The organism is Streptomyces sp. NPDC086777 (genome assembly GCF_040702065.1).
Lineage (GTDB): Bacteria > Actinomycetota > Actinomycetes > Streptomycetales > Streptomycetaceae > Streptomyces.
Genome location: NZ_JBFBJI010000004.1, coordinates 285,108 through 340,716 on the forward strand (window position 1 = coordinate 285,108; position 55,609 = coordinate 340,716).

General features: G+C 72.4%; 57 protein-coding genes and 2 pseudogenes (1 of these 59 running past the window's edge). 24 read left to right on the forward strand and 35 right to left on the reverse strand.

Going from position 1 to position 55,609, the window contains the following annotated elements; all coding sequences use genetic code 11:
• The first annotated feature begins 178 nt into the window (after positions 1-178).
• Both AB0472_RS08150 and AB0472_RS08155 read left to right on the forward strand, forming a co-directional pair.
• Positions 179-2,461, forward strand: coding sequence for a heterodisulfide reductase-related iron-sulfur binding cluster (locus tag AB0472_RS08150; RefSeq protein WP_366354444.1), 2,283 nt, complete (start codon positions 179-181; stop codon positions 2,459-2,461).
• 262 nt (positions 2,462-2,723) lie between these two features.
• The gene (locus AB0472_RS08155; protein ID WP_366354673.1) at positions 2,724-3,950 is read left to right on the forward strand and encodes a hypothetical protein; all 1,227 of its coding nucleotides are present in this window, start codon (positions 2,724-2,726) and stop codon (positions 3,948-3,950) included.
• Between the two features lie 63 nt (positions 3,951-4,013).
• Here the strand turns inward: AB0472_RS08155 and AB0472_RS08160 are convergent, their stop codons facing one another.
• A complete protein-coding gene (locus AB0472_RS08160; protein ID WP_366354446.1) occupies positions 4,014-5,150 on the reverse strand; it encodes a substrate-binding domain-containing protein in 1,137 nt (378 codons plus the stop codon).
• A 405-nt stretch (positions 5,151-5,555) separates the two neighbouring features.
• Positions 5,556-6,902 carry a S53 family peptidase gene (locus AB0472_RS08165; RefSeq protein ID WP_366354447.1) on the reverse strand — a complete coding sequence of 449 codons (1,347 nt, stop codon included), beginning with the start codon at positions 6,900-6,902 and terminating at the stop codon, positions 5,556-5,558.
• Between the two features lie 275 nt (positions 6,903-7,177).
• Here AB0472_RS08165 and AB0472_RS08170 point away from each other — a divergent pair, with 275 nt between their 5' ends.
• Positions 7,178-8,500 carry a phosphatase PAP2 family protein gene (locus AB0472_RS08170; RefSeq protein ID WP_366354449.1) on the forward strand — a complete coding sequence of 441 codons (1,323 nt, stop codon included), beginning with the start codon at positions 7,178-7,180 and terminating at the stop codon, positions 8,498-8,500.
• Between the two features lie 28 nt (positions 8,501-8,528).
• Here the strand turns inward: AB0472_RS08170 and AB0472_RS08175 are convergent, their stop codons facing one another.
• On the reverse strand, positions 8,529-11,282 hold the full coding sequence (locus tag AB0472_RS08175; protein ID WP_366354451.1) for a SpoIIE family protein phosphatase: 2,754 nt from the start codon (positions 11,280-11,282) through the stop codon (positions 8,529-8,531).
• A gap of 120 nt (positions 11,283-11,402) precedes the next feature.
• Positions 11,403-12,794, reverse strand: coding sequence for a helix-turn-helix transcriptional regulator (locus AB0472_RS08180; protein ID WP_366354453.1), 1,392 nt, complete (start codon positions 12,792-12,794; stop codon positions 11,403-11,405).
• Positions 12,795-12,981: 187 nt separating this feature from the next.
• On the opposite strand from AB0472_RS08180, the gene AB0472_RS08185 reads away from it, so the two are divergent.
• The 4 genes from AB0472_RS08185 to AB0472_RS08200 all read left to right on the forward strand — a co-directional run bounded on the left by AB0472_RS08185 (position 12,982) and on the right by AB0472_RS08200 (position 16,110).
• Positions 12,982-13,689, forward strand: coding sequence for a DUF4232 domain-containing protein (locus tag AB0472_RS08185; RefSeq protein ID WP_366354454.1), 708 nt, complete (start codon positions 12,982-12,984; stop codon positions 13,687-13,689).
• 62 nt (positions 13,690-13,751) lie between these two features.
• On the forward strand, positions 13,752-13,874 hold the full coding sequence (locus AB0472_RS08190) for a hypothetical protein (protein WP_366354456.1): 123 nt from the start codon (positions 13,752-13,754) through the stop codon (positions 13,872-13,874).
• Between the two features lie 431 nt (positions 13,875-14,305).
• On the forward strand, positions 14,306-15,328 hold the full coding sequence (locus tag AB0472_RS08195; protein ID WP_366354458.1) for an FUSC family protein: 1,023 nt from the start codon (positions 14,306-14,308) through the stop codon (positions 15,326-15,328).
• Between the two features lie 80 nt (positions 15,329-15,408).
• The gene (locus AB0472_RS08200) at positions 15,409-16,110 is read left to right on the forward strand and encodes a GAP family protein (protein WP_366354460.1); all 702 of its coding nucleotides are present in this window, start codon (positions 15,409-15,411) and stop codon (positions 16,108-16,110) included.
• Positions 16,111-16,138: 28 nt separating this feature from the next.
• Here AB0472_RS08200 and AB0472_RS08205 read toward each other — a convergent pair whose 3' ends face one another.
• Complete coding sequence (locus AB0472_RS08205; protein WP_366354462.1) at positions 16,139-16,294, reverse strand: DUF6131 family protein; 156 nt, start codon at positions 16,292-16,294, stop codon at positions 16,139-16,141.
• A gap of 226 nt (positions 16,295-16,520) precedes the next feature.
• Here AB0472_RS08205 and AB0472_RS08210 point away from each other — a divergent pair, with 226 nt between their 5' ends.
• Complete coding sequence (locus AB0472_RS08210; RefSeq protein WP_366354463.1) at positions 16,521-17,207, forward strand: response regulator transcription factor; 687 nt, start codon at positions 16,521-16,523, stop codon at positions 17,205-17,207.
• Between the two features lie 16 nt (positions 17,208-17,223).
• Here AB0472_RS08210 and AB0472_RS08215 read toward each other — a convergent pair whose 3' ends face one another.
• From AB0472_RS08215 to AB0472_RS08230, 4 genes are all read right to left on the reverse strand, one after another.
• The gene (locus AB0472_RS08215; protein WP_366354674.1) at positions 17,224-18,609 is read right to left on the reverse strand and encodes a hypothetical protein; all 1,386 of its coding nucleotides are present in this window, start codon (positions 18,607-18,609) and stop codon (positions 17,224-17,226) included.
• 194 nt (positions 18,610-18,803) lie between these two features.
• A complete protein-coding gene (locus AB0472_RS08220) occupies positions 18,804-20,018 on the reverse strand; it encodes a cytochrome P450 (RefSeq protein WP_366354465.1) in 1,215 nt (404 codons plus the stop codon).
• 70 nt (positions 20,019-20,088) lie between these two features.
• Entirely contained in the window at positions 20,089-21,483 is a 1,395-nt protein-coding gene (locus AB0472_RS08225) for an FAD/NAD(P)-binding oxidoreductase (protein WP_366354466.1), read from the reverse strand.
• Complete coding sequence (locus AB0472_RS08230) at positions 21,480-21,719, reverse strand: ferredoxin (RefSeq protein WP_366354468.1); 240 nt, start codon at positions 21,717-21,719, stop codon at positions 21,480-21,482. The genes AB0472_RS08225 and AB0472_RS08230 overlap by 4 nt, the downstream gene beginning before the upstream one ends.
• Before the next feature lie 385 nt (positions 21,720-22,104).
• On the opposite strand from AB0472_RS08230, the gene AB0472_RS08235 reads away from it, so the two are divergent.
• Positions 22,105-22,899: an SDR family oxidoreductase gene (locus AB0472_RS08235; RefSeq protein WP_366354675.1), complete on the forward strand. Its 795-nt coding sequence runs from the start codon at positions 22,105-22,107 to the stop codon at positions 22,897-22,899.
• Between the two features lie 52 nt (positions 22,900-22,951).
• Here AB0472_RS08235 and AB0472_RS08240 read toward each other — a convergent pair whose 3' ends face one another.
• Positions 22,952-24,814 carry a glycoside hydrolase family 15 protein gene (locus tag AB0472_RS08240; protein WP_366354470.1) on the reverse strand — a complete coding sequence of 621 codons (1,863 nt, stop codon included), beginning with the start codon at positions 24,812-24,814 and terminating at the stop codon, positions 22,952-22,954.
• Positions 24,815-24,925: 111 nt separating this feature from the next.
• Positions 24,926-25,204, reverse strand: a complete 279-nt coding sequence (locus AB0472_RS08245; protein ID WP_366354472.1) for a hypothetical protein — start codon at positions 25,202-25,204, stop codon at positions 24,926-24,928.
• Between the two features lie 189 nt (positions 25,205-25,393).
• Between AB0472_RS08245 and AB0472_RS08250 the strand changes: the two genes are divergently transcribed.
• Positions 25,394-25,549, forward strand: a complete 156-nt coding sequence (locus tag AB0472_RS08250; RefSeq protein WP_366354474.1) for a hypothetical protein — start codon at positions 25,394-25,396, stop codon at positions 25,547-25,549.
• 304 nt (positions 25,550-25,853) lie between these two features.
• Here the strand turns inward: AB0472_RS08250 and AB0472_RS08255 are convergent, their stop codons facing one another.
• Positions 25,854-26,306 (reverse strand): ATP-binding protein, encoded by a 453-nt coding sequence (locus AB0472_RS08255; RefSeq protein WP_366354476.1) that lies wholly within the window; start codon positions 26,304-26,306, stop codon positions 25,854-25,856.
• Between the two features lie 326 nt (positions 26,307-26,632).
• Here AB0472_RS08255 and AB0472_RS08260 point away from each other — a divergent pair, with 326 nt between their 5' ends.
• A complete protein-coding gene (locus tag AB0472_RS08260; RefSeq protein ID WP_366354478.1) occupies positions 26,633-27,337 on the forward strand; it encodes a helix-turn-helix domain-containing protein in 705 nt (234 codons plus the stop codon).
• A 16-nt stretch (positions 27,338-27,353) separates the two neighbouring features.
• On the opposite strand, the gene AB0472_RS08265 is transcribed toward AB0472_RS08260, so the two are convergent.
• The 3 genes from AB0472_RS08265 to AB0472_RS08275 form a co-directional block, all read right to left on the reverse strand.
• Positions 27,354-27,716 (reverse strand): SsgA family sporulation/cell division regulator, encoded by a 363-nt coding sequence (locus AB0472_RS08265; protein ID WP_366354677.1) that lies wholly within the window; start codon positions 27,714-27,716, stop codon positions 27,354-27,356.
• Between the two features lie 124 nt (positions 27,717-27,840).
• On the reverse strand, positions 27,841-28,041 hold the full coding sequence (locus AB0472_RS08270) for a hypothetical protein (RefSeq protein ID WP_366354480.1): 201 nt from the start codon (positions 28,039-28,041) through the stop codon (positions 27,841-27,843).
• A gap of 204 nt (positions 28,042-28,245) precedes the next feature.
• A complete protein-coding gene (locus AB0472_RS08275) occupies positions 28,246-28,809 on the reverse strand; it encodes a PQQ-binding-like beta-propeller repeat protein (RefSeq protein ID WP_366354482.1) in 564 nt (187 codons plus the stop codon).
• Between the two features lie 280 nt (positions 28,810-29,089).
• Between AB0472_RS08275 and AB0472_RS08280 the strand changes: the two genes are divergently transcribed.
• Entirely contained in the window at positions 29,090-29,926 is an 837-nt protein-coding gene (locus AB0472_RS08280) for an alpha/beta hydrolase (RefSeq protein WP_366354483.1), read from the forward strand.
• Positions 29,919-30,494, forward strand: coding sequence for a TetR-like C-terminal domain-containing protein (locus AB0472_RS08285; RefSeq protein ID WP_366354484.1), 576 nt, complete (start codon positions 29,919-29,921; stop codon positions 30,492-30,494). Before AB0472_RS08280 ends, AB0472_RS08285 begins: the two co-directional genes overlap by 8 nt.
• 96 nt (positions 30,495-30,590) lie before the next feature.
• On the opposite strand, the gene AB0472_RS08290 is transcribed toward AB0472_RS08285, so the two are convergent.
• On the reverse strand, positions 30,591-30,917 hold the full coding sequence (locus tag AB0472_RS08290) for an STAS domain-containing protein (RefSeq protein ID WP_366354485.1): 327 nt from the start codon (positions 30,915-30,917) through the stop codon (positions 30,591-30,593).
• Positions 30,918-31,383: 466 nt separating this feature from the next.
• Here AB0472_RS08290 and AB0472_RS08295 point away from each other — a divergent pair, with 466 nt between their 5' ends.
• The 3 genes and pseudogenes from AB0472_RS08295 (at position 31,384) to AB0472_RS08305 (ending at position 34,379) form a co-directional block, all read left to right on the forward strand.
• Positions 31,384-33,288 carry an alkyl sulfatase dimerization domain-containing protein gene (locus AB0472_RS08295; RefSeq protein ID WP_366354487.1) on the forward strand — a complete coding sequence of 635 codons (1,905 nt, stop codon included), beginning with the start codon at positions 31,384-31,386 and terminating at the stop codon, positions 33,286-33,288.
• 83 nt (positions 33,289-33,371) lie between these two features.
• Positions 33,372-33,581 (forward strand): annotated as a pseudogene (locus AB0472_RS08300) (TMEM175 family protein); the annotation flags it as partial.
• A gap of 171 nt (positions 33,582-33,752) precedes the next feature.
• Entirely contained in the window at positions 33,753-34,379 is a 627-nt protein-coding gene (locus AB0472_RS08305; RefSeq protein ID WP_366354678.1) for a GntR family transcriptional regulator, read from the forward strand.
• Here the strand turns inward: AB0472_RS08305 and AB0472_RS08310 are convergent.
• Complete coding sequence (locus AB0472_RS08310) at positions 34,376-34,741, reverse strand: cupin domain-containing protein (RefSeq protein ID WP_366354488.1); 366 nt, start codon at positions 34,739-34,741, stop codon at positions 34,376-34,378. The two genes, AB0472_RS08305 and AB0472_RS08310, sit on opposite strands and share 4 nt — an antisense overlap.
• Complete coding sequence (locus AB0472_RS08315) at positions 34,738-35,529, reverse strand: carbon-nitrogen hydrolase family protein (protein ID WP_366354490.1); 792 nt, start codon at positions 35,527-35,529, stop codon at positions 34,738-34,740. The genes AB0472_RS08310 and AB0472_RS08315 overlap by 4 nt, the downstream gene beginning before the upstream one ends.
• Before the next feature lie 263 nt (positions 35,530-35,792).
• Here AB0472_RS08315 and AB0472_RS08320 point away from each other — a divergent pair, with 263 nt between their 5' ends.
• Complete coding sequence (locus tag AB0472_RS08320; RefSeq protein ID WP_366354492.1) at positions 35,793-36,479, forward strand: DUF2848 domain-containing protein; 687 nt, start codon at positions 35,793-35,795, stop codon at positions 36,477-36,479.
• Positions 36,480-36,550: 71 nt separating this feature from the next.
• Here AB0472_RS08320 and AB0472_RS08325 read toward each other — a convergent pair whose 3' ends face one another.
• The 14 genes and pseudogenes from AB0472_RS08325 to AB0472_RS08390 all read right to left on the reverse strand — a co-directional run bounded on the left by AB0472_RS08325 (position 36,551) and on the right by AB0472_RS08390 (position 46,229).
• Positions 36,551-37,111, reverse strand: coding sequence for a hemerythrin domain-containing protein (locus AB0472_RS08325; protein WP_366354494.1), 561 nt, complete (start codon positions 37,109-37,111; stop codon positions 36,551-36,553).
• 93 nt (positions 37,112-37,204) lie between these two features.
• A complete protein-coding gene (locus tag AB0472_RS08330; RefSeq protein ID WP_366354496.1) occupies positions 37,205-37,378 on the reverse strand; it encodes a hypothetical protein in 174 nt (57 codons plus the stop codon).
• Positions 37,379-37,505: 127 nt separating this feature from the next.
• Positions 37,506-38,525, reverse strand: coding sequence for an iron-containing redox enzyme family protein (locus AB0472_RS08335; RefSeq protein ID WP_366354497.1), 1,020 nt, complete (start codon positions 38,523-38,525; stop codon positions 37,506-37,508).
• Positions 38,522-38,743 (reverse strand): CDGSH iron-sulfur domain-containing protein, encoded by a 222-nt coding sequence (locus AB0472_RS08340; protein WP_366354499.1) that lies wholly within the window; start codon positions 38,741-38,743, stop codon positions 38,522-38,524. The genes AB0472_RS08335 and AB0472_RS08340 overlap by 4 nt, the downstream gene beginning before the upstream one ends.
• Entirely contained in the window at positions 38,727-39,350 is a 624-nt protein-coding gene (locus AB0472_RS08345; protein WP_366354501.1) for a HemK2/MTQ2 family protein methyltransferase, read from the reverse strand. The genes AB0472_RS08340 and AB0472_RS08345 overlap by 17 nt, the downstream gene beginning before the upstream one ends.
• 268 nt (positions 39,351-39,618) lie before the next feature.
• Positions 39,619-39,909 (reverse strand): annotated as a pseudogene (locus AB0472_RS08350) (MgtC/SapB family protein); the annotation flags it as partial.
• 342 nt (positions 39,910-40,251) lie between these two features.
• The gene (locus AB0472_RS08355) at positions 40,252-40,539 is read right to left on the reverse strand and encodes an SCO5918 family protein (RefSeq protein ID WP_366354502.1); all 288 of its coding nucleotides are present in this window, start codon (positions 40,537-40,539) and stop codon (positions 40,252-40,254) included.
• A 61-nt stretch (positions 40,540-40,600) separates the two neighbouring features.
• Positions 40,601-41,029 (reverse strand): CBS domain-containing protein, encoded by a 429-nt coding sequence (locus AB0472_RS08360; RefSeq protein WP_366354503.1) that lies wholly within the window; start codon positions 41,027-41,029, stop codon positions 40,601-40,603.
• A 92-nt stretch (positions 41,030-41,121) separates the two neighbouring features.
• Positions 41,122-42,585, reverse strand: a complete 1,464-nt coding sequence (locus AB0472_RS08365) for a DEAD/DEAH box helicase (RefSeq protein WP_366354505.1) — start codon at positions 42,583-42,585, stop codon at positions 41,122-41,124.
• A gap of 319 nt (positions 42,586-42,904) precedes the next feature.
• A complete protein-coding gene (locus tag AB0472_RS08370) occupies positions 42,905-43,111 on the reverse strand; it encodes a cold-shock protein (RefSeq protein ID WP_351566560.1) in 207 nt (68 codons plus the stop codon).
• Between the two features lie 230 nt (positions 43,112-43,341).
• Positions 43,342-43,680: a MerR family transcriptional regulator gene (locus AB0472_RS08375; protein ID WP_366354507.1), complete on the reverse strand. Its 339-nt coding sequence runs from the start codon at positions 43,678-43,680 to the stop codon at positions 43,342-43,344.
• A 240-nt stretch (positions 43,681-43,920) separates the two neighbouring features.
• Positions 43,921-44,313 (reverse strand): hypothetical protein, encoded by a 393-nt coding sequence (locus tag AB0472_RS08380; protein WP_366354509.1) that lies wholly within the window; start codon positions 44,311-44,313, stop codon positions 43,921-43,923.
• Positions 44,314-44,920: 607 nt separating this feature from the next.
• Complete coding sequence (locus AB0472_RS08385) at positions 44,921-45,649, reverse strand: alpha/beta hydrolase (RefSeq protein ID WP_366354511.1); 729 nt, start codon at positions 45,647-45,649, stop codon at positions 44,921-44,923.
• Positions 45,650-45,860: 211 nt separating this feature from the next.
• The gene (locus tag AB0472_RS08390) at positions 45,861-46,229 is read right to left on the reverse strand and encodes a VOC family protein (protein ID WP_366354512.1); all 369 of its coding nucleotides are present in this window, start codon (positions 46,227-46,229) and stop codon (positions 45,861-45,863) included.
• Between the two features lie 63 nt (positions 46,230-46,292).
• Between AB0472_RS08390 and AB0472_RS08395 the strand changes: the two genes are divergently transcribed.
• The 6 genes from AB0472_RS08395 to AB0472_RS08420 all read left to right on the forward strand — a co-directional run bounded on the left by AB0472_RS08395 (position 46,293) and on the right by AB0472_RS08420 (position 51,768).
• On the forward strand, positions 46,293-46,751 hold the full coding sequence (locus tag AB0472_RS08395) for a MarR family transcriptional regulator (protein WP_366354513.1): 459 nt from the start codon (positions 46,293-46,295) through the stop codon (positions 46,749-46,751).
• A 194-nt stretch (positions 46,752-46,945) separates the two neighbouring features.
• Positions 46,946-47,116: a hydrophobic protein gene (locus tag AB0472_RS08400; RefSeq protein ID WP_366354514.1), complete on the forward strand. Its 171-nt coding sequence runs from the start codon at positions 46,946-46,948 to the stop codon at positions 47,114-47,116.
• 306 nt (positions 47,117-47,422) lie between these two features.
• Positions 47,423-47,845: a hypothetical protein gene (locus tag AB0472_RS08405; protein ID WP_366354516.1), complete on the forward strand. Its 423-nt coding sequence runs from the start codon at positions 47,423-47,425 to the stop codon at positions 47,843-47,845.
• Between the two features lie 132 nt (positions 47,846-47,977).
• Positions 47,978-49,102 (forward strand): pyridoxal-phosphate dependent enzyme, encoded by a 1,125-nt coding sequence (locus AB0472_RS08410; protein WP_366354517.1) that lies wholly within the window; start codon positions 47,978-47,980, stop codon positions 49,100-49,102.
• Positions 49,099-50,346: an MFS transporter gene (locus AB0472_RS08415; protein WP_366354519.1), complete on the forward strand. Its 1,248-nt coding sequence runs from the start codon at positions 49,099-49,101 to the stop codon at positions 50,344-50,346. Before AB0472_RS08410 ends, AB0472_RS08415 begins: the two co-directional genes overlap by 4 nt.
• Before the next feature lie 351 nt (positions 50,347-50,697).
• Positions 50,698-51,768, forward strand: a complete 1,071-nt coding sequence (locus AB0472_RS08420) for a hypothetical protein (RefSeq protein WP_366354520.1) — start codon at positions 50,698-50,700, stop codon at positions 51,766-51,768.
• A gap of 172 nt (positions 51,769-51,940) precedes the next feature.
• On the opposite strand, the gene AB0472_RS08425 is transcribed toward AB0472_RS08420, so the two are convergent.
• Positions 51,941-53,632: an acetolactate synthase large subunit gene (locus AB0472_RS08425; RefSeq protein ID WP_366354521.1), complete on the reverse strand. Its 1,692-nt coding sequence runs from the start codon at positions 53,630-53,632 to the stop codon at positions 51,941-51,943.
• A 223-nt stretch (positions 53,633-53,855) separates the two neighbouring features.
• Here AB0472_RS08425 and AB0472_RS08430 point away from each other — a divergent pair, with 223 nt between their 5' ends.
• Complete coding sequence (locus AB0472_RS08430; protein WP_366354523.1) at positions 53,856-54,593, forward strand: flavodoxin family protein; 738 nt, start codon at positions 53,856-53,858, stop codon at positions 54,591-54,593.
• A gap of 552 nt (positions 54,594-55,145) precedes the next feature.
• On the opposite strand, the gene AB0472_RS08435 is transcribed toward AB0472_RS08430, so the two are convergent.
• Together AB0472_RS08435 and AB0472_RS08440 are read right to left on the reverse strand one after the other, a co-directional pair.
• Positions 55,146-55,400, reverse strand: coding sequence for an SCO5918 family protein (locus AB0472_RS08435; RefSeq protein WP_366354679.1), 255 nt, complete (start codon positions 55,398-55,400; stop codon positions 55,146-55,148).
• An 87-nt stretch (positions 55,401-55,487) separates the two neighbouring features.
• A protein-coding gene (locus AB0472_RS08440; RefSeq protein ID WP_366354524.1) for a DUF5994 family protein crosses the window boundary here: on the reverse strand, positions 55,488-55,609 show its final stretch. It continues 307 nt past the right edge of the window; the window shows 122 of its 429 coding nt (coding positions 308-429); its start codon lies beyond the right edge, outside the window — the gene reads right to left on this strand; its stop codon occupies positions 55,488-55,490.

Here is a 55,609-nt window from a genome sequence, read left to right on the forward strand (position 1 = left end):
GGTTGGGGCGTACCGCCCAGGCGGACCTCAGCGATCCAGATCACCCCGCACCTGGCTACAGTGCGAGTAAAGATGCGGGTAGTCTCGAACCGACCGGATAAGTTACCGCTTAGTAATTTCGGGAACGCTCTGCGAAGAGACCCGAAGAGACCACCCCTCGCAGGCCCGAGGAGCCCCCATGCAACTCGCCGCGATCATCGTGTCGCTGGTTCTGATCGTGGTTGGCGTGGCGTTGTTCGCCCGCGCCGTCCTGCAGATCTACAACTTCATGCGGCTCGGCCAGAACGTGCCCGCCGGCACCCGTACCGACGAGCCCGGCCGGCGGACCGTCACGGTGGTCAGGGAGTTCCTCGGCCACACCCGGATGAACCGCTGGGGCGTCGTGGGCGTGGCGCACTGGTTCGTCGCGGTCGGCTTCTTCTCGCTGCTGCTGACGATCGTCAACGCCGTCGGCCAGCTGTTCCAGGCCGACTGGATCCTGCCGGTCATCGGCGACTGGGCGCCGTACAACGTCTTCGTCGAGTTCATCGGCACCATGACGGTGCTCGGCATCCTCGTGCTGATCGCGATCCGCCAGCTGAGCAAGCCGAACCGGCCGGGCCGCAAGTCCCGGTTCGCGGGCTCCAACTTCGGCCAGGCGTACTTCGTCGAGACGGTCATCCTGATCGTCGGCGTCTGCATCTTCACGCTGCACGCCCTGGAGGGCGCCCAGCACCACGTGGACTCCTACGAGGCCTCGTTCTTCATCTCGTACCCGGTGGTCTCCTGGTTCCGGGGCATGGACGTCTCCACGCTGCAGAACCTCACCTACTTCTTCGCCGGCCTGAAGATCGCGACCTCCTTCATCTGGATGATCGTGGTCGCCCTCAAGACCGACATGGGCGTCGCCTGGCACCGCTTCCTCGCCTTCCCGAACATCTGGTTCAAGCGGAACGCGACGGGCGAGACCTCGCTGGGCGCGCTGCTCCCGATGACCTCGGGCGGCAAGCCCATCGACTTCACCGACCCGGGCGAGGACGACGTCTTCGGCGTCTCGCAGGTGGAGCAGTTCTCCTGGAAGGGCCTCCTCGACTTCTCGACCTGCACCGAGTGCGGTCGCTGCCAGTCGCAGTGCCCGGCCTGGAACACCGGCAAGCCGCTCTCCCCGAAGCTGCTGATCATGTCCCTGCGGGACAACGCGCACGCCAAGGCGCCCTACCTGCTCGCGGGCGGCGGCAAGACCGCCGAGGGCGAGGAGAAGGGCTCCGAGGAGCAGCTCGCCGGGGTCCCCGCCGCCGCTCTCGCGGAGGCCGAGCGGCCCCTCGTCGGCACCGCCGAGGAGAACGGCGTCATCGACCCGGACGTGCTCTGGTCCTGCACCACCTGCGGCGCCTGCGTCGAGCAGTGCCCGGTGGACATCGAGCACGTCGACCACATCGTCGACATGCGCCGCTACCAGGTGATGATCGAGTCCGCGTTCCCGTCCGAGGCGGGCACGATGCTCAAGAACCTGGAGAAGAAGGGCAACCCCTGGGGCCTGGCGAAGAAGCAGCGCCTGGAGTGGCTCAAGGAGGTCGACTTCGAGGTCCCGGTCGTCGGCCAGGACATCGAGGACCTCACCGAGGTCGAGTACCTCTACTGGGTCGGCTGCGCCGGCTCCCTGGAGGACCGCGCCAAGAAGACCACCAAGGCCTTCGCCGAGCTGCTGCACATCGCGGGCGTCAAGTTCGCGATCATGGGCGGCGACGAGAAGTGCACCGGCGACTCCGCCCGCCGCCTCGGCAACGAGCCCCTGTTCCAGGAGCTCGGCATGGAGAACGTCATGGCGCTGAACACGGCGTTCGGCGAGGAGCTGGACGACGACGGCAAGGTGACCGAGGAGTCCCGCAAGCCGAGGTCGGCCAAGAAGATCGTCGCCACCTGCCCGCACTGCCTCAACACCATCGGCAACGAGTACCCGCAGCTCGGCGGCGACTACGAGGTCATCCACCACACCCAGCTGCTCCAGCACCTGGTGGACGAGGGCAAGCTGGTCCCGGTCACCCCGGTCGAGGGCATCATCACCTACCACGACCCCTGCTACCTGGGCCGCCACAACAAGATCTACACGCCGCCGCGCGAGATCATCGCGAGCGTCCCGGGCCTGCGCAACGAGGAGATGCACCGCCACAAGGAGCGCGGCTTCTGCTGCGGCGCCGGCGGTGCCCGGATGTGGATGGAAGAGCGCATCGGCAAGCGCATCAACAACGAGCGCGTGGACGAGGCGCTGTCGGTGAACCCCGACATCGTCTCCACCGCCTGCCCGTTCTGCCTCGTGATGCTCACCGACTCGGTCAACGGCAAGAAGAACGACGGGAAGGCCAAGGAGTCCATCCAGGTGGTGGACGTGGCCCAGCTGCTCCTCGACTCGGTGAAGACCCCGGTGGACCCGGCCGGCGCCGCGGAGCAGGAGAGCGAGCCGGAGCCGGAGCCGGTGAAGTAGTCCCGACGGCCGCCTCGGCGCCCCGTGCCCTCGCCGGCACGGGGCGCCGTCGTATGCCGGGGCGGACCCCACCCGCCAGGGGGACGGCCGGTCGCCCCGGTACCCCGTACGGCCCTCTCCTGCTCGCGCACCCGGGCCCCGGCGGTTCGGCTGGCAGGAGGGCCGGATCGAGCGGGAGGTACGGGTGGCGGAGGACAGCGCGCACGAGGGCGGGGACGGGAGCGGGGACGGGGGCGGGGACCGGTCCGACGACGTCCGGGAACTGCGGGCCCGGGTCGCGGCCCTGGAGGGCGCACGGGCCCGGCCGCCCCGGCACCGTGTCAGGTCCCTGCTCGCCGTCGTCCTGGTCGTCCTCGGCTGCCTGCTCGCCCCGCTCGCCGTGGTCGCCTCGTGGGCGGCCGACCAGGTCGGCGACACCGACCGCTACGTCAGCACGGTCGCCCCGCTCGCCTCGAACGCCGACGTCCAGGCCGCCGTGGCCGACCGGGCCACCGACGCCCTCATGTCCCACCTCGACCTGCCCGCCCTGCTCGCCGACGTGACCCCCGCGGACCGGCCCCGCCTGCAGCAGGCGCTGGGCGGCAGACTCGGCGACGCGCTCGAAGGGGCCGTACGCAGCTTCGTCCACGACAAGGCCCGCGAGGTCGCCGCGTCCGGCGCGTTCCGGACCGTCTGGACCGACGCCAACCGCAAGATCCACAGCAGCCTGGACAAGGCACTCACGGGCAGCGGCGGGGGCGCGGTCCAGCTGACGGGCGACAGCGTCACCCTCGACATCGGCCCCCTCGTGGACCAGGTCAAGCAGCGCCTCGTCGGCGCCGGGCTGACCCCCGCCGAGCACATCCCCGCCGTGCACACCGACTTCACCCTCGTCAGGTCCGACCAGGTCGGCAAGGTCAGGACCTACGTACGGCTGCTGCAGCTCGCCGGGGACTGGCTGCCGGTGCTGGCCGTGCTGCTGGTCGCCGCCGGGGTACTGCTCGCGGTCCGGCGGCGCCGGGCCCTGGTGGCGGGCTGTCTCGCGGTCGCCGTCACCACCGGGCTGCTCGGCGTCGGGCTGCGCGTGTTCCGCGTGTTCTACCTGGACCGGCTGCCCGCGGGTGTCTCCCCGGGCGCGGCGGCCGCCGTCTACGACGCGCTCACCCACTTCCTGCGCACCGGGGTGCGCGTGGTGGTGGCCCTGGGCGTCGTCGTCGCCCTGGCCGCCTGGCTCTCCGGCCCCGGCCGGTACGCCGGGCTGGTCCGGGGCCTGTGGACGTCCGGCATCGGCGCGGGACGCGCCACCGCCGACCGCGCCGGACTGCGCACCGGCCCGGTCGGCCCCTTCGTCCACCGCCACCGCGTCTGGATCACCTGGGTCCTGGTGGCCGTGGCGGTACTGGCCTACCTGCTGTGGCCCTTCCCCACCGGCTGGGTGGTGGTCGGCATCGCCCTGTGCCTGCTGTTCGTCCTGGCCGTGACGGAGTTCCTGGCCACACCCCCGGCCTGACAGCGCCCCATGAGCGGCGCCGGGGGCCACGAGGCGCCGCAGACGAACGCCGGCGCCGGGCCGCTACGTCAGCCCGATCGCCGCACACGCCGACCGGTACTTCGGCGTGCAGATCTGGGCGACGGTGTAGACGCCGTCCGCGATCACCGTGTCCTCGATGTTGTCCTTCGTGAGGGCGACCACCGGGACGAGCGTCGCGGGGATGTCCTTCTCGGTCGGGCTGTCGACCTTGTCCTGGGCGAGCGCGTCGTACTGGATGTCGCGGCCCTGCACCTTGTACACCGCCATCTGCGCGGCGTCGGTGGCCTCGTCCAGGAACGACTTGTACACGGTCATGTACTGCTCGCCCGAGACGACCCGCTGCACCGCGTCCAGGTTCGCGTCCTGCCCGGTCACCGGGGGGATCGTGGTGGCCCCGGCCTCCTTCAGGGCGTCGATGACGGCGCCGGCCATGCCGTCGTTGGCCGAGTAGACGGCGGCGATGTTGTGCAGGCCGACGGCCCTGATCGCCTTCTTCATGTTCGCGCCGGCGACCGCGGGCGACCACTTGTCGGTGTCGTACTCCCGGGCGATGCGGACCTTGTTACTCAGTTCGCCGAGGGCGCCCTTCTTGAAACTCGCCGTGTTCGGGTCCGCGGGGTCGCCGTTCATCATCACGACCTCGCTGGTGGCCGCCCTGTCGCCGAGCGCACCGAGGATGGCGCGGCCCTGGACCTCGCCGACGAGTTCGTTGTCGTGCGAGACGTACGCGTCGATCGGGCCCTGCGCGAGCCGGTCGTAGGCGATGACGGGGATGCCGGCGGCCTTCGCCCTGCGGACCTCCGGTGCGATGGCCCTGGCGTCCACCGAGTCGACCAGGACGACGTCGACCTTCCGGTCCACCATCTGCCGGAGCTGCCGGCTCTGGGTGACCGGGCTCGCCTCGGCGTTGGCGTAGTCGACCTTGCCCTTGCCGTGGGTGAGGGAGGCGACCTCCTTCTCGATGATGGGGCGGTCGAAGTTCTCGAACCGTGCGGTGTCCTTGTCGGGCAGCAGCAGCCCGACCGTGATGTCGTCGCCCTTCGTCGCGGACGCGGCGGCGCCGCTCCCGCCGATGCCGTCGACGCCGCCGCACGCGGTGAGCGCGAGAGCGGACGCGGAGGCGGCCAGGGTGATCGCGAGGCGGGGCAGGGGGGTCCCGCGGAGGGTGGGAACGCTCACATCAGGCGCCTTCCGAGTGGGGGGAGCGTCATGCGCAACCGATGGTGTGAAGGAAGCAAACGCGTAGCCGCGGGATACGTCAAGACGTATGGACAACGCGGCGGTTGAGGGCGGTCCCGCGCCCTGCGCCGGGACACCCGGAGGGCACTTGTTTCCCCAGGTCAGGCCGTTATGACGGGAGTTGGGCGGGACGGTGGGGCGGCAACCGTGGAGGAGCGGGCAGCGGTAGGGCCAACGGGCCGTCCACGTCAGGGACTTCACCGAGCCTTCGCAGTTGCTACCTCACCTTCACAGCCGGTGTGCGCGGCGCGACGTCACACACCGTCGGGGCCACCCTGTGCCGGGCGAACGGGAAACGGCCCGGGTACGGGACCCGGGCCGTTTGCGTGCGGTGCGAGGCAGGTGTCAGGGCTTCTGCTTGACGAGGGCCGGGACGAAGCGCAGGGCGTCCACGGTGCCGACGCCGGTGGCGAGGTCGTAGCCGTTGACGGCCTTGTAGCCGGTCACGCCCTGGTAGCTGTTGTCCGTGCCGTCGTTGACGTCGACGATGCCGGTCAGCCGGGAGCGGTAGGACGAGAGGTCGTACAGCCGCTTCTGGATGTTGCCGAGGCGGTGGCCGGCGGCCTGGTCGGCGAGGGCGACGACGCCCGCGAAGAGCGGGGTGGCCTCGCTGGTGCCGCCGCTGACGTCCCAGCCGATGGCGGTGGGGTCGAAGCTGGAGTAGATCCAGGCGCCGCCGTCGACCGCGGCGGACATCGAGATGTCGGGGGTGCCGCGGCGGGTGCCGACCACCTTCTTCACGCCGTTCTGGAAGGACGGACGGGTGAACACGTGGGACTGGCCGCCACCGCCGGAGCCGTAGTCGTTGTAGACGCTGTCCGGCTTGACGCGGTTGCCCTTGTCGTCGAGGTGGAGCTGGGTGCCGCCGACGGAGGTGACCAGCGGGTCGGAGGAGGGCCAGGAGTTGACGCGCTTCTTGTAGTACGTCTTGCCGTCCGCCTGGAGGTCGGTGGCGCCGCCGTCACCGGAGGCGGCGAGCACGGTCACCTTCTTGCGGTCGGCGTCCTGGAAGGCGTACCGGAGCTTCTTGATGCTGGAGAAGTCGCCCTTGGCGAAGCCGGGGAAGGTGTTCTCGGTGGCGCCGAAGCTCTGGCTGATGACGTCGCCGACCCCGTGGTCGATCATGTACTTCTCGGCGTCCATCATCTCCGGCAGACCGGTGGTGCCCTCGGTCTCGGAGACGGCCGTCTCCACGACGACGATCTTCGCGGCGGGCGCCACCGCGTGCGCCATCTCGACGTCCAGGGTGGTCTCGCCCGCCCAGCCGGTCATGTCCTGGTTCTTGGGGTCGAAGGCGGGCACGTGGCCCCACTTGACGACCTTCACCTTGGTGCTGGGCAGCCCGAACTGCCTGCTGTAGACGTCGAGGTCGTGCTGGACGGTCGGCGAACCGTACGAGTCGACGATGACGATGGTGCGGCCCTTGCCCGTGACGCCCTTGCGGTAGAGGGCGTTCAGGTCGTACGCGGTGCGGTACTGGAGCGGGGTGTAGCAGTTGATCTGCCACTTGGCCTGGCACTGTGCGTCGGAGAGCGGGCTGCTCACCCGGTGCGCCAGGGTGTGCCCGACGACGGCCGGCACCGCGAGGGTGTGCGGTGCGGCGACGGGCGCGGCGGCCGTGAGCGCGGTGGCCGCGAGGGCGGCGACGGACGTGGCAGCCGCGACGCCCCGCCCGGTGCGGGCTATCTGCATGGATCCCCCTGTGGTTCGGAGTCTCACGAAGTGATCGCGAAGTGGTCTTCGCGCATCACACCGGAGAGGTCATGCACAGATCAAGTGCGTTGAGACGACGATGCCGAACCCTTTACCCTGCGTTATCCCACCATTAGCCTTCGAGCCGTCGGGAGCAGGGCTGGAACCCCGGTGGCGGTCTTTCCGTCTTCCCTCGTCGAACGGGATCTCAACCCTCCCTCAACCTCTAGCAAATCGGCCGGAACTTGAGACACACATCACTGAGACCCTGGGCCGTGGCAGGCGCCACGGCCCTCGCGTTCCTCGTCGCCCTGGAGGCCGCCGCACGCCACTACGGCCTGCCGGGACCGCTCACCAACCAGGCCCGGGAGGTGATATGCGCTCCCAAGTCCGGTTTCCTGCTCTACGCCGGGCTGGCGTTGACGATGGTGGTGCTCACCTGGCGGCAGCGGTTCGCCGCCCTCGGCGCAGCGATAGGCATCGACCTCGTCTTCGCGGCGGTCCGGTGGGCGACCGGCACCGAGGTGACCCACGGCCAGCCGTTCGGCAACGGCGCCCTGTGGGTGCTGCTCGGCTGCGGGGTGGTCGCCGTGACCCGCCGCACCGGCCCGGAGCGCGTCCTGCTGCTGAAGGGCGTCGGTCTCGGCCTGCTCCTGGTGACCGGCCGCAAGACCGGCGACACCTGGCTCCTCATCACCTCGAAGACCCGCCCGATGGTCCTCGACCAGTACGTGGCCACCGCCGACCATGCCCTGGGCAACCCGTCGTGGCTGGTGGGCCGGCTCGTCACGGCCAGTGGCCCGGTCGGCTTCAACCTCCTCGACATCGTCTACGGCCAGCTCGCCGTGGCCGCGGTCGCCGTCGCGCTGTACCAGCTGCGCGGGGTGGCGGCCGACCGCCGCTTCCCGCGCCACCACCTGGTCCGCACCTTCCTGGTGATAGGCCTGCTCGGGCCGGCCGTCTACATGATCTTCCCGGTGGTCGGACCGGTCTTCGCCTACGGCACCGGAGCCGACCACTGGGCGTCCGTCAGCCTCTGGCCGGAGCGGCCCCCGCAGGGCGGGCACTGGCCGGTGGCCGACCTGTGGCCGCGCACGGTGCCGCGACTCACCGCCCCGCGCCCCGTGCCGTACGACGGCTTCACCCCGCGCAACTGCATGCCCAGCCTGCACACGGCCTGGGCGACCACGATCTTCGTGCACTCCCGCAGGGGCCCCCGGGCGCTGCGCTGGGCGGGCGCGTTCTGGCTGGTCGCCACGGTCACCGCGACGCTGGGCTTCGGCTACCACTACGGCGCCGATCTCCTCGCCGGCGCGGTGTTCGCGCTCACGGTCGAGGCGGCCCTGCGCACCTTCGACCGCGACTGGGACCGTTCGGGCCTCCGGCTGGTCGCCCACGGTACGGCGGTCTTCGCCGTGCTCCTGGTCTCCTACCGCTGGCTGCCGCTGGAGATGGCCACGCACCGCTGGGTGGCCGGGCCGCTGCTCGTGCTGGCGACGGCCTCCGTCGTCCACCACTACGTGCGGACCGTCAACCGGTGGGACCCGCGGCCCGCCCCGAAGGTGCGCCGACGGGTGCCCGAGGCCGAAATGGTCTGAGCGTCCGCCTGGGCATGCCGCGCCGCGGTCAGTCGTCCGCCGCGCCGTCGCGGCTGGTCGCGCGGCTCCCCGCGCCTCTGACGGGGCGCTGCAGCTCGGGCGGGACAAGGTCCGCGGGCGGCTCCGGGCCGAGCCACTGCTCGGTCCAGATGACCTTCCCGGCGGACGTGTAGCGGGTCCCCCAGCGGTCGGCGAACTGCGCCACCAGGAAGAGGCCGCGGCCGCCCTCGTCCATGGTGGTGGCCCGGCGCAGGTGCGGGGAGACACTGCTGCCGTCGGAGACCTCGCAGATGAGACAGCGGTCGTGGATCAGCCGCACCCCGACGGGGCCCGTCGCGTGCCGGATGGCGTTGGTGACCAGCTCGCTCAGGATCAGCTCCAGGGTGAAGGCCTCCTCCTTCAGGCCCCAGTCCCGCAGCAGCTCGGTGGCGGCGGCCCGGACCCCGGCGACCGCCGCGGGGTCGGGCGGCACGGTCCAGTACGCGGTGTGCCGGTCGTCCAGCGCCCGGGTGCGGGCGACGAGCAGGGCCACGTCGTCCCGGGACGCCCCGGGGAGCATGGCGTCAAGGGCCGCCCGGCACATCTGGTCGGGCGTGCGTCCCGGCACCGCGAGGGCCCGGCGCAGACGCTCGATGCCCTCGTCGATGTCCTCGCACCGGTCCTCGATCAGGCCGTCGGTGTAGAGCACGATGCCACTGCCCTCGGGCAGCAACACCTCGCTCGTCTCGTACGGCATGCCGCCCAGCCCCAGGGGCGGTCCGGCCGGAATGCCGGGCAGGCGGGCGTCGCCGTCCGGGAGCACGACGACCGGCTCCAGGTGCCCCGCCCTGGCCATGGTGCACACCCGGGACACCGGGTCGTAGATCGCGTACAGGCAGGTGGCGCCGGTGAGGGTGCGGTTGCCGCCCTCGCCGTCCCGGTCCTGGTCGATGCGGGTGACCAACTCGTCGAGGTGCCAGAGGAGTTCGTCCGGCGGCAGGTCGAGCGTGGAGAGGTTGTGCACGGCGGTGCGCAGCTGGCCCATGGTGGCGGCGGCGTGCAGTCCGTGCCCCACGACGTCGCCGACCACGAGGGCGACGCGTGCCCCGGGCAGCGGTATCACGTCGAACCAGTCGCCTCCGACGCCGCCGAGCCCGGCTCCCGCCGGCAGGTAGCGGTACGCCGCGTCGACCGCGTTCTGCTCCGGCAGGGCGTGCGGCAGGAGGCTGCGCTGCAGCGTGACCGCCATGGTGCGCTCCCGGGTGAAGCGGCGCGCGTTGTCGATGCTGGTGGCCGCGCGGGCGACCAGCTCCTCCGCGAGCGAGAGGTCCTCGTCGGTGAAGGGGGTCGGCTCCTTGGACCGCCAGAAGGTCGCCACACCGAGGATCACCCCGCGGGCCCGCAGCGGGGCGGAGATCATCGAGTGGATGCCATAGGCCACCAGTTGGCGGGCCCGGTCGGGGTCCTGGGCCTGCCAGCCGGAGAAGGCGGCCATGTCGGGCTCCAGCACCATCCGCCCGGAACCGAAGCCCTCGCCCTGCGGCGTGAAGGGGTCGAAGTGGATGAGCGCGCCGGGCGGGTAGAGCGGCACGTCCGGCCGGATGCCGTGCAGGGCGACCCGGCGCAGCTCCGCCATGCCCGCCTCGTCCGGTTCCCCGCCGCTCAGCACGGTGTCGGCGAGGTCGACGGTGACGTAGTCGGCGAGTCCGGGCACGGCGAACTCCGCCAGTTCCTCGGCGGTGCGCGTCACGTCGAGAGTGGTGCCGATGCGCAGTCCGGCGTCGTACAGCAGCGCGAGCCGTTCCTGGACCACCTCGATCCGGCCCGTCAGCGCGGCCAGTTCGGTGGTGTCCCGCAGGGTGGCGACCGCGCCGCCCGGTCCGGGCGGGGCGTCCATGGGGCACTGGCTGACGGCCAGCAGCCGGTCGCCCACCTCGATCACCTCGTCCGTGGCCGCCCTGCCGGAGGCGAGGAGCTCTTCGGCCCTGGGGGCGATGCCCAGCTCCGTGACGGGCCGGCCGTCCACGTCGGGCGCCAGTCCCAGCAGGCGCCGCGCCTCGTCGTTGGCCAGGAGCAGCCGGCGATGCCGGTCGACGATCAGGACGCCCTCGCGCACCGAGTGCAGAACGGCGTCCTGGTGCTCGTACATGCGCGTGATCTGCGCCGGTCCCAGACCGCGGGTCTGGCGGCACAGGCGCCGGCCGACGAGTGCCGTGCCGGTGGTGGCGGCCGCGAGCGCCAGCCCGGTGCCGGTCAGGACGAGCGGCACCTGGCGGGCCGCCGCCAGACTCACCCGGTGGACGGTGATGCCCGCGGAGACCAGCCCGACGACCTTGCCGTCGGCGGCGGTCACCGGGACGACGGTCCGCACGGAGGGGCCGAGCGTGCCGGTCGTCGTCTCGGTGACGGTGCCGCCGTGCTGCGCCGCCCCGATGCTGCCGATGTAGCGGCGGCCGATCTCGGCGGGGTTCGGATGCGTGTACCGGATGCCCGCGGGGCTCATCACCACGACGAAGTCCACGTGCGCGCGCCGGCGGGTCTCCTCGGCCAGCTGCTGGAGCGCGGCGGTCGGACGGTCCCCGGCCAGCGCCTGCCGCACGGTGGGATCCGCGGCGACGGACGCGGCCACGGCCTGCGTGTGGTTGCGTGCGTCCCGCTCGGCGTCGGTCCGCGACTGCAGCAGGAGGGCGGCGACCGCCGTCGCCACCAGAACCAGGACGACCCCGACCTGCATGAGGAACATCTGACCGGCAACGCCGCGTATCCCGTACCAGGACCGCACCTGCCGGAGCATATGGTGCATACGGCTCATATAACACCACGCAGGTGGGAGTCCATCACCCCCGGACCGCATCCGTTCGCGGCCCCGACGCGCTCCGCACGCGGGCACCTACGACACGTGAGCGCACGGTGCCGGGCGCCGTCAGCCCCCTTCCCGCGGGATCCACTCGCTGCCGCCCAGCGGGTAGTCGTAGCCCGGGCGGCCGGCGTCGCCGCTGGTGCGGAAGGCGGTGCCGGCGTTGTCGACGTGGACGGTGCCGCGGCGGCTGCCGCTGGACCAGTCCAGGGTCAGGTCCCAGCGGACGTCGTGGGCCCTGGTGCGGGCGAAGACGTAGAAGACCTCCGGGTCGGACTCGCTGACCTTGTACGGGAAGTCGCGCTGGCCGTTCTTGGCGGTGACCGTCGGGCTGCCGTTGTCGAGGTCGATGTCGAACGACTTGGTCCCGACGCCACCGCCGCAGCCGACGCCCATCGAGTAGTCGTTCCAGGCGAGCGGTGCGCCCTTGCTGAGCACCCGCACGTGCAGCGCCTCCAGGACGACGGTCTCGGCCCCGGTGCCCTGGACGGTGAGGGCGACCTCCTGTTCGCCCGAGGACACCGCCCCGTAGGCCGCGGCCCAGCGCGGGGCGTCCTGCTCGCTCGCCGGCGGGCCGACCTGCGCGGGCTCGCTGTCGACGAGGAAGTGCTGGCTGCACGGGTCGTCGTAGACGTACGGACGGGTGTTGACGGCGAGCGGTACGGCGGTGCCGGTGGTGCCGCCGTCGGCGTCCTGGGCCCCGCCGCCCTGCTTGCCGTCGTCCGCGGAGCCGCCGGTCCCGGTCGTCGCGGACCCGGTGGGGGTGGCGGAGGACGAGGCGGCGGGCGTGTGTCCGGTCCCGCTCGGGGACGGCGAGAGGGACGCCTTCCCGGTGCGCGGCGGGCCGGTGACCGCGGCGGCGTCCCCGGCCGCCCGCTCGTCGCCCGTGCCGCCGTGGCCGCCGCCGAACGACGGATGCACGGCGAACACGACGGCCCCCAGCACAGCGGCCGTCGCGAGGGCGGCGATCAGCGCGGTACGCCGCCGACGCGGCGGCGCGGGCCCCCGCGGCAGGTCGGCGACGACCGGCTCGCCGCCGTCGTCGGGGCCACCCTCACCGGGGCGGCTGCCGCCGGTACCCGACGGCATGTCGGAGCCGGCGCCCACCGGCCGCGCACCGCCGTCGCCGGGTCCGGACGACGGCTCGGCAGCGGTCTTCCGCGGCGCGGCCGTCGCCGTGGCCTGGTCCGTCCTGCTCCCCCGTGCCGCGTCCGCCAGGATCCAGCGCCGGTGCAGCTCCACCAGTTCCTCGGGCGTCGCCCGGCAGACCCGTGCGAGGCGCTCCACCGGCGCGTACTCGACGGGCACCGCCGTGCCGTTGCAGTACCGGTGCAGCGTCGACGTGCTCATGTGCAGCCGCTTGGCCAGCACCCCGTAGCTGAGCCCAGAACGGTCCTTGAGCTCCCGCAGCAGCAGCGCGAACGCCTCCGTCGCGTCGGCCCCTGTCGCCCCTGACACCCGTTCCCCCATCCCCTCGCGTCCCAGTCCCGCGTTCCAGGGCCGCCGTGTTCGCCCTGGTCGCAGCCCGTTTCCGCGTTCCAGTGTCCCCAACTGCCCGCCGTGCCTGGCGGTTGGGACGGATCGCCTCGCAGGCTTCGGTCATCCAATCACCACCGCCACCCGAACACCGAAGGGGCACGTCCACATGTCCAGCCTCCGCACCTCCCGCACCCGTCTCGTCGGCGCCGCCACCACCGTCGTCCTCGCCGCGCTGTCCCTGACGGCGTGCGGCGACGGCACGGGCGTCCACGCCGAGAGCGTCGCGGCCGCCGCGCCGACGACCGCGCACGTCGCCTCCCCCAAGCCGTCCGCCGTCGGCTCGACCACCTCCACCACCGGCTCCGCCCCGGCGGCCGGGGCCACCACCGGCACGCAGAAGTCCGCCGGGGGCACCGCCGCGTCGAAGGCGCCCGCGACGACCGCCAAGCCGGTCACCTGCGAGGGGTCCAACACCAAGACGGTCGCGGCTCCGCTGAACCGCCCCGTGAACCACATGCTCCTCACGGTGACCAACACCGGCAGCAGGACCTGCTACCTCCACTCCTACCCGGCCGTCCGCTTCGGCGAGGCCCAGTCCGTCCCGCCGGTGATCGAGGACTCGAAGCCGCAGGCCGTCGTCACGCTCGCGCCGGGCGAGTCCGGGTACGCCTCGGTGAGCCTGTCCGCCACCGACGGCAGCGGCACCCACGGCCAGACCGTGAACTCCCTGTACGTCTACTTCCACGGCAGCTCCGGCAACGAGAGCGTCGGCACGGCCGCCCACCCGTCGCTGCCCGCGAAGGGCGTCTACGTCGACGACTCGCTCAAGGTCACGTACTGGCAGCAGTCGATGGACGACGCCGTCAACTGGTGACGCCGTGGCCCTCGCGCCCAGCACCTGCCCCAGCACCGCCCCGGCAAGGAAGGTGACCCGCCGTGCACCGCACCCGCAGGATCTCCCGCTTCGTGACCGCCTATCTCCGCGCCGCCTTCCAGGTCGTCGTCCTGGGCGGCACCGCGAACCTGCCCCAGGCCGCGGCGGTCCGCCGCCGCTGGTAGCGGGGACGGACCACGAAGCCGCCTACCAGCCGATCCCCGACGCCAGGAACGGCTCGTCCTGCTGTGGCCGGCCGTGCACGCCCTGATGAACTGGGGCGGGGCCTTCTACTCCCCGAACGGCGTCAAGCGCCTCCTCCGGCACGACCTGGACGGCGGACTCATCGATGCCGGGGGGCTGCCGGGAGTGCGGTGCGGCCGTCCCGGTCCCCGAGATCCGGAGCGAACCCGGCCCCGGCCACCGTCCGCCGGGCGGCGTCACGGACCGCGTCTGCGACGCGATCGACACGCCGAGGCGGCTCCTGAAGCCGATCGCACCGGCCCGCGCACGACTGAGCCGGCCCGCCCTGCGCCCTGAGGCCCCCGGGCACCACAGGGCGCCACGGGGCGTGACCACAGCGCGACAGGCCGTGACCTGTGCCTAAAGTGGGCGGGTGACGGGCGTTTCCCCGGCGGCGTCGGTGGGTCGCAGGCTCCGGGTGCAGGGGCCGTCGGCGGCCCGGATCCTGGTGATCGCGGTGCTCTGCTGGCAGACGGCGCTGTGGGCCGGTGCCGACCAGCCGCCGGTGTTCGCGGCCATCGTGCCGCTGCTGTGCCTGCGCGGTGACTCCGCCACCTCCCTGGTGGCGCTGCTGCTGAGGATCCTCGGCGTGCTGGCCGGCGTGGCCCTGGGCGTCACCGTCGTCAGCCTCTTCCGGCCGAGCACGCTCGTCCTCGCCGTCGTGATCGGGCTGGCCCTGCTGTGCGGGACCGTCATCAGTTCCGGGACGACCCTGAACGTGCAGGTCGCGGTGACCTCGCTGCTGGTCTTCGCGAACCCCTCGCCGGAGTCCTACGGCTTCGCCCGGCTCTGGGAGAACGCGCTGGGAGGTGCCGTCACCGCCGTCCTCGCCCCGCTGCTCTGGCCGCGGAACCCCCGCAGGGAGGTGGCGGCGCTGGCCCGCAGGTGCGCGGACGGTCTCACGGAGGGCCTCGTGCGCACCACGCGCGCGATCGGGTCCCCGGACGCGGCGCGCGCGAACCGGGTGTCGGCGCAGGCCGCGGCGGACCGGCTGCGTGGCTACGGGGCGCAGGCGCGGGAGGCGGAGAAGGCCCTGCGGTTCAATCCGCTGCGCCGCCGCCACCGCACCGAGGTGACCGTGCTGGGCGGCCGGATCGACCTGGCCGTCCGGGCGGTGCCCCAGTTCCTCTCGCTGGCCGCCGAGGCCGAGTTCTTCAGCGTGCGGGACGGCCCGGCCCCGGTGCTCTGCCGGGCCCGGGCCGCTCTGCTCCCGGTCGCCGAGGCCACCGGGCACGCCCTGGAGGCGGTCCTCGCGGGGCGGGATCCGCACGCCGACACGGCAGCCGCCCGCGCCGCACTGGCCCGGTACGCCGAGAGCGACCGGGAACCGCCGGCCGTGGTGCTGCGCAGGCCGTTCACCCGGGTCCTCGACCTCTGCGACGGCTTCCGCGGCTGATCAGGGGCCCGGGGCCGGCCGCCGGGAGCTGCTCCCGAGGACAGATCCGGACGGGCGCAGGAGGATGGAGAGGCTGGGGTGTGCCGAGTACGCCGGAGGCGACCATGGGTGCGGTTCTCGGTGACGTGCTGGGTTTCGCGGCCGCCGTCGCGGTCAGCCCGCTCCCGATCATCGCGGTGATCCTGATCCTCGCCACCCCACGGGGGCGCCTCAACGGCGTGCTGTTCACCGTGGGCTGGATCCTGGGGCTCGCGGTGCTGGGCGCGGTGATGCTGGCGATCGCCTCCCCCGCGCACGCCTCCGCCCACAAGCACCCGGCCACCTGGGTGGGAGCCCTCAAACTCGCCCTCGGCCTGTTGCTGGTCGTCTTCGGCGCCCGGCTGTGGCACCGGCGCCCGAGGGATCCCTCGGAGGCCCGGCTGCCGAAGTGGATGAGCGCCATCGACCGCCTCACCCCGGTCAGGATCTTCGCGCTGGGGGTGGGCCTCGCCGCCCTCAACGCGAAGAACGCCCCGCTGACGATCGCCGCCGGGGCCGCGATCGGCTCGGCCGGGCTGCCGGTGGGGCAGCAGATCGGGGCCCTGGCGGTCTTCGTGGTGGTCGCCACCCTCGGTCTGCTGGCCCCACTGGGGGTCTTCCTGCTCGGTGGCGAACGGGCCAGGACCACGCTCGGCAGCTGGAAGGACTGGGCGGCTCAGCACAACGTCGCCGTGATGGCGGTCCTGTTCTTCGTCCTCGGGCTGAAGCTGCTCGGAGACGGCGTCTCCGTCCTCACCTCCTGACGGACCCGGTGGCAGCGCGCCGCCACGGTCACCAATAGTGACGTCGGCCGGCGACCGCGTGTCCGGTGGATCCGAGGACCCAGAAGACGGCCCCGACGACGAGCAGGATGATTCCCAGCGTCCACAGGATCGATATGCCTGTGAGGAACCCGACGATGAGCAGGATGACACCGAGAGCGATCATGACCGTACCTCCTAGCGTGTTCCACGGCCTCTGTCGCCATCCCGGGTTCCCCGGAGCGGCGCGGTCATACCGGAGCCTTTCGACCGGGTGACGGGAGAATCGAGACAGGTGTCCGGACAGGGCTCGCCGGACCGCAGCCGCCGCCGTCCGACGCGGCACGGTGTCGCGGGCGCGTACGCGGATTCCGATACGCCGGCCATAGGTGCGGGCCCGTAGCCTCGACGGCATGCGTGTGCTGATCGTCGAGGACGAGCCCTATCTGGCGGAGGCCATCCGCGACGGCCTGCGCCGGGAGGCGATCGCCGCGGACGTCGCGGGGGACGGCGGTACGGCGCTGGAGCTGCTGGGCGTCAACAGCTACGACATCGCCGTCCTCGACCGCGACATCCCCGGGCCGTCGGGGGACGAGGTCGCCCGGCGCATCGTCGCCTCCGGGAGCGGGATGCCGATCCTCATGCTCACCGCGGCCGACCGCCTCGACGACAAGGCGTCCGGCTTCGAACTCGGCGCCGACGACTACCTCACGAAACCCTTCGAGCTCCAGGAACTCGCGCTCCGGCTCCGGGCCCTCGACCGCAGACGCGCCCACAACAGACCGCCCGTACGGGAGATCGCGGGGCTGCGCCTCGACCCGTTCCGCAGGGAGGTCCACCGGGACGGGCGGTACGTCGCGCTGACCCGGAAGCAGTTCGCCGTCCTCGAAGTCCTCGTCGGCGCCGAGGGCGGCGTCGTCAGCGCCGAGGAACTCCTGGAACGCGCCTGGGACGCGAACGCCGACCCGTTCACCAACGCCGTCCGCATCACCGTCTCGGCCCTGCGCAAACGGCTCGGCGAGCCATGGCTCATCACCACCGTCCCGGGCACCGGCTACCGCATCGCCACCCACCCGGACTCCGCCCGCCCGGAACGGTGAACGGGCCTTCGCGGCGTCAGTTCACGGTGAAGGAGTAGGAGTAGGCGGCCAGTTGGATGCCGGAGCGGGTGGTGGCGTAAACCTGGAGCCCGTCGGGGCCGGCCGAGCCCGGAGTCCAGTCGACGGACGTGGTGCCGTCGGCACCCGCGGCCACCGTGACCTCCGGCTCCGAGTCGAAGGCGTACGTGTAGCTCACGACGCCCTTCACCTTCGGCGTGAACGTGAAGGTGCCGGGGACGCCCACACCGCCGCCGTAACCGTCCTCGGGGTAGACGTCCGAGGTGACCGTGGGAGTCGTGTCGTAGTCGATGTCCCAGAACGTCGGATCACTGACCCAGCCGTCGGCGCTCCTGCTGGTCACCTCGACATGCTCGCCGTTGACGCCGTCCATGGTGAGCTGCGTCGTCGCCGTGCCGTCGGCCGCCGCCGCGACGTCGAAGGTCCGGTCGCCGTCGGGGCCGTTGACGGTGTGCACGGAGTAGCTGACGACCGGGCTCCTCGACTGGAGCGCGGCGTCGGGCCGGAGCGTGAACGTGGTCGTGTCGCCGAACTCGGGCGAGGGGTCGGACGGGGTGACGGTGGGTGCCGTGCCGCGGACCAGGAAGCTGTAGCTGGTCGTGTCCGACGGGTTGAGGGCCCGGTCGAGGCCGCTCACCGTCAGCGTCCCGCTGCCGCCGTACGGCGGAACCAGGTCGACCGTGGCCGAACCGCCGGGGGCGTCGGCGCGTACGAAGTGTGCCGAATCCGCGTACGGGTCGCGGGGCTGCGGGACGCCGTGGTCGTCGAAGTCCGCGAGGTCGATGACCGGGAGGGGCTGTGTCCAGGAGAACTGGAACCCGGTGACGTCGTCGTCGCCGTTGGCGCTCAACGTGAACCTGACCGGGTCGCCGCCCTGGTTCCACTGGTTCGGCGGGTAGTTCGGCGAGGTGACGGTGGGCGTGCCGACGGGACGGGTGCTGTCGATCGTGAAGTAACAGGGGGCGGACCAGTCCGAGGCCGCGTCCCCCGCCACGGTCTGCGCCCGCCACGCATAGGTCTGCCCGTCCACGAGCATGCCCGACAGGACGCCCTTGGCCTCGTACCCGGGGGTGGCGCGGTCACGGGTGACCGTCTGGGTCCTCGACGGATCGGCGACCGGCCAGGCCTCGTACCGGACGCTGACCGGGGAGTTGCCGGTGGCGTCCGTGGTTCCGGGGATACCCTCGACGACAACGTTGCCGAGAGCCGAAAGGTACGTGGGCCGGTCCGCGTCGGTGGCACAGTTCCGGTAGCCGTTGAACAGCTGGGTGGGTGCGGTGGGCACCCCGTCGGCCGCGCTCGCGGGCAATGCGGCGGCGGCCAGTGACAGGCCGAGTGTTCCCAGCAGTGCGAGGACGGCGCGCGGGCGCGCGCCGAAGGACATGGTCAAGTGGTCCCTCCCGTTTTGGATGCCCGCGACCGCGCACGAATGCGCACGGGTGTGCGGGCAGCGGAGGGATCGTATGGGCGTTGCGCGACAAGTCGCATGGGAATTACGACGAGTTGAGCGAAGCACGTCCCGTCAGGTGCGCGCCCCCCACCGGCCCGCGGTGCACGAACGGGGCGGCCGGTGGAGCGTCAGTTCTGCTCGACGTCCAGGTGGATCGGTCCGCGCAGGACAGGGCTGCGGCGGTACGGGGGTGGGTCGGCGACCAGGGTGGGGGCGTCGAGGCGGCGTACCAGTTCGGTCAGGGCGATCTGGGCCTCGCGGCGGGCCAGTGGGCCGCCGAAGCAGAGGTGGATGCCGCTGCCGAAGCCGAGGTGCTGGTTATCGTGCCGGTCGGGGTCGAAGCGGTCCGGGTCGTGGAAGCGATGGGGGTCGCGGCTGCCCGAGGCGAGCATCAGCATGATCTGCGAGCCCCTGGGGATGACGGTGTCGGCGACGGTGATGTCGCTGTACGCGGCCCGCCAGGGAATGATGTGCACGGGCGGTTCGTAGCGCAGGAGTTCCTCGACCAGCGGCACGATCAGGTCCGGTTCGCCGCGCAGCCGTTGCAGCACGTGCGGGTGGCGCAGCAGGGTCAGCATGCCGTTGGTGATGAGGTTGACGGTGGTCTCGTGGCCGGCGATCAACAGCAGGTTGGCGGTGCTGATGATCTCCTCGTCGGTCATCCGCCCGTCCGGCCCGTCGTCGTTGGCCAGCCGTGACAGCAGGTCGTCGGTGGGGTGGCCGTGGCGTTGCTCGACCAGGCCGCCGAGGTACCGGCGCAGGTCCTGGCGGGCCCGCACCCCGTTGTCGAGTTTCTCCTGCGGGTCGGTCCTGGCGTCGTAGTCGATCGCGTTGATGATGTCGTTGACCCAGACCCGGAACCGCGGTTCGTCCTCGCGGGGCACGCCGAGCAGGTGGCAGATCACCGTGACGGGGAACGGGTAGGCGAGGTCGTCGACGATGTCGATCCGCTCCCGGTCCGCGACGCCGTCCAGCAGCCCGCCGACGGTGTCGGCCAGGGCGGGTTCCAGGCCGGTCACCAGACCCGGGGTGTGCGGGGGGCCGAAGTGGCGCATCGCCATCCGCCGCAGCCGGTCGTGCTCGGGCGGGTCCATGTTGATGAAGGCCGGCGTGGTCGTTCCCTCGGCCGAGGGCATCGGGTGCGCCAGGTTGCGGACGTCGGAGCTGAGGTGCGGATTGTGCAGGATGTCCGCCAGCTCGCGGTACGTGCTGATGACGTAGCTGCCGTCGTCCTGCCGGGCCACCGGCGTCTCGCGCAGCTCGGCGTAGAGCGGGTATGGATCGGCACGGGAGGCGTAGTCGAGGATCCGGCGCAGTGTGTCGGGCGCCTCGGTGGTGGTCATCTCGCGGTCCTTTCCTCGGCCTTTCCTCCTGGCGGTGTACTCCCGCCGGTGCGCTCCCGCCGGCGGCGTCCTAGCGGCCGTGCTGGTGCGCGGCCGTGACGCGTCGTTCGCCCGGGTCGTGTCCGGTGACGACCACGGTGGCGCCCTGGGCGAGCAGGGTGGGGCCGGGGAAGTCGACGGGCACCGGCTTGGTGTCGACGGGCTGGTCCGGCGTGGGGCAGGGCGGCGGGAAGGGCGCGGCCGTCTCGATGAGACGCCGGTAGTGGTCCAGCCACTTCGCGTTGTTGAAGGTCACCGCCGCGGTGACCCGGCCCTGGTAGCCGTACGCGGCGACGAAGCGGTGGTCGGACACCGATCCCTGGGTGACGACCACCTCGTCGGCGAAGGTCGGCACGCCGACGGACTTGATGTTGACGCCGAACTGGATCGACCAGAAGCGCGGGATGGACAGGTGGGGCCAGCGCTCCGCCTGGCCGTTGACCATGTTGTGGGCGGCGACCTCGGCCTGCTCCACCGCGTTGGCCCAGTGCTCCAGCGAGATGAGCCGGTACTCGTAGACCGGGTTCGGGCAGCGCGCCACGTCGCCGGCGACGAACACGTCGTCGGTGATCAGCCCGTTGAGGTCCATGGCACGGCAGCCCGTGTCGCAGGCGACGCCCCAGACGCCCGCCGCCAGCCCGGAGCCCCGCAGCCACTCGGTGTTGCGGATGCCGCCGAGCGCGACCACCGCCACGTCGGCGTCGACGGTGCTGCCGTCGTCGAAGTGGGCACGGCGCAGCCGCCCCTGGGCGTCCCCCTCCAGCTGTGTGACCTTGACACCGCACCGCAGGTCGACCCCGTGCGCGCGCTGCATGTCGGCCGCCACCTCGCCGATCATCGCGCCGAGCGCCCCGACCAGCGGGTACGGCGCGAGTTCCGCGACGGTCACCGGGATGTCCCGCTCCCGGCAGATGGAGGCGATCTCGGAGCCGGTGAACCCCGCCCCGATGACCAGCACCCGGGACGGCCCGGCGGCCAGGGCCCGCTGCAGCCCTTCGGCGTGCTCACGGGTCCGGACGACGAACACCCCGTCCAGCGCCGCCTCGGACTCGACGAACCACGGCCGGGCCCGTACCCCGGTGGCGATCAGCACCCGGTCGAAGGGGACCTCGCGCCCGTCGGCCAGACGTACGTGGTCGGTGGCCAGGTCGAGGCCGCTCGCGGGCACGCCGAGCAGCCACTCGGCGTCGACCTCCCGCCGCCGCGGCAGCCTGGTGCCGTCGGCCGGCACCCACCCGGTCAGGACCTGCTTGGACAAGGGGGGACGGTCGTAGGGCTCGCCCAGTTCGTCGCCGATCATCGTCAGCGACCCGGTGAACCCCTCCGCGCGCAGGGACTCCGCGGCCCGCAGCCCCGCCAGTGACGCCCCGACGATCACGATACGGCCGTCGCGCTTGAACGCTCGCAGGTTGTCGGCGCTGGTCATGACCTCGACGCCTCCAACGGTGCGTCCCGCCGCTCCGTCCGGCCCTCCAGCCGGTCGACGAGGATCGCCTGGACCGGACAGGCCGCCGCGGCGCGCAGCACCCGCTCGCGCTGGGCGTCATCGGGCTCCGGGTCGTACATCAGCGCTTCCTCGCCGTGCATCCGGAACGCGTCCGGGGCCAGGAACGCGCACTGTGCGTACCCTTCGCATCGGGAAAGATCGACGACGACTCGCATCCCGGCCTCCACAGGAAGAATTCGGTGCTCGCGAGAGAGAACGCGAGAGAGAAGCGAGAGAGATCGGCGGTCGCGCAGGGGCGACCGGCGTCACTAAGACGCCTGAAAAACCGCCATTTCACCCGATCAGCGTATTCCGCGCGCACATCGCCCGCACCCCGGGAAACCGGGTGTCCGTGGCCCGGCCGGGCGAAGATCCTGCGCCGCGCGGCGCAACGCGGTCCGTCACGGCATGCCACCGCCCGGCCCCGGTGCTTGGCTGGGGTCCGGATCTCCGGGCGCCGGGCCCGGCACGGGCGGGCACGTGGCGGAGGGTCAGGACATCGTGAGTTCCACCGAGGGGCCGGCCGCGTCCGGGGCGTCGGGGAGCGCGATCCCCGCCCATCTGCTGCGGGGCCAGAAGGCCCTGGTGACCGGCGCGAACTCCGGCATCGGCAGGGCGACGGCCGTGGCCCTGGGCCGGGCGGGGGCCGACGTCGTCGTCAACTACGTGGCCGGCCGCGAGGAGGCCGAGGAGGTGGTCGCGGAGATCACCGGCCTCGGGGTCCGGGCCGCCGCCTACGAGGCGGACGTCTCCGACGAGCGGCAGGTCGTCGCCATGACCGACCGGATGGTCCGGGAGTTCGGCACGATCGACATCCTGGTCGCCAACGCGGGGCTCCAGCGGGACGCCCCGGTCACCGAGATGACCCTCGCCCAGTGGCGGAAGGTCCTGGACGTCAACCTCACCGGCCAGTTCCTGTGCGCCCGCGAGGCCACCAAGGAGTTCCTGCGCCGAGGTGTCGTCCCCGAGGTGTCGCGCGCGGCCGGGAAGATCATCTGCATGAGCTCGGTGCACCAGGTCATCCCGTGGGCCGGCCACGTCAACTACGCCTCCTCCAAGGGCGGCGTGCAGATGATGATGGCGACGCTGGCCCAGGAGCTGGCGCCGAAGAAGATCCGGGTGAACGCGATCGCCCCCGGGGCGATCAGGACCCCCATCAACCGCAGCGCCTGGGAGACGGCCGAGGCCCGGGAGGACCTGCTGCGGCTGATCCCCTACGACCGCATCGGCGACCCCGAGGACATCGGCCACGCGGCCGTGGGCCTCGCCTCCGACCTCATGGACTACGTCGTCGGCACCACCCTGTACGTCGACGGCGGCATGACCCTCTTCCCGGGCTTCGCCACCGGCGGCTGACAGGTTCGGAGCGCCCCGGCAACTGAGGGACGCGGGGCACCAGATCCCGGCGCTACCCCTGCCGGACGAGCCCCGACCGCCGGCTGTCGAGCGCCCGGTCCAGGGTGAGGGCCGAGTCGATGAGGGCGAGGTGGGTGAACGCCTGCGGGAAGTTGCCCAGCTGACGGCCCGTCGGGTCGATCTCCTCGGAGTACAGGCCGAGATGGTTGGCGTACCCCATCATCTTCTCGAACACCAGCCGCGCCCGGTCGGTCCGGCCCGCCCGCGCCAGGGCGTCGACGTACATGAACGTGCACAGCGAGAAGGTGCCCTCCGAGCCGCGCAGGCCGTCGGGCGAGGCGTCGGGGTCGTACCGGTAGACCAGGCTGTCGCTGACCAGTTCGTCCTCCATGGCGTCCAGGGTGGTCGACCACATCGGGTCCCCGGGGGTGAGGAAGCCGACCGTCGCCATGCGCAGCAGCGAGGAGTCCAGGACCTCGCTTCCGTAGCGCTGGACGAAGGCCTGCCGGTCCTCGCTCCAGCCCCTGGCCATGACCTGCTCGTAGACCGCGTCCCGTTCGGCCTTCCAGCGGTCGGCCGCCGACGGCCACCCGTTCGACTCGGCGAGGCGCAGCGCCCGGTCGAACGCCACCCACGACATCACCCGGCCGTAGGTGAAGTCCTGGCGGCCGCCGCGGGTCTCCCAGATGCCCTCCTCCGCCTGGTCCCAGTGGTCGGCCAGCCAGTCCAGGTCCGTCCGCAGCGAGGTCCAGCCGCCGTGGCCGACGGCGAAACCGTGCCGGTGCGCGAAGTAGATGCTGTCCAGGGCCTCGCCGTAGATGTCCAGCTGGAGCTGACCGGCGGCGCCGTTGCCGATGCGGACCGGCGCGGAACCGGCGTAGCCCTCCCAGTGGTCGAGGATCCGCTCGTCCAGGTCGGAGGAGCCGTCGACCTTGTACATGATGTTGAGCGGGCCCGTGGTCCGGTCGCCGCCGACCCCCTCCCTGACCCGGTCGCCCAGCCAGCTGATGAACGCCCTCGCCTCCTCCGTGAAACCCAGCCCCAGCAGCGCGTACACGGAGAAGGAGGCGTCCCGGATCCAGGTGAAGCGGTAGTCCCAGTTGCGCTCGCCGCCCAGCTGCTCCGGAAGCGCCGCCGTGGGGGCGGCCACCACCGCGCCGCTCGGGGCGAAGGTCATGAGCTTCAGCGTGACCGCGGACCGCTCCACCACCTCCCGCCAGCGTCCGGTGTAGGTGGACCGCGCCAGCCAGGTGCGCCAGAACACCGCCGTCTCGTCGAAGAGCTGCTCGTGTTCGGCCCGCCGGATCTCCCTGGGCGGCCCCTCGGCGCCCGTCTCCAGGATCAGCCCGCGCTGCTCACCGGCGGCCAGGGTGAGCGAGACCCGCAGGTCGGCGTCCTGGTCCGTCATGACGTCCGCGAGCCGCTGGTCCTCGGGCTCCCTGATGGGGTGCACCGTGAGTTCGGTGCCGTCCTCCGCGGCGAAGACGGCGCCGTGCGGGGTGATGTGCAACTGGTGCTTCATGAGCCCGTAGTCGAACCGCGGGGCGATCTCCACGTCGAAGGTCATGGTGCCGCGCACACAGCGGACCAGGCGTACCAGCCGGTGCCGGTCGGTGGCCGTCGTACCGGTCACGGGCATGAAGTCGACCACCTCGCCGGCGCCCGCCTCGGTCATGAACCGGGTGACCAGGATCGCCGTGTCGGGCAGGTACAACTGCTTGGTCGAACAGGTCGGGTACGCCGGCCGGACCGTGCAGTGGCCGCCCCTGCCCTTGTCGAGAAGCGCCCCGAACAGACTCGGCGAGTCGAACCGCGGGGAACAGAACCAGTCCACCGCCCCGTCGGTGGTGACCAGCGCCGCGGTCTGCAGGTCGCCGATCAGCCCGTGGTTCTCGATCAGCGGGTAGTCGTCCATCGGGGCGCCCCTTCCGGTGTGCGAGTCACCCGAACGCACCCCCCGGATCAGCCTATGCCGCGGCCCCTGCTCCGGCTCGTCGGGCAGCGCCCCGGACGTCGCCGCCCGGGATCAGCGCCGCATCGGCTGCCAGAACTGGGCCAGGGCCCCTTCGCGGTACGGGGCCGGGCTGACGCTGAGGTCACCGGAGAGGGGGCGGTCCAGGACGAAGACGAGGAGCAGGCTGAAGCCGACGAGCCCGGCGACCGAGGCGACGAACAGGATCTGGACCCGCAGTTTGCGCATGCCGAACAGGAACGTGAGCGGGACCAGGACCAGCGCACCCCCGACGGCCAGGGCCTGGAGCAGCGGGGAAGTTCCTGGCAGGCCATGGTGACGCGGGCGCGCCACCGGGAGGCGGCATCGTCGAGATGGCTGACCGTCTGCTCGTGGAAGACCTGCTCCTGCTCGCCTTTCGGGTCGTACGTCTGCAACACCTGGAAGGCCGCCCGCAGATGGCTCTCCGTGGCCCCGTAACTGGGGTGCCCCGCCCGCATCCGCGGCCACCGGTCCGCGACGACCGCGTGGACGTAGCCGCTCATGGCGGAGTGGAGCCGGGCCTGCTCCGCCGCCGGGAAGGCGGCCGCTTCACGGGTGATGAGCGCGGCGTCGGTGGCCTCGGCGGCGACGATGGTCCCGGTGTCCTCCAGCTGCGTCCACAGCGTGACGATCACGAACGCCAGGATGATCCCGTAGATGGCGCCGAACATCCCGAGCGTCACGCCGACCATGTCGTTGTGCTCCCCGCGGGCCGGCGACGGATACCTGCGCCCCAGCAGCACGCTGCCGGCGACGGCCGGCACAGCGGTGCCGCCGACCGTGACGACGGCCGGCGTGGTGGTGCTGAAATGGTCGAGCAGCCAGAGCGGCATGGGCCCGGAGTCCAGGCCGGGCACAACACCCCGAAACCCCGGCTCTGCGGGCAACCGGGGGCACACCGAGAGAGGTTCCCACCACCGAGTGAGCGGCCCGGCGCGGCACGGAGCCGGGAGGCCGGCGGCTAGCGGCCGGTGGGGGCGCCCAGCCGCAGGTGGGCGACGACCTGTTTGCCGGTCTCCTGTTCCACCGTGATCAGCCGCCCGCACAACCGGGTGACCAGGTGCAGGCCATGTCCGCCGACGCGGGTGGGGTCGTGCGGGGGGAGTACGGGCGGCCGGTGCGAACCGTCGCTCACGGCGATGCGCAGCAGGCCGGCGTCGGGCGACACCTCCAGCGCCAGACCGCCCGGTCCGGGGGCGTGGCGCACCGCGTTGGTGACCAGCTCACTGACGACGAGCTGGGCGTCCTGGCTCGGCCGGTGGTCCGGATGGTGCCCGGCCCGGGCCAGCAGCGCGCGTACGGCGACCCGGGCATCGGCGATCGGGCTGTCCGCGGTGTCCCAGGTGAGGCGGTGTCGCAGGGGCGCCCCGGGTTCCTGTTCGTCCGAGGCCCGATTCTTCAGCGGGGTGACCATAGAGCTCTTTCCGTAGGCGTCCTTGTCGTCTCGTCACAGGCGCTCTCGCCGTCCTGCGAATCCGCTTACCCGCCGGTTCCCCGTTCATGAGGCGATCCGGCAAAGCGGCGCGATACCGGCACAACCGGTGAGGGCCTTCCCGGTTCGGTTCCGGGACGGCCCCCGGCCATCGCGGCCCCGGGTGCGGCACGGTCCCTCCGGGGCGTCCTCCGCGGCGCCACGACGACCGCGCCCGCCCCACGGACCACCGACACGGGTGACGCGTCCATGCCGTGAACAGGGTCACAGTCCGAAATTCGAGGGGGCCCTCATGTTAGCCTGGGGGCATGAGCCAGCAGCCCGTCCTACCCGCGCCCCAGGCGTCGGCCAAGCCGTTGCGCCGTGACGCGCAGCGCAACAGGGACGCGATCGTGGCCGCCGCCCGCAAGGCCTTCGCCGAGCAGGGGCTGGACGCGTCCCTGGAGGGTGTGGCCCGCGAGGCGGGCGTCGCGATCGGGACGCTCTACCGGCACTTCCCGCGCAGGCTCGACCTGGTCGAGGAGCTCTTCACCGCGAAGTTCACGGATCTGCTGACCGCGGCCGAGGAGGCCGCGGCCATGGACGACGCGTGGGAAGCGTTCTGCCACTACCTGGAGCGGCTCTGCGAGCTGCAGGCCTGCGACCGCGCCTTCAACGACCTGGTCTCGGCCCGGCTGCCCCTCCACGCGCTCGGCAGGGGGATGTTCGAGCGGGCGCAGCAGCGGGCCGCCCAGATCTTCCGCGCCGCCCAGGAGCAGGGCGTCCTCCGCGACGACGTCACCCCGGAGGACCTGGCTTTCGTGATCTGGTCCCAGGCCGGGATCATCCAGGCCACACGGGCCGTCGCCCCCAACGCCTGGCGGCGCCACCTTCACCTGCTGCTGGACGCGTTCCGCGCCCGGTGCGCCCACGAGCTGCCGGAGCCGCCGCTGACCCCGCGGCAGGTCGACCAGACCCTCGTCACCCTCGAATGCCCCGAAGCGGAGTGCCACGAGTGCCACGAGGAGGCGTGAGCCGCCGCGGGTGAGCTCAGCTCCCCGCCAGCAGCTGCGCCAGCTCCGCGTCCAGGTCGAGCCGGTCGGATTCGGCCCCCGACGGCACCGCGGACCACGTCTCGCGGAGGAAGGACTCCACGCCCCGCGCCGGAAGCCGGAGCAGGGCCGATCCGCCCGGTGAACACAGCGCGACGAGGACCACGTCGCGCCCCGAGTCGACGTCCGGCCACATGTGCACGTCTCCGCGCCCGGTGCGCCCGCCCAGCGCCTCGGCCAGCATGTCGCGGCCGAAGAACCACTCGACCGTCCGGCCCTGGCCCGGCGGGTGGAAGACGGCACGGACGGCGTAGGGGTCGTCCGTGTCGTAGCGCAGTACCGCTTGCATCGGCACCGACATCTCGGGTGACAGGACGAGCTCCACGGGGAGCCCGCACGCCACGATTCTGACCGCTCTCACTGCGTCACTCCTGCGTCCCGGCGACGCCGGCCCGGCGAACCGGCCGTGCCGGCCTGCGGCCGCATCAGCGCTGGTGCAGGTACCAGTCGACCTGGTCCAGGTACCAGCGGTCGGCACTGACAGTGACGGCAGTCGAGGGCCGCGCGTGCTCCGCGGGTCCCGAGGTGGTCGCCGCCGACGCCGAGCCGCCGGTTCCGAGAAGGGCTCCGCCCGCCAGTGCCGTGGCAGCGACGGCGGTCGATACGCGCCTGGTCCACCTGTTCATGGTCATTTCCTTGCCGTTTCCTCGTGCTGTGCGGCGCTCCGGAGATTCCGGACCGGCCGTCTGGTGCCGAGCGGGGCATCCGGAGGGGTCCCTCACGTTCGACGCCGCCCAGCGTACTTGAGGGGTGCCTCATGTTTACGGTGAAGCCCGTCACAGCACGTCGCAGGCGCGGGTCCGAGCGCCGGAGGAGCGAGCGCGATCCGGTCAGGAGGGGCCGTCGGGGCCCCGGGAGAAGGCGGTGTCGCCGGCCGTCGCCACGATCGCGTCCTTGACGAGCAGCACCCGCGGCGGCCGGCTCTGCGCCTCGTCCCCGGGGTCGTCCAGTGCCGGGGTGCGCCGGACCTCCGCTCCGGTGCGGCTGTCCAGTGCCGGCAGCCGGCCGAAGCGGTTGGCGAAGTAGCCCCGCCGGTACGTCGCCGACGCCGCGGGCACGGACAGGCTCTCCACGTCCGTCACCTTCCGCCAGAGCTGCCTGCCGGTGTCCGCCGCGACCGCGGTGACCGACCCGTCCGACCGGACGAAGTAGACGACGCCGTCCACCGGGGAGGCCGCGCCGGTCAGCGGACCGGCCAGCGGTGTCCGCCCGACCCGCCCGGTCTCCGGGTCGACCCGCAGCAGCCCGTTGTACGGCCGTTCGTTCCCGGAGTCGTAGACGTCCTTCGCGGTCTGCGGGGCGGGGAACAGGGGCTGTCCGCCGACGGCCCCGAGCGCTTCCGAATTCCTTGGCAGGGTGGCGGATTCGGTGAGGCCGCCGGGTCCGGCCTTCATCAGCTCGACCGAGGCCCGGCCGACTCCGGCGCCCTGCGAGCACAGGGCGCAGGGGGCGCCGGGCCGGCACCGCCGGAGTGCAGCACTCGTCCAGCGGGGGCGCCCGCCACAGTTGCCTGCCGGAGGGCCCGTGGGCCACGAACGACGCGTAGTCGGGCGACAGGGTCCCCCCTTTGCCCACGACCCTGCGGCCGCTCCGGGACGGGCCGTTGACAGATCTGGCTAACGGCATTAGCTTGAGGCTAACAGTGTTAGCCACCCTCACCTCCTGGAGGACGCAATGACCGAGTACCTCGCCGTCGACGGCGGCACGATCGCTTACGAGGTGGCGGGGTCCGGCCCGCTGGTCGTGCTCGCGCACGGCATGGGCAACAGCCGCGCCGCGTACCGCGCCGTGGTCCCGCAGCTGGTGGCGGCGGGCTACCGGGTCGCCGCCGTCGATCTGCGCGGCTGCGGCGAGTCCAGCGCCGACTGGCCCGCCTGGAGCCGCACCGCCATCGCCGGCGACCTGCTCGCCGTGATCCGTCACCTGGGCGGCCCGGCCGTGCTCGTCGGTCACTCGATCTCCGGCGGTGCCGCCACCGTCGCCGCGGCGCAGGAGCCGTCGCTGGTCACCGCGGTCGTCGAGCTGGCGCCGTTCACCCGCAAGCAGTCGGTGCGCCTCGGCGACCTGCGGGTCGGGCGGTTCCGGCGGGGCATGCTGCGGCTCGTCGGCACGGGCGTGTTCGGCAGCGTGTCGCAGTGGCGGTCGTACCTCGACGTCGCCTACCCCGGCGTGAAGCCGGCCGACTGGGCCGAGCGAATGGACCGGATCGACGCCATGCTCCGTGAGCCGGGCCGGATGAAGGCCCTGCAGAGCATGGGCCGCACCACCCCTGCCGACGCCGGCGCGCAACTGGGCAACGTCCGCTGCCCGGTGCTGGTCGTGATGGGCACCCTCGACCCCGACTGGGCCGACCCGCACGCCGAAGGGGCGGCGATCGTCGACGCGCTGCCCGCCGGCCTCGGCAGCCTCGCGATGGTCGAGGGCGCCGGACACTACCCGCACGACCAGTTCCCCGACCAGGTCGTGTCGCTCCTGCTCCCCTTCCTCCACTCGGCCGCCGCCCGTGCCTAGGAACGGCCTGGACCCGGCGGCCGTCGTCGCGGCCGCTGCCGACCTCGCCGACGAGGTGGGCCTCACCAACCTGACGATGGGCCTGCTGGCCGAACGGGTCGGCGTACGCACCCCGTCCCTGTACAAGCACGTGGGCGGCCAGGAGGACCTCAACCGGCGCATCGCCACCAGGGCGTTGGGCGAGGCCGCCGACGCCGTCGGCGGAGCGGTCCGGGGTCACGCGGGCCGCGACGCCCTGGCGGCCGCGGCCCGCGCCTTCCGGGCCTTCGTGCTGGCACACCCCGGCCGGTACGCCGCGACGATCGGCACGGAGCCGGCCGGCCCCGACGACCCCCTGGCCGTCGCGACGCAGCGGCTGCTCGACGCGTTCACGGCCGTCCTGCGCGGCTACGAGATCCCGGAGGCCGACGCCGACCACGCCCTGCGCACGCTCCGCAGCCTCTGCCACGGCTTCGCGACACTGCAGGCGGACAACGGCTTCCAGCGGAGTTCCGGCATAGACGAGAGCTTCGACTGGCTGATCGCCTTCACCGACCGGGGCCTGCGCGCCAGCGCACGGCGCACCTGACACCCTCCGGCGGCCGCCCGTCGGGGAAGTCCGCCGCACCCTTACCGATCGCTCCGGCCTCGCCGCTGCCCGAGGCGGCCGTCGGGCGTCCGGGCGTCAGCAGGGTGCCGTGCGCACGGCGGTTCCGAACTGGGCTGCGGTGCCGGACAGTTCGAGTACGCGTCGCACCTGGGGCCGCGCACCGCGCAACTCCATCGCGCCGCCGCCCGAGACGACGCGCTCTCTCAGGCACAGCAGCAGGCCCAGACCGCCGGCGTCCATGAAACCCACCCGGGCCAGGTCGACCGTCAGGTCCCGGCCGACGAGTACCAGCGGGCCGACGACCGGCGCCGCCTGCCTGAAGGCGGGGAAGTCCAGGTCACCGGCCAGGGTCAGCACGATCCGGGTGGGTGAGCCGCTGGTCCGCACGTGGAAAACCTGCATGGGAGAAACCGCCGTTCGGGGTCGAGGACCGTCACGGTCGGCTCCCACTGCCGGAAGAAGGCCGTCGTCGTGGACGCGGCGACAGGGCGCCGCTCGCAGCCGAGCGAGACCCCCGTACCCACCATCGGCCACCTTCTCCTCGGTGACCGCTCGGCGGCGCGGGATCTCCCACCAGACCAGGCTGGTACCCCTTCAGCCTGTCACGGCAGGGCACCGGGCACCAGACCGCCCCGCCGGGTTCCGCGCACGTCACGGTGGTGTGGAGGGCGGCCCGCAGGGAACACGCGGCCGCCGGGGCCACCGGGTGCACATCCGTCACCCCCGTCGACGGGGCCGGTTCCGGCCGCCGTTCACCCGTACGGCGCGGTTCCGGTCGTGCGGGTGGGGGCGGCGGGTGAGGGTGGCACTGGCCGCGGCCGTCGGGACGGCGGCCCGCGCGCTGCCGCCGTCAGCGAGGGAGCCCCCGATGTCCCCCCACACCGAGGCCGGGCCCGCCGAGCCTGCCGTCGAGCGGGCCAACGAGGCCGTCCGGCACCGGTTCCCGTTCGACGACACCCGGGACCTGGAGGACGCGCGGCGCGGTTTCCTGGGCACCGCCCGGGACGGTGTCGTCAAGGATGCCGACGGGCGGGTGGTGTGGGACCCCGACGCCTACGGGTTCCTGGCCGGGGAGTGCCCGGCGACGGCGAACCCGAGTCTGTGGCGGCAGAGTCGGCTGTGCTCGCACCACGGGCTGTTCGAGGTGACGGACGGTATCTACCAGGTACGCGGGTTCGACCTGTCCAACATGACCGTCGTGGAGGGCGAGCGCGGGATCCTCGTCATCGACCCGCTGCTGTGCGCCGAGACCGCGGCCGCCGCGCTCGCCCTGTACCGCGCCCACCGTGGTGAGCGCCCGGTGACCGCCGTCCTCTACACGCACAGCCATGCCGACCACTTCGGCGGGGTGCGCGGTGTCATCACCGACGAGGACGTGGCGGCCGGAGTCCCGGTCCTCGCCCCGCGGGGCTTCCTGGAGCACGCGGTCAGCGAGAACGTGTACGCCGGAACGGCGATGTGCCGGCGGGCCGCCTACATGTACGGCGCCGCCCTGCCCAAGGGAGAGCGCGGTCAGATCGGCACCGGGCTCGGGCAGACCACCTCGACCGGCGCGGTCACCCTGATCCCACCGACCGTGTCCGTCACGCGCACCGGGCAGACGGAGACCGTCGACGGCATCCGCATGGTCTTCCAGCTCACCCCGGGCACCGAGGCCCCGGCCGAGCTGAACGTCCACTTCCCCGGCCACGCGGCGCTGTGCATGGCGGAGAACGCCACCCACAACCTGCACAACCTGCTGACCCTGCGCGGCGCCCAGGTCCGCGACCCGCGGGTGTGGGCCCGTTACCTCACCGAGGCGATCGACCTGTTCGCCGGCGCCTCGGACGTCGCCTTCGCCTCCCACCACTGGCCGACCTGGGGCCGCGAGCGGGTCGTGGAGTTCCTCTCGACCCAGCGGGACCTGTACGCCTACCTGCACGACCAGACCCTGCGCATGCTCAACCAGGGCCTGACCGGCCCGGAGATCGCCGAGCGCATGGAGCTGCCCCCGGCGCTGGAACGGGCCTGGCCCACCCACGGCTACTACGGCTCCGTCAGCCACAACACCAAGGCGATCTACCAGCGTTACCTGGGCTGGTTCGACGGCAACCCGGCCCACCTGTGGGAGCACCCGCCGGCCGAGGCCGCGAAGCGGTACGTGGAGTTCATGGGCGGCGCGGACGAGGTGCTGCGCCGGGCCCGCCGGTCGTACGCCGACGGCGACTACCGCTGGGTGGCCCAGGTCGTCGGCCACGTCCTGTTCGCCGACCCGGACCACGCCGAGGCCCGCGCCCTCCAGGCCGACGCCCTCGAACAGCTCGGCTACGGCAGCGAGAACGGCACCTGGCGCAACTTCTACCTGATGGGCGCCTACGAACTGCGCAACGGCCCGGTCGGCACCCCGACCGTCACCGCGTCGCCCGACGTGATCGCGGCCCTCACCCTGGACCAGCTCTTCGACGCCCTCGCCATCCGGGTGGACGGGCCGGGCAGCTGGGACGTGGACATCGCCGTGCGCCTGCACATCGTCAAGGGCGACACCGTGACCGTACGACTGCGCAATGGCGTCCTCACCCACGTCACCGGCACCGGACCGGCCGCCGCCGCCGACCCGGACGTGGAGATCACCCTCACCGAGACCGACCTGCGCGCTCTGCTGCTCGGCAGCCTCAGACCGGCCGACCTGGCGGCCCGCGACACCGTCGAGATCACCGGCGATCCCCGGCGGCTGACCGAACTCGTCGGCCGACTCGGCATGCCCGACCCGGACTTCGCCATCGTCACACCATGAGCCGAGGCCACGGCGGGGGTGCGACGACCGGGCCGGTCCCGTAGCCGGGAGAGCCGGTCGGCCTGGAGCGCGACCCCGTCCGGGTGACCGCGTTCAGCGACGCCGTCATCGCCATCGCCATCACCCTGCTCGTCCTGGAGATCCACCCGCCGCACGACGGCCGCCGTCTGCTGTACGGCCTCGGCGCGCTCCGGCCGTCCTACCTGGCCCGCGCGGTCACCTTCATGCTGATCGGGCAGGTGTGGGCCAACCACCACATCATGTTCGACCACATCCGCAGTGCCGACCGGGTGGTGCTGTTCCTCACCTCCGAGCACAGGGCGAGGGGACCGGAGGCCAGGTCGTGGACCGACGCCTGCCAGGTCGAGCCGGAGCGCTTGACACCGGGTCATCGGCGCCGGGCCCGCCGCGGAAGGCGCGTGGTAGCGTCGTATACAAGGTGTATACGAGAGCTGGGGGTGGCCGTGACGTCCGGTCGGGAGAAGGCGTACGCGTTTCTCAAGGACACGGTACTGACCGATCCCGGCATGCAGGGCGCCTTCCTGTCGGAGCAGGAGCTCGCGGACCGCATCGGCGTCTCCCGCACGCCGGTACGGGAGGCCCTGCTGCAGCTCGCGGCCGAGGACCTGGTCGAACTGGTGCCCAAGCGGGGCGCCCGGGTGGCCCCCCTGACCGGACGGCAGATCCGCGAGCTCATGGAGCTGCGGGGCATCGTCGAGCGGTACGCCGCCGAGCGGCTCGTCGAGGCGGGAGGCGCGCCGGTGGCGGAGCTGCGGGCCCTGCTGGCACGGCAGCGCGAACTCACCGGCGCCGACCAGGCCCGCGAGTTCATCGCCGTGGACCACCGCTTCCACACGGCCCTGGTCTGCGCCGTCGGCAACACCCTCCTCGACCGGCACTACGACGGCCTGCGCAGCCGCCAGGTCCGTACCGGCGTGACCGCCCTCTTCAACCAGCAGGGCCGCCAGGAAGCGGTACTGGCGGAACACGAGGCCATCGTGGACGCCCTGGAGGCCGGTGACGCGCGGGCCGTGCGCGCCGCCGTCGACCACCACCTGGAGTCGACGCTCGAGGTGCTGCTCGCGGGCTAGGGCCTGTCTGACAGGCCCTGGGGGGCGGGGTAGGTGATCACCAGCATGGTGACGCCGTCCGGGGCGGTCCAGGGACCGTGCGGCATCCCGGGCGGGCGGCAGGCGTACATGCCGGCGGTGAAGGTCCGGTCGAGCGTCAGGTCGTGCAGGGCGCCCTCGACCAGGTAGACCTCCTCCCAGAACTCGTGGCGGGTCACGCCGTCCGCCGAGGTGTCGGTGCCCGGCGCCCAGCGGACCAGCGCCGTACGGGACCCGCGTCCGGGGTCGTCGGCCAGGACGCGCTCCTCGACCCCGGGCCCGCCGCCGGCCGGGGTCCGCCACGGACCGTCGGGGAGGTGGAACTCCAGCTCGGGCTTGCTCATCGCCACACCTCCGGGCGTCGGTCGGCCAGCACGGAGGTCCGCTGCCGGACCGCCGCGACCTCGTCGATGTCCAGGTCCGCCACCAGCAGCTCGGGCTCGGCGCCCAGCGCGTGCCGCACGGTCCCGTCGGGTCCGGCGACCATGCTGTGCCCGATCCCCGTCGGCGCGGCACCCGGTCCGGTGCCGGGGTCGGCCTGGTCGACGGCGGCGAGCCACACGGTGGCGTCCAGCGCGCGGGCGCGCACCAGCAGCTCCCACTGCTCGCGCTTGCCGGGCCCGGCACCCCAGGAGGCGGCCAGCAGCGTGCCGGCGGCTCCGGCGTCGGCGTGCGCCCGGAACAGCTCCGGGAAGCGGATGTCGTAGCAGGTGGCCAGGCCCAGCCGTACGCCGTCCACCTCGATGACCGTCGTGGCGGAGCCCGCGGCGACGGTGTCGGACTCGCGGAAGCCGAAGGCGTCGTAGAGATGGATCTTGTCGTACGACGCCTCGACCCCGGGCCCGGTGGCGAGCAGGGTGTTGGCGACCCGGCCGTCGCCGGCCGGGGTGAACATGCCGGCCACGACGACCGTGCCGGTGGCGCGGGCGATCCGCCGTACGCCGTCGGCCCACGGTCCGTCCAGGGGTTCGGCGAGCGGCGCCAGGGGGGTGCCGAAGCAGGCCATCGACGCCTCCGGGAAGACGACGACGCGGGCTCCGGCGTCCGCGGCCGGCCGGGTCTGCTCCTCGACGAGCCGGAGGTTCCTGCCGGGGTCGGGTCCGGTGGCGAGCTGGCTCAGGGCGATGCGCACGGTGCGGTCCTCCTCAGGGGCGGATGGGGGCGGTGTCCACCGTCGCCCTTCGGGATGCCGGACATGCTTCCCCTCCTTGCCGGGGGAGGCCGGGCGAGGCCGGGGAACATCGACCTTCCGGCATACTTCTTGTATACAGGGAGTATGCGCAAGCCCCCGCGCGGAAACTTCACCGCGGCGAAACGCCGCGAAAAGCGGCGAAGCGCCGAGAAATGCGGCGCCCCGCCGCCGCGGTCCCGTCACCCGATCTCTGGGAGGGCCCCATGGCCGTGCTGACCTTCGAACTGCCCGACGGATCGACGCGCGAGGTCGACGTCGTCCAGGTCCTCAACGCCGGGTACGCCGGGCGCAGCCAGGAGGACGTCGCCGCGCACGTCGCGGAGGTCGCCGAACTGGGTGTACCCGGCCCGTCCGTGACGCCGGCCCTCTACCCCGTCTCCCCCTACCTCGCCCAGCAGACCGACCGCGTCCACGCCCAGCACGGGCACACCTCCGGCGAGGCGGAATGGGCGCTGGTCGTGGCGGACGGCGGGGAGCTGCTGCTGACCGCCGCCTGCGACCACACCGACCGCGACCTGGAGGTGCACGGCGTGGCCTGGAGCAAGAACGCCGGACCCGACGTCCTCGCCCGCCGCGCCTGGCGGCTGGCCGACGTCGAGTCCCGCCTCGACGACCTCACCCTGCGCGCCTGGGTCACCCACGACGGCACCCGGACCGAGATCCAGCACGGCACCCTCGCCGAACTCCTCGCCCCCGCCTACTGGATCGAGGTCCTGCGCTCCCGCGGCGCGCTCACCCCCGGCACCGTCCTGATCTCCGGCACCATCCCCATGGCCCCCGGCGTCGACCAGTTCGCCGACGGCTGGAGCGTGGAACTGGCCGACCCCGCCACCGGGGACACGATCCACCTCCACTACGACGTCCGGCCCATGCCGGCCGCCATCGGCTGACCCCGCCGCCAGGGGAGCGTGCGTTCGGATCGCGGGCCCGGGCCGAGCCGCGGCCACCCGCTCGGCGTCGGTCAGGACCTGCCGCGGCCGGTGATGAGGTCGCGGGCCCGGTCCACCAGCCCGACGCCCGGCGCGAGGAGCCTGTTGGCGGGCGGGGTGCTCGGGGCGGAGGGATGCGGGCGGGTCGGGGCCATGGACTTGGCCCGGCGGATCTTGTCGCCGAGGTCGTTCAGCGCCTCGGCGCCGCACACCTGCCGCAGCGCGGGGAAGAGGTTGTCCTCCTCGTCCCGGACGTGCGCGGAGACCTCCTCCATGAGCTGCCGCAGCAGCGGGCTCGTCGCCGGGTCGTCGATGTCCTTCTTCTCCAGCTCCTTGAGGAGCTCCTCGACCCGGCCGTGGTCCTCGATCTCCCTGTCGGCGATCCGGTCACCGCCTTCGATGTGTTCGCGTACCGCCGGATAGAGGTACTCCTCCTCCGCGACCGAGTGCCGGACGAGTTCGATGGTGACCTCGTCCACGACGTCACGGAGTTCCCGTCCACCGGCCGGCACCGCCCGGATCCGGGCGAACATCTCTTCGACCTCCCGATGGTCGGTCATCAGCTCCGCGATCGCGTCTCCGCCGTGCCCCATGGTCGCTCCGCCTCTCGCTGTCATGCCTGGCCGGGACGATCCCGTCCGGCTGCCACCGGTTCCCGGCCCGCCGGGAACCGGCACCGCCCCGCGTCAGTCCTCGCCCCGTACGACGTTCCAGTCGTCTCCCTGCCGGGTGTGTCCCGCGGTGTCGTCGAGCGTCGCCCGCAGACAGGTGCGGATGCCGCGCCCTCGCAGGCGGCGTGTCCTCGCCCAGCCCGTCTCGGGGCGGCGAACGACGATCGGGTTACCGGCTTCCGCAGTCACGGCGGCTCATCTTCCTTCCAGATCCGGCCTGTTGAGGTCCGGTTCGTCCGTCCTTCCCCCGTTCTCCGTCCGAGCCCGGGTGTCCAACGGGCAGCGCGAGAAACCTGGTCAGGACGGGACACGGGGGTCACGCGTCACGACGCCCGTCCACGCGCAGCGCCGTGGCCCCCTCGCGCCAGGCGGTGAGGAGCCGGGCGGCGAGGCGGTCCTCCAGGCAGGCGGTGGCGCGGATCCCGAAGACCACGTCTGCGTCCAGGTGCGGCTCGCGTTCCAGGAGCCCGCCCACGACGTCATGGCGTACGACCTGTTCGTGGACGGCGTCCGCCTCGACGTGTTCCGTGTAGAACCGTACGGCCGCGGGGCCCGCGCCGGTCCGGCGCATCGCCTCGGCCAGGCGGCGCGAGGCGGGGGACGAGGTCACCTCGACGGCGGCGAAGTGCCCGACCAGTGCGGCACGCAGCGAGCGGTGCAGGCCGAGCAGGGACATCAGGTTCACGGTGGCGAGCGCCTCGGCCGGTGCGGCGTCGACGTACCGGCCGTACGCCGTGTCCAGGCCGAGGTCCGCCATGAGGGCGGCGAAGAGTTCGGCGTGGATCTCGTCGGCACGGCCGGCGCCGAACTCGTCGTACTCGACGGCGACCATGGCCGCCTTGGCGCGCCCGCGCAGCCGGGGGATGACCCAGGCATGCGGGTCGGCCTCCTTGAGGTGGTAGAGCGAGCGCAGCGCGGCGTACTCCCGCAGCTGCCGGAGGGTGCCCTCCTCCCGGAGGAAGTGGGAGACGCTGTCCGCGGGATCCGAGGCCGGCTCGACCTGGAGCTCGTCCAGCGCCCTCGCGGCGGTGTCGGCGGCGTCCACGGGCGCGTCGGTGCGCAGCGCGGACAGGAAACGGTCCTCCAGCGCGGCGCGGACGGCCAGCAGCGCGCTGTCCCACTCCAGGTCGTCGGGCACGCCCTCGAAGCCCTCGTAGTGCAGCTCGTAGAGGACGTACAGGGCGAGTTGGAGATCGTCGCCGTACGGCGAGGAGTGCGCCGGGGACGGGACGGCCGCCGGGTCCGTGCCGCCCAGGGCCTCCACGACGGCTGCCGACAGCGGGCCGCGGGGCGCGGGCAGGCACGGGGACCGGGCCGGGGCCGGGCGGCTGGTCATGGGGTACCGCCCTCGCCCGGTCGCCCGCCGCGGCAGCGGTGGCTGGTGTCGCACCAGGGGAAGCTCCGGCTGCGGCGGCAGGTGCAGACGGCCACCTGGAAGCGCGCCGACGCTGTCACCTCGCCGTTCTCGTCGACGACCTCGACCGGGCCCTCGACGAGGAGGGGTCCGTCGCGCTGGACGCGGATGCGACAGGGGCGGTCAGAAGTGTTCGGCACGGATCACCACCAGTTCCTCGGTCGTCCCGTCGGCTGCCAGCCCGCGTTCGCGCAGCCAGTCGAGGCGGGAGCGCAGGACCTGCCCGAAGGGCAGCCGGGTCCGCTCGACGACCCGTGCGCGCAGCCCGGCCGCCGCGAGGCGGGTGAGCGTGGCGCCGGTGCCGCACAGGTGCGAGTGCACGATCAGAAGCGTCCCCGTGGGCCGCAGGAACCTCGGCACGGTGTCGCAGATGCGGTCGACCAGCAGACGGCCGTCCGCGCCGGCGTCCCACGCCCGGGCGGGGCCCCGGGGCGGCGCCCCGCCGGGAGCCGGCACGTAGGGCGGGTTGGCGATCACCAGGTCGAAGCAGCGGTCGCCGGGCACCGCCGCCGTCAGGTCACCGTGGCGCACCCGCAGGCGCTGCCCGTTCAGCAGGCCGTTGATCCAGGTGACGACGACGGCCCGCCAGGAGATGTCGACGGCGGTGACCCGGCCGCCGAGCCGAGCCGCCTCCATGGCGAGCATGCCGCTGCCGGTGCCCAGGTCGAGGACGTCCGTGTCCCGGGTGATGCGCTCCCGGCACAGCGCCCGCCGCAGGAGCCCGGTGTCGGCCTGCGGGGGGTACACGCCTCGGGGCACCCAGCAGCGAAGGGGTCTGTCAGCGGTGCGAGGGGCGACCGTCACGGTGTCCTCCCCGGCGACGCCCGCCTCCGCTCCGGCTCCCTCGCGGTGAATGACGTGTGCTTTCACGAGTGCTCCGATGCCAGGGGTACTGCTGGATGTCACTGATGCCCCGACCGGGTTTCCGTCCCCCCGCCCCCGGAAACCCCTCGCACCCGGTAGCCGGCTCCGCGACCGCGCGGTGCGTTCAGTAGGCGTCCTCGGCTTCGGGGCCCCGCAGGCCGACGATGCCGGCACCGCCGATGAAACCGATGCCCGAGACGATCTGCGCCGCCACCCGGGACGGGTCCGGGACGACGTGCGACATACCGAGCACGTTGTCGAAGCCGTGCTGGGAGACCTCCATGAACAGCGCGGCGCCGGTCCCCACCAGCGCATGGGTGCGCAGGCCCGCGCTCTTCTGCTGGAAGGCCCGCTCCAGGCCGATCGCCGTCGACAGCACCAGGGCCGGAGCGAGCTCGGTGAACTGACGCAGGCCCTGGCCGCCGCCCGGGTTCCACAGCATCGAGGCGCTCAAGTGCACGGTCCCCTCCACACGTGGCCGGCCCAGGCACGGCGTCTCCCCCGAAGGGGGGGGTGGAGACCCCCTCCCCCTCGACTGCCCCACGCGGACACGACAGCACGATTCGGACCCGGGCAGTGAATCCGTTCGGCTGCCAAGTCCCACGTCCAAGCCCGCGCACACCTGCCCCGGCGGACGGTGGCTCCGGCGGACGGCGGACCCGGCGGACGGTGGCTCCGGCGGCTCAGGCCGCGCAGGACGACAGGGCGGCCCGTCGGCGGAGCCGTTGTGGGGAGCGGGGTGAGGCGTGCGCGGCACCTGCCGCACCGCGCCCCCGGGACGTCGTCACCAGCCGAGCGCGTCCTCGTCGGCCCGCGCGTTCCGGGGCCGCTCCACCGGGGGCGCGTCGTGACAGGTGAAGCCGAGCCGCGTCAGGGCGCGGCGCATCTCGAAGGACGTGAAGTCCCGGCGGTTCTGCCTGGTGATCACTTCCCCGACCTGCATCACGGGGTAGATCCGGCCCTCGATGGTCACGGACACCCCGGTGACGGGTTCGGGCGTGATGCCGTTCATCGACTGTTCGACCTCGCTCTTGGTCAGGTCGAAGGGGAAACGGGCGATGACGCAGCGCATGAATGCCTCCGCAGAGATGAGGAGAACGCCGCGGAACGACTCCGGGGCGTCCGGACGGCGGTCAGGGGGTGAGCGCGAGAACGCCCAGGGCGTAGCCGTGGTCGTCGACCACGGGCGAAACGTTCAGTATCCGTACCCTCATGGCGGCCTCCGCGTCGCCGAGGGTGGCCGCGGACGCGGTGAACGGACCGCGGTCCAGCGGGATGTCCCGCAGCCGGGTCCGGTCGCTGAACCACGAGCCGCCGCGGTGCGCCGTGAGCTGGGCCCGGGTGACCAGTCCCGCGCACCGCCCGTCCTCGTCCTGGAGGAGCAGGTGCGGGACGCGAGCCCCGATGAGCACGGACAGGGCCACGTCGACCGCCATGTGGTCGTCGACCTGCGGCCCGGGGGCGTACAGCATGGCGTCGCGGGCGGTCAGACCGGTGGTGTCGGCCTTGCAGGACCGGCGCGCCCGGGCCGGAGCCGGGGTCTTCGGCGGAATCGGGCTCATTGCCCGAATCGGGGTCATCGGCGTACTCGGCGTACTCGGCGTACTCGGCGTCAAGGGCTTCTCCTCTTCGTCGGGGCGGGCAGGAGGCCGGGCTACGCGGTCGGCGCGGGCGCGGGGGCGGAGCGCCGGGCTCGGGCCGCGGTCCGGCCGTTCCCGCCCCGTCCGGCGGCCCGGTCCCGGCGGTCCCGGCCGGCGAATCCCTTGGCCTCGCGTGGTCCGGCGGCCGGCGCGGGGAGGGTGACCGGTACGCCGGACGGGGTCCGGGCGCCGGTGATGGCGTGCAGTTCGGCCGCGCCGGGGCGGATCCGGGCGGTGCGCGGGGTGATGCCGGCGTCGGCCATCAGGCGGTCCACCGCTCGGCGCTGGTGCGGCAGGACGAGGGTGACGACGGTGCCGGACTCGCCGGCGCGGGCGGTACGGCCGCCGCGGTGCAGGTAGTCCTTGTGGTCGCCGGGCGGGTCGACGTTCACGACCAGGTCGAGGTGGTCGACGTGGATCCCGCGGGCCGCGACGTTGGTGGCCACCAGGGCCGTGACGTGGCCGTCCTTGAACCGGGCCAGCGTCCGGTTGCGCTGCGGCTGGGACTTGCCGCCGTGCAGCGCCGAGGCGCGCACGCCGACGGACAGCAGGTGCTCGGTCAGCCGGTCGACCGCGTGCTTGGTGTCCAGGAACATGATCACGCGGCCGTCGCGGGCGGCGATCTCGGTCGCGGTGGTGTCCTTGTCGGCGCCGCGCACGTGCAGCAGGTGGTGCGTCATGGTGGTGACGCTGGCCGCCGGCGGGTCGACCGAGTGCACCACGGGGTCGTGGAGGTAGCGGCGCACCAGCAGGTCGATGTCACCGTCCAGGGTCGCCGAGAACAGCAACCGCTGGCCGCCCGAGGGGACTTGGTCGAGCAGTGTGGTCACCTGCGGCATGAAGCCCATGTCGGCCATCTGGTCGGCCTCGTCGAGGACGGTGACGGCGACCCGGTTCAGCCGGCAGTCTCCCCGCTCGATGAGGTCCTTGAGACGGCCGGGCGTCGCGACGACGACCTCGGCACCGCCGCGCAGGGCGCTCGCCTGGCGGCCGATCGACATGCCGCCCACCACGGTGGCGAGCCGCAGCTCCAGGGCGCGGGCGTAGGGGGCGAGCGCGTCGGTGACCTGCTGGGCCAGTTCCCGGGTGGGGACGAGGACGAGGGCGAGCGGCTGCCGGGGCTGGGCGCGCCGCCCGTCGAGGCGGGCCAGCACCGGCAGGCCGAAGGCGAGCGTCTTCCCCGATCCCGTACGGCCCCGGCCCAGCACGTCCCGGCCCGCCAACGCGTTCGGCAGGGTGGCCGCCTGGATCGGGAAGGGCACGGTCACGCCCTCGGCGCGGAGGGCCGCCAGCAGCCGCGCGGGCATGTCCAGGTCGGCGAACGCCTCGACCGCGGGCAGCGGCTCGGTCAGGGTGACGGGCGGAGCGAACTCCTGCTTGCGGGGACGACCTCCACGCGTGGGGCCTGTCGAGTGCGGAGCACTCCGGTTCACGCGGGAGCGGCCGATGGTGCCACGGGTGCGGCGGGTGCCGTTCAATGTGGAACCTTCCTCGATACGGCGTATCGAGGAATTCCGTCCGACGGCGGGCGGCCGTACGAGGAATCACAAGAATGAGCCGAAGGAAAACGGAACACCGGGCCTCTCGATAGCGAGGCCGGGGCTGTCATCGATCCGGGGGACCCGGAGATTTCGGAAACCCCGGAACCTCGAAGCCCTGAGACCCCGGAACCCCGGAATTCGAATGTCCGGGCGTCGGGGTGCGCGGGTAACGCAATGGCTGGGGCCCGCACCCCAGGAGCGCGGGTCCCAGCCACGTGATGCGCGAGCCGCCGGCTCGCGACGCTACACGCCGGTGTCAGGCAGCGACGATGTTCTCGGCCTGCGGGCCCTTCTGGCCCTGCGTGACGTCGAAGCTGACCTTCTGGCCTTCCTGAAGCTCGCGGAAGCCGCCGTTGCTGATGATGTTCGAGTAGTGGGCGAACACGTCGGCGCCGCCACCGTCCTGCTCGATGAAGCCGAAGCCCTTTTCCGCGTTGAACCACTTCACGGTGCCAGATGCCATATTGAATCTCCCTTGAGGGGGCAGTATCGGGCCCTGCACTTTACGGGGCCGAGTCGCCGCGATGATCACCCCTCCGGAAGGATCCGGAAAGCTATGCAAAGAAAGAATCTCTGGTAACCAAAACTGCAACACCTATTACGCTAACACAGCCCGGCAGGAACCAGCCATACGCTTTCGCGTTCACCGGTGATTCTCATCCCGCCGGAACCCGTATTTCTGCACCGGCGGAACTAGCTATGCGTGTCGCCCGCGTCCAGCTTCCGGCGTATCTCACGGTTCAGGCGGAGGGCGTCGTCCAGCTGGTCCTCGAGGGAGATGATCCGGCACGCGGCCTCGATGGGGGTGCCCTGGCCGACCAGCTCACGGGCGCGGGCGGCGACCAGCAGCTGGCGGCGGGAGTAGCGGCGGTGACCGCCTTCCGAGCGCAGCGGGGTGATCAGCCCGGCCTCGCCGACGGCCCGCAGGAAGGCGGGGGTGGTGCCGAGCACGTCGGCGGCCCGGCCCATGGTGTAGGCGGGGTAGTCGTCGTCGTCGAGGTTCCCGACGACAGGGTCGTTCTCGGCGGACATGACACCTTCGTTCCGGAAGCGCTGCGAGTGACCCAGGTGTGCCTGGCACCCGCGCTCCGAAGGAATCAGCACCATCTGCGTCGTGCCCAACCCTATCGTCGGCGGACACGGACACGTGGTCCCGCCGTGACAGATTTCCTCCCGGGCCCACTCGCCCACGCCGTCGCCCCGGCCGGCCGGGGCGACGGCCACCGCCCCGCGGCCGTGTCGGCCCGGGAGGTGCGCCGCGACGCGGCGGGATCAGCCGGCCAGCCGGTTGAGGGCACCGGCGGCGATGCCCGTGATGTAGCCGGGGTCGTCGCTGGGCTGACCGGAGACTTCGACGATGCCGAACCTCTGGCCACTGCGGATCACCGCGACGCCGCCGGCGACCTGGCCGGAACCGTCGAAGGCCGGGTACCAGTTGCCGTGCCCGGCCTTGACGGTGATCGCGTGCCCCTTGCCGTAGTACCAGTGGCCCCGCGGTTCGTCCTGGCAGTCGCGCACCGCCCTGTTGAGCCGGTTCTCGTACGAGGCCGCCGACGTGTCGGTGGCACCGTCCGCGACGGATTCGGTCAGCAGGGTGCGGTCGGTGTCGAAGCTCCAGGTCACGTCGGCATAGGCGGCGGCCTTCCCGTTGGTCAGTGCTCGCATCGTCTCCTCTCCGGAGCACGCCGAAAGAGCCTGGTTCCCGGTCAGGTCCACGGTCGCGCCGACCGGGTTCAGACCCTGCTGGAAGAAGTCGTCGCTCTGCAGCAGGGCGGCGGAGCCGAGGCCGGGCGCGGCGGCAGCGGCGGTGGGCGCGGCCGCCGCCCGGCGGGAAGCGCGCCGATCCCGACCGCGAGCAGGGCGGCCCCGACCGCGGCGGCGGCTCCCGCGGTACGACGGCGACGCGAGAACTTCCCGGCTGCCTGGTTGTCGAACATCTCGTCTCCTGTCCGTTCGCGACGCGGTTGGCGTCGTCGCACACCTGGGAGATGCCGGGGGTGCCGGAGATGTTGGACGGCGATCGCCCCGGCAGATGTGATCCACGTCACATCACTCGCAGAGGCTTTAGTGCTCTCAGAGCCTTGTCACGGCCGCGCGGACGATCCGCGTCATCGCGTCCGTGTCCAGGCAGGCATCCACCTGGCAGGGACCCGTGGTGCACAGAGCCGAAGCGGGCCGGTGACCTGCCGCTACAGGCCGGTGACCTGCCTCTGGACGCCAGGCGTCGCGGCCCGCGTCGCCTGGCGTCCGCTGCCGGCCGGACGGTCCGGGGTCACTTCAGGTGCCGGCTGAAGAACCGGGCCGCGTCGTCCCCCGCGAACTGCGGGACGCCGGTGTGCCCACCCATGTTGGCGTGCAGGGTCTTCTCCTTGGAGCCGAAGGCGTCGAACAGGTCCAGGGCGGCCTGCCGGTCGTTCCCCTCGTCGTCCCACTGCAGCAGGACGTGCAGCGGAACGGTGACCTGCCGGGCCTCCTCGAACACGGCGCGTGGCACCAGGCTCCCGGCGAACAGACCGGCGGCCGAGATGCGCGGCTCGACCACCGCCAGCCGGATGCCGATGGAGATCACTCCTCCCGAGTAGCCGACCGGGCCGCCGATCTCGGGCAGCACAAGGAGGGCGTCCAGGGCTGCCCGCCATTCCGGGACCGCTTTCTCGACCAACGGGAGGACGACCGCGTCGACGATGTCGTCGCCGACCGGCTCGCCGGCCTCCATCGCCCGGCGCAGATCCGCGCGGGCCTGCTCCAGGGCGGGCCAACGGGGCCGGTCGCCGCTTCCGGGGAGTTCGATGGTGGCCGTGGCGAAGCCCTCCGCCGCGGAGCGCCGGGCCCGGGCCGCCAGCCGGGGGTACATCCTGCGCAGCCCCAGGGGAGGGTGGCCGAGCAGGATCAGCGGTGCCGGTGCGGACGCGGGTGTCCACAGGATGCCGGGAATCCCGTCGAGGGTGAACTCGCGCTCGCGGACGTCGTCGTCGAGGCGCTGTTCAGAAGTGATGTGCATGGCCGTGCCTTTCAGGAGTGCCATGGAACGGCGCTCCCGGACGACCTATCGCCCGACCGTGACCCCGGAGGGGAGCACCCATGTCGATACTGCGTTCACGGGTACCACCTCCTCGTTCTCTCGCACGGCCTCCGGAAACGTAGCAGTGGCCGCCACCGTTGCACCAACGGGTTTCCGCGGAGGCCCCGTGGTCCGGCGGGCGCTCGGCCGATCAGGCGCGGTCGTGGAGCGTGACCTGGTAGCCGTCCGGGTCGGCGAAGGTGAAGGTCCGGCCGAAGGGGCCGTCGACCGGTGCGGAGACGACGGTGTGGCCGTCGGCGGCGAGCGCGTCGTGGATGGCCTGGACATCGGTGGCGTGGAGCCAGATCGCGGCACCGATGCCGGGCTGGGCGACGGATGCGAGGTCGGTGCCGGGCACGACGTCGCGGAGCGCGAACGCGATCGGCTTCGTGTCGAAGACGACGGCGTGCGGAGGTCCGGCCGGCGAGCGGACGACGCCGAGGTACCGCTCGTAGAACGCCTGCGAGGCGTCGAGGTCGCGCACTTGGAGCGAGATGAAGTCGGGGCCGGTGACGGGCATGGTGACACTCCTTCCATTCGTGTCAGTTTCCTGACACGTAAAAACGTATGTCAGAATACTGACATGAGTCAAGAAGGTGTCGGCGTCGACCTGGAGACGTCACTGGGCTACCTGCTCAAAGAGGCGTCGAGCGCCCTTCGCACGGCCATGGAGGAGGTGCTGCGGCCGCTCGGGATGAGCGTGACGCACTACTCCTGCCTCGAACTGCTCGCACAGCGGCCGGGCTTGTCGAACTCCGAGCTCGCGCGGGGCGCGTTCGTGACCCGCCAGACGATGAACGTGCTGCTCCAGGCCCTGGAACGGGACGGCTACGTGACCAGGCCCGAGCAGGCACCCGTCGGGAAGACGCTTCCCGCGCGGCTCACGCCTCGCGGGCGGCGGAGCCTGGCGAAGGCGAGCGCGGCCGTCCGGTCGGTGGAGGCCGGAATGCTGGCCGGCCTGACCGGGGCCGAGCAGGCGGACGCGTTCCGGATCCTGCAGAGCATGATCCGTTCCCTGCGCGACGACAGGGCGAAGGCATAGCCGGTCCCCTGGGACACGCCTCGTCACGCCCGGACCCGGGCCTCGGTCACCCCCGGACTCCGCCCCTGCACCCGCGAACTCCCGGACGACGGGGAGCTCCCGGGAACTGCCCCGAGTTCCCCTTTGTAAACAAGGCATCGTCGACGAATGAACGGGTGAACGCAGGGAATTCGGAGCCCAGGAGGTTGATAACCATGGTCCCTTTGCTACTCGTCCTGCTTCTGGCACTCCTTCTGTTCGGTGCGGGCTTCGCCCTGAAGATCCTCTGGTGGGTCGCGGTGGTCGTGCTGGTCGTATGGCTCCTCGGCTTCGTCATGCGGTCCACCGACACCGGAGGCGGCCGGGGCCGCTGGTACCGATGGTGACCTGACCGCCCCCCACCCCACCGAAGGACCCGGCCACGACCGTGGCCGGGTCCTTCACCGCGTCATGGCCGGCACGCAGGAACCCGCGCACCCCCCGACGCGCCCGGTCCCGGGTCTCGCGTACGACACGGACGCGGCAGCGACACGGTGGCGCCCCGCCCGTCCCGGAGCCCGTCCGGGCACGGCTGCCCACCACCCGCCCCTTGGCGCCCACCCCTCCCAGCCATGACCGCCGGAGCCCCCCCGAAGGCACCGAGAGCGTCACCACGCGGCGCCGCTGCGTACTCGATCGACTACGATCCGTACGTGATCCCTACGATGGCCGGCAGGCGCGCTCAGCATCGCCCCCTGCCGACCGTCCTGCTCCTCGGGCTGATCCTGCTGGTGGCGTCCCACCTGGTGGGCGCCCTGCACGGGCCCGCCTTCCTCGGCCCGCACCGGCCGATCACCACCATGCACGTCCGGGTGCCGACCGCCGAGGAGCAGACGGCGTCCGGCTCCGATCACGGTCACCGTCACGGCGACGCCTCCGAGGAGACCATTCCGCACGCGGTCGACCGCGTCCGGGACTCCGCCGGCCTTCCGGTCCACGCCCCGCGACTCCTCGAACCGGTCGCCGACCGCCCCGGCACGCACCCCCGGCCGGGCCGCGCCGGTCCGACGGAGAGCGATTCCGCACCGGACGGCGGCAGATCCGCGTGCGTACGGCACTGCCTCTGGCGGCAGTAGGCACGCCCCGCACGCCGTTCCGACCGGTTCCGCGCCCCGCAGGCGCCGGATCGCGGCTCGGCGTGCCCGCGCGCCCCCGCACCGCCTGCACCGCGCCCGCCCCACCGGCGGGTGCGAAGGAGCCGTACGACCATGGATCTCTCCCTGCTCGAATCCGCCCTGCCCGTCAGGGCCACCGCCCCCGTCCCCCTGATCGCCCGCCGCCCCGCCGACCTGGTCGGCAACACACCCGCGCTGTGGATCGAGAAGCCGTTCGCCCCGCCGGGACGCGGCTTCCACGCCAAGCTGGAAGGCACCAATCCCGGCGGTATCAAGGACCGCCCCGGCCTGCACATGGTCCGTGCGGCGCGTCGGCGCGGCGAACTCCTGCCCGGCGCCCGCGTCGTCGAGTCGTCCAGCGGCACCCTCGGCCTGGGCCTCGTCCTGGCCGGACTGACCTACGGCCATCCGGTCACCGTCGTCACCGACCCCGGCATGGAGCCGTCGATGGTCCGGCTGCTCACCGCCCTGGGCGCGCACGTCGACCAGGTGGCCGCACCGCATGCCGACGGCGGCTGGCAGCAGGCCCGCCGCGAGCGCGTGGCCGAGCTCCTGGACCGGGCCCCCGGCGCCTACTGCCCGGACCAGTACCACAACCCCGACAACAGGGCCGCCTACCGCCCGCTGGCCGCCGAACTCGTCACCCAGATCGGCCGGATCGACGTCCTGGTGGCCGCCGTGGGCACGGGCGGCCACTCCGCCGGGGTCGCGGCGGGGCTGCGCGAGTCCTTCCCCGGCCTGCGGCTCATCGGCGTGGACGCGACCGGCTCGACGATCTTCGGGCAGCCGGCCCGCCCGCGCCTCATGCGCGGCCTCGGCTCCAGCATCCATCCCTCCAACGTCGACTACGGCGCCTTCTCCGAGGTCCACTGGGTGGGCCCGGCCGAAGCGGTGTGGGCCTGCCGGCAACTGGCCCGCCACCACTACGCGTCCGGAGGCTGGAGCGTCGGTGCGGTGGCGCTGGTGGCCGGGTGGGCGGCACGGACGTACCCCGCCGGGACCCGCATCGCCGCGATCTTCCCCGACGGCCCGCACCGCTACCTGGAGACCGTCTACAACGACGCCTGGTGCCGCGAGCACCGGCTGCTCGGCCAGGAGCCGCCGGCGGAGCCGGACGAGATCGCCGAGCCGGACGAGTGCGAGGTGACGGCCTGGACGCGGTGCGGCCGGGTCCGTGACCCGCTCGGGCGCGACCTGTCGAAGGCGGGCGTGCGATGAGGGGGCTGCGGGCCCAGGTGGCCTCCTTCGACCGGCCGGCCCGGCTGCTGATGGTGAACCAGTTCGCCATCAACCTCGGCTTCTACATGCTGATGCCCTACCTCGCCGACCACCTCGCCCACGGCCTCGGCCTGGCCGCCTGGGCCGTCGGCCTGGTGCTGGGCGTGCGCAACCTCTCCCAGCAGGGCATGTTCCTGGTCGGCGGCACCCTCGCCGACCGGTACGGCTGCAAGCCGATGATCCTGGCCGGGTGCGTGCTGCGGACGGTCGCCTTCGGGCTGCTCGCGGTGGCAGGCAGCCTGCCCGCGCTGGTCGTGGCGTCCGCGCTCACCGGTCTGGCGGGCGCGCTGTTCAACCCGGCCGTACGGGCGTATCTCGCGGCGGACGCCGGCGAGGAACGGCGGGTCGAGGCGTTCGCCGCCTTCAACGTCTTCTACCAGGCCGGGATCCTGGTCGGCCCGCTCGCCGGACTCGCCCTGCTGACCTGGGACTTCGGCGCGGTGTGCACGGTGGCCGCGGTCATCTTCGGGGCGCTGGCCGTACTCCAGACCCGTGCCCTGCCCGCCCGGCCCCCGGCCGACCGGGGTGCCGGGCCCGCCTGGCGGACGGTGGCCGGCGACTGGCGCGCCGTCGCCGCCAACCGGCCGTTCCTCCTGTTCGCCACCGCGATGAGCGGCTCGTACCTCCTGGCCTTCCAGGTCTACCTGGCGCTCCCGCTCCGCGCCCGGGAGCTCTTCGGGGAGCGGGCCGGGGTGGTGACCGGAGCGGTGTTCGCCGTCTCGGCGCTGGCCGCGCTCTCGGGCCAGCTGAAACTGACGGCCTGGGCGAAGCGGACCCTGCCCGGCCCGCGGGCGGTCGTGTGCGGGCTGGTGGTGATGGGGGCCGCCTTCCTGCCGATGCTGCCCGGCTCCCACGGCACCGCGCTCGGGGTGGGCGCCCTGACGGTGTGTGCGGCGCTGCTGGCCTGGGGCGGTGCGCTGCTCTACCCGTTCGAGATGGACACCGTGGTACGCCTGTCCGGTGACCGGCTGGTCGCCACGTACTACGGCGCCTACAACACCGCCTCCGGCCTCGCGATCTCCCTCGGCAACCTGGCTGTCGGCGCGCTGTTCGACACGGGTGTGCGCTGGCTGCCGTGGGCGGTGCTGGGTGCCACCGGATTCGTGTGCGCGGCGCTGGTGGCCCGCCTGCACCGGGCCGGGCACCTCACCTCGGAGCCGGCCGCGGTGCCCGTTCCGGCCTGAGGCTCCGCGGACCCCGGCCGCCTCCGCGGCGGCCGGGGTGTCGCGCGGGCCGAGGCGCAGGTGCGTGGCCGCGACGACTTCGGAGTCGGCCGGGACCGGAGATCGGCCGAGTGAACCCCGCTTCCTCGCACCCTGTCGGGCAGCGCATGGAAATCGCGAGCGACGGTCAATGATGTCGGCCCTCCCGTACAGGGCCAATTCCATCGCTGAACGAGAAGGGACAATGCCTGCCTTGACTTGACCGCTCGATGACATTGTCACCGCTCATGATCTGGCAAGCTTGGCACCGTTTTACGCAAGGGCCTTCGAGGGGACGAAGGCGAAGTGGGTCAGGGGGGCTGACATTTGAGGATGTTCAGGGCGTCCGCATTCATCCGCCGGTCGGCGCGCTGGATGCTGGCAGGGCTGCTCGCAGGTGGTATGGCGGCCGCCTCGGCGCCCGTGTACGCGGCGGCAGCGGGCACCGGAGGAATGGATCTGCTGGTCCAGGGGTCCAGCTTCGAAGTGCTGCAGACGTCCCGCTATGCCGGCGGACACTGGGCACCCACCCACCAGCTGTTCAAGAACCAGCTCTTCTACGACTTCACCGACGTCGTCCAGAACAACCGGTTGCGGCTGTTCATCGAGCAGCCCAGTGGCAACGTCCTCACGCTGGAGGAGGCGGAGCAGAAATCCGACGGCACCTGGACGACTCCGGCACCGATGGCCGGACTGCCCACGATCGACGCCACCACGTCGCTGCCGACCCGGAACTACCTGGCCGCGGCAGTCGTCGGCACACATGTTCATCTGGTCTACATCGGCAGCACCGGCCAGATCATGCACACGTACGAACGCGCCGACGGCACCTGGACCTACCCCGACCAGGTGGCGCCTGGAAGTGCCTACCGGCATGACAAGTTCGCCAGTGTGTCGGCCGCCTCGGTCGGCGGCCTCCTGCAGGTCGCGGTCGTCGACCAGGCCCACAAGACGGTGCTGCACACCATCAGGCACACCGACGGAACCTGGGCGTCGTGGGGCAACGTGTTGTCTCCGGCGGGCAAGCCACGCTACTGGGGCATGCCGATCCGCGTGGCGATGGCCGGCTTCGGGTCCAGCCTCCAGATGGTGGTGCTCACCAACGGACAGGTGGCCCAGTACCACACGATCCGGCACGCCGACGGATCCTGGAGCCGGTGGGGCGACATCAACGCGCAGGTGGACTTCAATCGCGCCGGTTTCATCGGAACGGTCCTGCAAGAGGTCACGGCGGTGAACGTCTCCGGCAACCTCCAGCTCGTCTTCGCCTCCGACGACGACAAGGGATCCCTGTTCCACACCATCCGGTACGCCAACGGCAAGTGGTCGAAGGCGGGACTGGTCCAGCGGGCCACGAACCTCTCCAGTTGGCGGCCGAGCGGCGTCGCCGGCTCGGCCGGGTGAGCAGACGGGCCTGACATCCTCCAGGACCTCTCGTAGCCGAGGCACCCCCCGAGCACGCCGCCCGGCCGGCGGCCGCGGGAGGCCCTGCGCGGCGGCCGATAGGCATCCCGCAGGCTGGATGCCGGTGCCGGGTCCTACCCGATGCCGGCCGCGAGGCTCCGAGGCCGTCGGGTCAGAACGGGCCGTGGAGACTGCCCAGCCTGTCGGTCAGGCGCAGGTTCTCGGAGTAGTCCACGGGGCAGGCGATCACGGAGACCCCCTCGTCGTCGAGGGCCCTGCTCAGCACAGGCAAGAGCTGGTCGGCGGCCTCGATCCGGTAGCCGCGTGCGCCGAAGCTCTCGGCGTAGGCGACCAGGTCCGGGTTGGTGAACCGGGTGTGGCTGTGGCGGCCGAGTTCGAGTTCCATCTTCCAGGTGATCAGGCCGTATTCCTCGTCCACGAGGACGAGGACGACCAGGGGGACGCGTTCGCGGACGGCCGTCTCGAGTTCCTGGGAGTTCATCAGGAACGAGCCGTCGCCCATCATCGCCAGGACGCGCCGGTCCGGCCGGGCCAGCTTGGCGGCGATGGCGCCCGGCAGTGCAAACCCCATCGTGGACAGGCCGTTGGAGACCAGGCAGGTGTCCGGTTCGTAGGTGGGGTAGAGGCGGGACATCCACATCTTCCCGGCGCCGGTGTCGGCGAGCACGATGTCGTGGCGGTCCAGCGCGGTGCGCACATCGCTCACGACACGTTGCGGCACCAGGGGGAACGCGTCGTTGTCGCGTCCGTACTGCAGTTCTTCGTCGAGGAGCGTACGGATCTTCTCGCTGCCTCCGGCGTCGTAGGTGAGTCCCTCGGGGAGCGCTGCTGCGAGTGCGTCCAGCGCCTGCGAAGGATCACCCTTGACGCCCACCGCCACCGGGTAGTGGGCGTCCACCTCGGCGGGGAAGCGGTGCAGGTGCAGGATCCGCTTGTCGCCGTTCGGGTTGATCTTGACCGGGTCGAACTCTTGGATCTCGTAGCCCACGCAGATCAGCACATCGGCCGCGTCGAAGCCGAAGTTGCCGTAGTCGTGGCGCATGAAGCCGACCGCGCCGAGGGCGTTGGGGTGGTCGTCGGGAAAGACGCCCTTGCCGTGGAAGGTGGTCGCGACCGGGATGTTCAGCCGTTCGGCGAACCGCACCAGGGCGGCCGAGGCCCCGGCTCTGGCGGCGCCATGGCCCGCCAGCACGACGGGGTGCCGTGCAGCGGCGAGCACCTCGACCGCCCGTGCGATCTGCGAGGGTGACGGCGCGTCGGCCCGCACCGTATCGATCTGCAGGGGCGCCAGGGGCCCAGCGGGACGCTCCGCCTCGACGTCCTCCGGGAGCGCGAGGAACACGGCGCCGGGCCGTTCGCTCTGCGCCGTCTTGAACGCCTTGCGGGTCATCTCCGGCACCGCGTCCGGACACGCGACACAGGCCGACCACTGGGTGACGGGGGCGAACATCGACACCAGGTCGATGACCTGGTGCGACTCCTTGTGGACACGGCGCCGGGAGCCCTGGGCGGCCAGGGCCACCAGCGGCGCGCTGTTCGTCGTGGCGTCCGCGGTGCCGAGCAGCAGGTTGATCGCGCCAGGACCCAGCGTGGCCGAACACACACCGGCCCGGCCGGTCAGCCGCCCGTAGATCTCCGCCATGAACGAGGCGGCCTGTTCGTGACGCACCAGGACGTAGCGGATCCCGGAGCCGTTCAGCGCGTCGACGAAACGGATGTTCTCCTCACCGGGGATGCCGAAGACGTACTCCACGCCCTCGGCCCGCAGACAGCGCACCAGCAGGTGCGCGACGTCATCCACTGCTGCGGTGTCCCGCGACCCGGTCGCGCCTTCGGTGCCCATGGGACGACCGTAGGCACGCCCGACCGCCCCGGCCACCCGTCGGCCGCCGCCCGGGGACCGGCAAGGGCACCGGCAAGGGCACCGGCAAGGGCCGGCGCCCGGGCGCCGCCGAGGGCCGTTCGGAGGTGCTGTGGTGGCGCCCTCCGCGGTCGGCCCGCACGCTGGATCCGGACGTGGACCCGCCGCCGGACACCGGACGGCGGCAGGCTCATGGGAGGACCGTGTGACCACTTCGTCGCCCACCACCGACACACCGCCGGCCCGGTACGACGACCTGCGGGCCCTGGTGATCAACTGCACCCTCAAACGGTCGCCGGACACGAGCAACACGCAGGGGCTGATCGACCGCAGCACCGCCATCATGGACGCACAGGGCGTGCACGTCGACGTCGTCCGGGCGGTGGACCACGACATCGCCACCGGGGTGTGGCCCGACATGACGGAACACGGCTGGGAGACGGACGCCTGGCCGGACCTGTACCAGCAGGTCCTGGCGGCCGACATCCTGGTCCTGGCGGGCCCCATCTGGCTGGGTGACAACAGCTCCGTGATGAAGCGGGTGATCGAACGCCTCTACGCCTGCTCCAGCCTCCTCAACGACGCCGGCCAGTACGCCTACTACGGAAGGGTCGGCGGCTGCCTGATCACCGGCAACGAGGACGGCGTCAAACACTGCGCCATGAACGTCCTCTACAGCCTGCAACACCTGGGGTACACCATCCCTCCCCAGGCGGACGCCGGCTGGATCGGCGAGGCCGGGCCCGGACCGTCCTACCTCGACCCCGGCTCGGGCGGCCCGGAGAACGACTTCACCAACCGCAACACCACCTTCATGACCTGGAACCTGCTCCACCTGGCCCGGGCGCTGAAGGACCTGGGCGGCATCCCCGCCTACGGCAACCAGCGCACGGCCTGGGACGCCGGCTGCCGCCGTGACCAGGAGAACCCCGAGCACCGGTAGCGAGCGGATCGTCCTCGCCGCGCAGGGCGACGATCCGGCGACGACGGGTACGCAGGGAGCCCCGGGTGGCCCGGGGCTCCCCTTCCGTGGCGACCGCTTCCCCACACCACGGAACCGCCCACCTGTTGGGAGACGAGCAGAACGAGAGTGGCACTCTCGTCGGCGGGTATCCCGGGATCCGCTTGCCCGGTCAGGATTTCGTAAGCGTTCCGACGTCCCCGCCGGGGGGAACGGCAGGCTGAAAGGCTCGGACACGGGCGCGTGCGGCTGTTTCGCCAGGGCGGGTTCGTCGGCGATTCCCCCACCCGGTGTCGTCGTCGTGACCGCGGGGTGTGCGAGTGCAGACGGGCCGCGCCGGTTGCCGCCGGGCATCCTCACGGCGGCGACCGGGCGGAGCGGGCCATGCCGTTCCCGTGCGGCTCGCGGCTTCTTGCCGAACCGGCGGACCCCACGGGAGCGGGTTCACTGGGCGGCCCGCTCACAGGCCGAGTGCCAGGTCCCCGGCTCTTCAACCGGCGAACGGCACATGAATTGCCGAAACTGCGGACGTCGTCACCAGCCGAGCGCGTCCTCGTCGGCCCGCGCGTTCCGGGGCCGCTCCACCGGGGGCGCGTCGTGACAGGTGAAGCCGAGCCGCGTCAGGGCGCGGCGCATCTCGAAGGACGTGAAATCCCGGCGGTTCCGCCTGGTGATCACTTCCCCGACCTGCATCACGGGGTAGATCCGGCCCTCGATGGTCACGCACACCCCGGTGACGGGTTCGGGAGTGATGCCGTCCCTCGACTGCTCGGCCTCGCTCCTGGTCAGGGGCGCCCGGACGGCGGATCGCGCAGTGCGGAGGGCCGGGGCGGGCCGCGGCCCGCCCCGCCGCGGCTTCCACCGGGGACGCGGCCCTCATCCGGTCTTCCCCGCCGCGCCTCCGAGGCGGCCGGCGCGGGCGAACGCCACCATCTGCACGGCGGTCAGCGGGTTCTCGGGGTCGTCGACCGCGGCCAGCAGCCGGGCGGCCGTTCCCG

Coding starts and splice junctions, on each gene's coding strand:
- AB0472_RS08290 (WP_366354485.1), bottom strand. CDS start 30,917: ATGCAGGTTTTCCACGTGCGGACCAGCGGCTCACCCACCCGGATCGTG.
- AB0472_RS08275 (WP_366354482.1), bottom strand. CDS start 28,809: ATGAAGGCCGGACCCGGCGGCCTCACCGAATCCGCCACCCTGCCAAGG.
- AB0472_RS08410 (WP_366354517.1), top strand. CDS start 47,978: ATGGATCTCTCCCTGCTCGAATCCGCCCTGCCCGTCAGGGCCACCGCC.
- AB0472_RS08385 (WP_366354511.1), bottom strand. CDS start 45,649: ATGCACATCACTTCTGAACAGCGCCTCGACGACGACGTCCGCGAGCGC.
- AB0472_RS08165 (WP_366354447.1), bottom strand. CDS start 6,902: ATGCAGATAGCCCGCACCGGGCGGGGCGTCGCGGCTGCCACGTCCGTC.
- AB0472_RS08220 (WP_366354465.1), bottom strand. CDS start 20,018: ATGACCACCACCGAGGCGCCCGACACACTGCGCCGGATCCTCGACTAC.
- AB0472_RS08210 (WP_366354463.1), top strand. CDS start 16,521: ATGCGTGTGCTGATCGTCGAGGACGAGCCCTATCTGGCGGAGGCCATC.
- AB0472_RS08280 (WP_366354483.1), top strand. CDS start 29,090: ATGACCGAGTACCTCGCCGTCGACGGCGGCACGATCGCTTACGAGGTG.
- AB0472_RS08395 (WP_366354513.1), top strand. CDS start 46,293: ATGAGTCAAGAAGGTGTCGGCGTCGACCTGGAGACGTCACTGGGCTAC.
- AB0472_RS08425 (WP_366354521.1), bottom strand. CDS start 53,632: ATGGGCACCGAAGGCGCGACCGGGTCGCGGGACACCGCAGCAGTGGAT.
- AB0472_RS08175 (WP_366354451.1), bottom strand. CDS start 11,282: ATGCACCATATGCTCCGGCAGGTGCGGTCCTGGTACGGGATACGCGGC.
- AB0472_RS08265 (WP_366354677.1), bottom strand. CDS start 27,716: ATGTCGGTGCCGATGCAAGCGGTACTGCGCTACGACACGGACGACCCC.
- AB0472_RS08360 (WP_366354503.1), bottom strand. CDS start 41,029: ATGAGCCCGATTCCGCCGAAGACCCCGGCTCCGGCCCGGGCGCGCCGG.
- AB0472_RS08205 (WP_366354462.1), bottom strand. CDS start 16,294: ATGATCGCTCTCGGTGTCATCCTGCTCATCGTCGGGTTCCTCACAGGC.
- AB0472_RS08250 (WP_366354474.1), top strand. CDS start 25,394: ATGGCGGAGTGGAGCCGGGCCTGCTCCGCCGCCGGGAAGGCGGCCGCT.
- AB0472_RS08325 (WP_366354494.1), bottom strand. CDS start 37,111: ATGGGGCACGGCGGAGACGCGATCGCGGAGCTGATGACCGACCATCGG.
- AB0472_RS08420 (WP_366354520.1), top strand. CDS start 50,698: ATGTTCAGGGCGTCCGCATTCATCCGCCGGTCGGCGCGCTGGATGCTG.
- AB0472_RS08390 (WP_366354512.1), bottom strand. CDS start 46,229: ATGCCCGTCACCGGCCCCGACTTCATCTCGCTCCAAGTGCGCGACCTC.
- AB0472_RS08370 (WP_351566560.1), bottom strand. CDS start 43,111: ATGGCATCTGGCACCGTGAAGTGGTTCAACGCGGAAAAGGGCTTCGGC.
- AB0472_RS08255 (WP_366354476.1), bottom strand. CDS start 26,306: ATGGTCACCCCGCTGAAGAATCGGGCCTCGGACGAACAGGAACCCGGG.
- AB0472_RS08355 (WP_366354502.1), bottom strand. CDS start 40,539: ATGCGCTGCGTCATCGCCCGTTTCCCCTTCGACCTGACCAAGAGCGAG.
- AB0472_RS08230 (WP_366354468.1), bottom strand. CDS start 21,719: ATGCGAGTCGTCGTCGATCTTTCCCGATGCGAAGGGTACGCACAGTGC.
- AB0472_RS08185 (WP_366354454.1), top strand. CDS start 12,982: ATGTCCAGCCTCCGCACCTCCCGCACCCGTCTCGTCGGCGCCGCCACC.
- AB0472_RS08215 (WP_366354674.1), bottom strand. CDS start 18,609: ATGTCCTTCGGCGCGCGCCCGCGCGCCGTCCTCGCACTGCTGGGAACA.
- AB0472_RS08150 (WP_366354444.1), top strand. CDS start 179: ATGCAACTCGCCGCGATCATCGTGTCGCTGGTTCTGATCGTGGTTGGC.
- AB0472_RS08225 (WP_366354466.1), bottom strand. CDS start 21,483: ATGACCAGCGCCGACAACCTGCGAGCGTTCAAGCGCGACGGCCGTATC.
- AB0472_RS08270 (WP_366354480.1), bottom strand. CDS start 28,041: ATGAACAGGTGGACCAGGCGCGTATCGACCGCCGTCGCTGCCACGGCA.
- AB0472_RS08375 (WP_366354507.1), bottom strand. CDS start 43,680: ATGTCCGCCGAGAACGACCCTGTCGTCGGGAACCTCGACGACGACGAC.
- AB0472_RS08400 (WP_366354514.1), top strand. CDS start 46,946: ATGGTCCCTTTGCTACTCGTCCTGCTTCTGGCACTCCTTCTGTTCGGT.
- AB0472_RS08320 (WP_366354492.1), top strand. CDS start 35,793: ATGGCCGTGCTGACCTTCGAACTGCCCGACGGATCGACGCGCGAGGTC.
- AB0472_RS08415 (WP_366354519.1), top strand. CDS start 49,099: ATGAGGGGGCTGCGGGCCCAGGTGGCCTCCTTCGACCGGCCGGCCCGG.
- AB0472_RS08310 (WP_366354488.1), bottom strand. CDS start 34,741: ATGAGCAAGCCCGAGCTGGAGTTCCACCTCCCCGACGGTCCGTGGCGG.
- AB0472_RS08240 (WP_366354470.1), bottom strand. CDS start 24,814: ATGGACGACTACCCGCTGATCGAGAACCACGGGCTGATCGGCGACCTG.
- AB0472_RS08335 (WP_366354497.1), bottom strand. CDS start 38,525: ATGACCAGCCGCCCGGCCCCGGCCCGGTCCCCGTGCCTGCCCGCGCCC.
- AB0472_RS08380 (WP_366354509.1), bottom strand. CDS start 44,313: ATGCGAGCACTGACCAACGGGAAGGCCGCCGCCTATGCCGACGTGACC.
- AB0472_RS08260 (WP_366354478.1), top strand. CDS start 26,633: ATGAGCCAGCAGCCCGTCCTACCCGCGCCCCAGGCGTCGGCCAAGCCG.
- AB0472_RS08295 (WP_366354487.1), top strand. CDS start 31,384: ATGTCCCCCCACACCGAGGCCGGGCCCGCCGAGCCTGCCGTCGAGCGG.